Source organism: Nocardioides sp. SRI_004, assembly GCF_057586415.1.
Genome location: NZ_JBYCZV010000006.1, coordinates 1 through 54,149, shown reverse-complemented (window position 1 = coordinate 54,149; position 54,149 = coordinate 1). Strand labels below are relative to the sequence as shown.

Annotated in this window: 59 protein-coding genes, 1 other RNA gene and 3 riboswitches (1 of these 63 running past the window's edge); of the genes, 32 read left to right on the top strand and 28 right to left on the bottom strand. The window is 73.6% G+C overall.

Annotation, left to right across the window (positions count from 1 at the left end; all coding sequences use genetic code 11):
- Positions 1 to 879, bottom strand: partial view of a hypothetical protein gene (locus AC2YHB_RS09855; RefSeq protein ID WP_179647384.1) — the 5' portion only. Its footprint begins 576 nt before the window's first position; the window shows 879 of its 1,455 coding nt (coding positions 1–879); it begins with the start codon at positions 877 to 879; the stop codon falls past the left edge of the window.
- A gap of 100 nt (positions 880 to 979) precedes the next feature.
- Here AC2YHB_RS09855 and AC2YHB_RS09850 point away from each other — a divergent pair, with 100 nt between their 5' ends.
- Positions 980 to 1,531 (top strand): thermonuclease family protein, encoded by a 552-nt coding sequence (locus AC2YHB_RS09850; protein WP_179647385.1) that lies wholly within the window; start codon positions 980 to 982, stop codon positions 1,529 to 1,531.
- 12 nt (positions 1,532 to 1,543) lie between these two features.
- Here AC2YHB_RS09850 and AC2YHB_RS09845 read toward each other — a convergent pair whose 3' ends face one another.
- The 6 genes from AC2YHB_RS09845 to AC2YHB_RS09820 all read right to left on the bottom strand — a co-directional run bounded on the left by AC2YHB_RS09845 (position 1,544) and on the right by AC2YHB_RS09820 (position 5,304).
- A complete protein-coding gene (locus tag AC2YHB_RS09845) occupies positions 1,544 to 1,936 on the bottom strand; it encodes a hypothetical protein (protein WP_179647386.1) in 393 nt (130 codons plus the stop codon).
- 28 nt (positions 1,937 to 1,964) lie between these two features.
- The gene (locus AC2YHB_RS09840; RefSeq protein WP_036544589.1) at positions 1,965 to 3,476 is read right to left on the bottom strand and encodes an RNA polymerase sigma factor; all 1,512 of its coding nucleotides are present in this window, start codon (positions 3,474 to 3,476) and stop codon (positions 1,965 to 1,967) included.
- Between the two features lie 114 nt (positions 3,477 to 3,590).
- Positions 3,591 to 4,154: an HhH-GPD-type base excision DNA repair protein gene (locus AC2YHB_RS09835; RefSeq protein WP_179647387.1), complete on the bottom strand. Its 564-nt coding sequence runs from the start codon at positions 4,152 to 4,154 to the stop codon at positions 3,591 to 3,593.
- 23 nt (positions 4,155 to 4,177) lie between these two features.
- Positions 4,178 to 4,786, bottom strand: a complete 609-nt coding sequence (locus tag AC2YHB_RS09830) for a TetR/AcrR family transcriptional regulator (protein ID WP_179647388.1) — start codon at positions 4,784 to 4,786, stop codon at positions 4,178 to 4,180.
- Between the two features lies 1 nt (position 4,787).
- Complete coding sequence (locus AC2YHB_RS09825; protein ID WP_051932144.1) at positions 4,788 to 5,096, bottom strand: hypothetical protein; 309 nt, start codon at positions 5,094 to 5,096, stop codon at positions 4,788 to 4,790.
- Positions 5,097 to 5,100: 4 nt separating this feature from the next.
- Positions 5,101 to 5,304, bottom strand: a complete 204-nt coding sequence (locus AC2YHB_RS09820) for a hypothetical protein (protein WP_036544584.1) — start codon at positions 5,302 to 5,304, stop codon at positions 5,101 to 5,103.
- A 79-nt stretch (positions 5,305 to 5,383) separates the two neighbouring features.
- Here AC2YHB_RS09820 and AC2YHB_RS09815 point away from each other — a divergent pair, with 79 nt between their 5' ends.
- The 3 genes from AC2YHB_RS09815 to AC2YHB_RS09805 are packed head-to-tail and all read left to right on the top strand — an operon-like array spanning position 5,384 to position 8,687.
- Positions 5,384 to 6,889: a circularly permuted type 2 ATP-grasp protein gene (locus AC2YHB_RS09815; protein WP_036544582.1), complete on the top strand. Its 1,506-nt coding sequence runs from the start codon at positions 5,384 to 5,386 to the stop codon at positions 6,887 to 6,889.
- Positions 6,889 to 7,842, top strand: coding sequence for an alpha-E domain-containing protein (locus AC2YHB_RS09810; protein ID WP_036544580.1), 954 nt, complete (start codon positions 6,889 to 6,891; stop codon positions 7,840 to 7,842). The genes AC2YHB_RS09815 and AC2YHB_RS09810 overlap by 1 nt, the downstream gene beginning before the upstream one ends.
- A gap of 2 nt (positions 7,843 to 7,844) precedes the next feature.
- Positions 7,845 to 8,687 (top strand): transglutaminase family protein, encoded by an 843-nt coding sequence (locus tag AC2YHB_RS09805; RefSeq protein ID WP_179651865.1) that lies wholly within the window; start codon positions 7,845 to 7,847, stop codon positions 8,685 to 8,687.
- A gap of 90 nt (positions 8,688 to 8,777) precedes the next feature.
- On the opposite strand, the gene AC2YHB_RS09800 is transcribed toward AC2YHB_RS09805, so the two are convergent.
- Entirely contained in the window at positions 8,778 to 9,224 is a 447-nt protein-coding gene (locus AC2YHB_RS09800) for a tetratricopeptide repeat protein (protein WP_487353820.1), read from the bottom strand.
- A 52-nt stretch (positions 9,225 to 9,276) separates the two neighbouring features.
- Here AC2YHB_RS09800 and rnpB point away from each other — a divergent pair.
- From rnpB to AC2YHB_RS09785, 3 genes are all read left to right on the top strand, one after another.
- Positions 9,277 to 9,649: RNase P RNA component class A (rnpB, locus tag AC2YHB_RS09795), an RNA gene on the top strand.
- A 103-nt stretch (positions 9,650 to 9,752) separates the two neighbouring features.
- Positions 9,753 to 10,214, top strand: coding sequence for a PRC-barrel domain-containing protein (locus tag AC2YHB_RS09790; protein ID WP_179647390.1), 462 nt, complete (start codon positions 9,753 to 9,755; stop codon positions 10,212 to 10,214).
- Between the two features lie 31 nt (positions 10,215 to 10,245).
- Positions 10,246 to 10,854, top strand: coding sequence for a hypothetical protein (locus AC2YHB_RS09785; protein ID WP_179647391.1), 609 nt, complete (start codon positions 10,246 to 10,248; stop codon positions 10,852 to 10,854).
- A gap of 10 nt (positions 10,855 to 10,864) precedes the next feature.
- Here the strand turns inward: AC2YHB_RS09785 and arr are convergent, their stop codons facing one another.
- Entirely contained in the window at positions 10,865 to 11,275 is a 411-nt protein-coding gene (arr, locus tag AC2YHB_RS09780) for an NAD(+)--rifampin ADP-ribosyltransferase (protein WP_179647392.1), read from the bottom strand.
- Positions 11,276 to 11,479: 204 nt separating this feature from the next.
- Positions 11,480 to 12,013 carry a glycine cleavage system transcriptional repressor gene (locus tag AC2YHB_RS09775; protein ID WP_179647393.1) on the bottom strand — a complete coding sequence of 178 codons (534 nt, stop codon included), beginning with the start codon at positions 12,011 to 12,013 and terminating at the stop codon, positions 11,480 to 11,482.
- Between the two features lie 21 nt (positions 12,014 to 12,034).
- Here AC2YHB_RS09775 and AC2YHB_RS09770 point away from each other — a divergent pair, with 21 nt between their 5' ends.
- Both AC2YHB_RS09770 and AC2YHB_RS09765 read left to right on the top strand, forming a co-directional pair.
- A complete protein-coding gene (locus AC2YHB_RS09770) occupies positions 12,035 to 12,259 on the top strand; it encodes a hypothetical protein (protein WP_179647394.1) in 225 nt (74 codons plus the stop codon).
- Positions 12,256 to 13,326, top strand: a complete 1,071-nt coding sequence (locus tag AC2YHB_RS09765; protein WP_179647395.1) for a class I SAM-dependent methyltransferase — start codon at positions 12,256 to 12,258, stop codon at positions 13,324 to 13,326. Before AC2YHB_RS09770 ends, AC2YHB_RS09765 begins: the two co-directional genes overlap by 4 nt.
- Here the strand turns inward: AC2YHB_RS09765 and AC2YHB_RS09760 are convergent.
- Positions 13,302 to 13,745 (bottom strand): MmcQ/YjbR family DNA-binding protein, encoded by a 444-nt coding sequence (locus AC2YHB_RS09760; protein WP_179647396.1) that lies wholly within the window; start codon positions 13,743 to 13,745, stop codon positions 13,302 to 13,304. The two genes, AC2YHB_RS09765 and AC2YHB_RS09760, sit on opposite strands and share 25 nt — an antisense overlap.
- Before the next feature lie 116 nt (positions 13,746 to 13,861).
- On the opposite strand from AC2YHB_RS09760, the gene AC2YHB_RS09755 reads away from it, so the two are divergent.
- Positions 13,862 to 14,665: a DEAD/DEAH box helicase family protein gene (locus AC2YHB_RS09755; protein ID WP_051932139.1), complete on the top strand. Its 804-nt coding sequence runs from the start codon at positions 13,862 to 13,864 to the stop codon at positions 14,663 to 14,665.
- Positions 14,666 to 14,700: 35 nt separating this feature from the next.
- Positions 14,701 to 14,765, top strand: a riboswitch (guanidine-III (ykkC-III) riboswitch).
- Positions 14,766 to 14,778: 13 nt separating this feature from the next.
- On the top strand, positions 14,779 to 15,093 hold the full coding sequence (locus tag AC2YHB_RS09750; protein WP_179647397.1) for a DMT family transporter: 315 nt from the start codon (positions 14,779 to 14,781) through the stop codon (positions 15,091 to 15,093).
- Here AC2YHB_RS09750 and AC2YHB_RS09745 read toward each other — a convergent pair.
- The 3 genes from AC2YHB_RS09745 to AC2YHB_RS09735 are packed head-to-tail and all read right to left on the bottom strand — an operon-like array spanning position 15,087 to position 17,939.
- Complete coding sequence (locus AC2YHB_RS09745; RefSeq protein ID WP_179647398.1) at positions 15,087 to 15,605, bottom strand: 2'-5' RNA ligase family protein; 519 nt, start codon at positions 15,603 to 15,605, stop codon at positions 15,087 to 15,089. The genes AC2YHB_RS09750 and AC2YHB_RS09745 overlap by 7 nt on opposite strands.
- Before the next feature lie 16 nt (positions 15,606 to 15,621).
- A complete protein-coding gene (locus tag AC2YHB_RS09740) occupies positions 15,622 to 16,401 on the bottom strand; it encodes an amino acid ABC transporter ATP-binding protein (RefSeq protein ID WP_179647399.1) in 780 nt (259 codons plus the stop codon).
- Entirely contained in the window at positions 16,398 to 17,939 is a 1,542-nt protein-coding gene (locus AC2YHB_RS09735; protein ID WP_179647400.1) for an ABC transporter substrate-binding protein/permease, read from the bottom strand. The genes AC2YHB_RS09740 and AC2YHB_RS09735 overlap by 4 nt, the downstream gene beginning before the upstream one ends.
- Positions 17,940 to 18,027: 88 nt before the next feature.
- On the opposite strand from AC2YHB_RS09735, the gene cobT reads away from it, so the two are divergent.
- Entirely contained in the window at positions 18,028 to 19,062 is a 1,035-nt protein-coding gene (cobT, locus tag AC2YHB_RS09730; protein WP_036544521.1) for a nicotinate-nucleotide--dimethylbenzimidazole phosphoribosyltransferase, read from the top strand.
- A gap of 8 nt (positions 19,063 to 19,070) precedes the next feature.
- Positions 19,071 to 19,844, top strand: a complete 774-nt coding sequence (locus AC2YHB_RS09725; protein WP_308645437.1) for an adenosylcobinamide-GDP ribazoletransferase — start codon at positions 19,071 to 19,073, stop codon at positions 19,842 to 19,844.
- Positions 19,845 to 19,846: 2 nt separating this feature from the next.
- On the opposite strand, the gene cobU is transcribed toward AC2YHB_RS09725, so the two are convergent.
- Positions 19,847 to 20,368: a bifunctional adenosylcobinamide kinase/adenosylcobinamide-phosphate guanylyltransferase gene (gene cobU, locus AC2YHB_RS09720; RefSeq protein ID WP_179647401.1), complete on the bottom strand. Its 522-nt coding sequence runs from the start codon at positions 20,366 to 20,368 to the stop codon at positions 19,847 to 19,849.
- On the bottom strand, positions 20,365 to 21,798 hold the full coding sequence (locus AC2YHB_RS09715; protein WP_487353819.1) for an RNB domain-containing ribonuclease: 1,434 nt from the start codon (positions 21,796 to 21,798) through the stop codon (positions 20,365 to 20,367). The genes cobU and AC2YHB_RS09715 overlap by 4 nt, the downstream gene beginning before the upstream one ends.
- A gap of 24 nt (positions 21,799 to 21,822) precedes the next feature.
- Here AC2YHB_RS09715 and yaaA point away from each other — a divergent pair, with 24 nt between their 5' ends.
- Both yaaA and AC2YHB_RS09705 read left to right on the top strand, forming a co-directional pair.
- Complete coding sequence (gene yaaA, locus AC2YHB_RS09710) at positions 21,823 to 22,602, top strand: peroxide stress protein YaaA (protein WP_487353818.1); 780 nt, start codon at positions 21,823 to 21,825, stop codon at positions 22,600 to 22,602.
- A 118-nt stretch (positions 22,603 to 22,720) separates the two neighbouring features.
- A complete protein-coding gene (locus AC2YHB_RS09705; RefSeq protein ID WP_179647404.1) occupies positions 22,721 to 23,767 on the top strand; it encodes a PDDEXK family nuclease in 1,047 nt (348 codons plus the stop codon).
- A 50-nt stretch (positions 23,768 to 23,817) separates the two neighbouring features.
- On the opposite strand, the gene AC2YHB_RS09700 is transcribed toward AC2YHB_RS09705, so the two are convergent.
- The 3 genes from AC2YHB_RS09700 to AC2YHB_RS09690 are packed head-to-tail and all read right to left on the bottom strand — an operon-like array spanning position 23,818 to position 26,857.
- Entirely contained in the window at positions 23,818 to 24,996 is a 1,179-nt protein-coding gene (locus AC2YHB_RS09700; protein WP_179647405.1) for a bifunctional RNase H/acid phosphatase, read from the bottom strand.
- A complete protein-coding gene (locus tag AC2YHB_RS09695; protein ID WP_036544511.1) occupies positions 24,996 to 25,739 on the bottom strand; it encodes a zinc ribbon domain-containing protein in 744 nt (247 codons plus the stop codon). The genes AC2YHB_RS09700 and AC2YHB_RS09695 overlap by 1 nt, the downstream gene beginning before the upstream one ends.
- Entirely contained in the window at positions 25,736 to 26,857 is a 1,122-nt protein-coding gene (locus tag AC2YHB_RS09690) for a Nif3-like dinuclear metal center hexameric protein (RefSeq protein WP_179647406.1), read from the bottom strand. The genes AC2YHB_RS09695 and AC2YHB_RS09690 overlap by 4 nt, the downstream gene beginning before the upstream one ends.
- A gap of 40 nt (positions 26,858 to 26,897) precedes the next feature.
- Positions 26,898 to 27,081: riboswitch (cobalamin riboswitch) on the top strand.
- Positions 27,082 to 27,133: 52 nt separating this feature from the next.
- On the opposite strand from AC2YHB_RS09690, the gene AC2YHB_RS09685 reads away from it, so the two are divergent.
- From AC2YHB_RS09685 to cobC, 10 genes are read left to right on the top strand one after another with little or no spacing between them, the layout of a single operon-like run.
- The gene (locus AC2YHB_RS09685; protein WP_179647407.1) at positions 27,134 to 28,000 is read left to right on the top strand and encodes a nitrite reductase; all 867 of its coding nucleotides are present in this window, start codon (positions 27,134 to 27,136) and stop codon (positions 27,998 to 28,000) included.
- The gene (locus AC2YHB_RS09680) at positions 27,997 to 28,662 is read left to right on the top strand and encodes a precorrin-8X methylmutase (RefSeq protein ID WP_179647408.1); all 666 of its coding nucleotides are present in this window, start codon (positions 27,997 to 27,999) and stop codon (positions 28,660 to 28,662) included. The genes AC2YHB_RS09685 and AC2YHB_RS09680 overlap by 4 nt, the downstream gene beginning before the upstream one ends.
- Before the next feature lie 2 nt (positions 28,663 to 28,664).
- A complete protein-coding gene (gene cobJ / locus AC2YHB_RS09675) occupies positions 28,665 to 30,209 on the top strand; it encodes a precorrin-3B C(17)-methyltransferase (RefSeq protein ID WP_179647409.1) in 1,545 nt (514 codons plus the stop codon).
- Positions 30,209 to 31,426, top strand: coding sequence for a precorrin-6y C5,15-methyltransferase (decarboxylating) subunit CbiE (gene cbiE, locus AC2YHB_RS09670; protein WP_179647410.1), 1,218 nt, complete (start codon positions 30,209 to 30,211; stop codon positions 31,424 to 31,426). Before cobJ ends, cbiE begins: the two co-directional genes overlap by 1 nt.
- Positions 31,423 to 32,181 carry a cobalt-precorrin-4/precorrin-4 C(11)-methyltransferase gene (locus AC2YHB_RS09665; RefSeq protein WP_179647411.1) on the top strand — a complete coding sequence of 253 codons (759 nt, stop codon included), beginning with the start codon at positions 31,423 to 31,425 and terminating at the stop codon, positions 32,179 to 32,181. Before cbiE ends, AC2YHB_RS09665 begins: the two co-directional genes overlap by 4 nt.
- Complete coding sequence (locus AC2YHB_RS09660) at positions 32,178 to 34,241, top strand: magnesium chelatase subunit D family protein (protein ID WP_487353817.1); 2,064 nt, start codon at positions 32,178 to 32,180, stop codon at positions 34,239 to 34,241. Before AC2YHB_RS09665 ends, AC2YHB_RS09660 begins: the two co-directional genes overlap by 4 nt.
- Positions 34,238 to 34,888 carry a 5,6-dimethylbenzimidazole synthase gene (gene bluB, locus AC2YHB_RS09655; RefSeq protein ID WP_487353816.1) on the top strand — a complete coding sequence of 217 codons (651 nt, stop codon included), beginning with the start codon at positions 34,238 to 34,240 and terminating at the stop codon, positions 34,886 to 34,888. The genes AC2YHB_RS09660 and bluB overlap by 4 nt, the downstream gene beginning before the upstream one ends.
- Positions 34,881 to 35,480, top strand: coding sequence for a cob(I)yrinic acid a,c-diamide adenosyltransferase (gene cobO / locus AC2YHB_RS09650; protein ID WP_036544495.1), 600 nt, complete (start codon positions 34,881 to 34,883; stop codon positions 35,478 to 35,480). Before bluB ends, cobO begins: the two co-directional genes overlap by 8 nt.
- The gene (locus tag AC2YHB_RS09645) at positions 35,477 to 36,835 is read left to right on the top strand and encodes a cobyrinic acid a,c-diamide synthase CobB (RefSeq protein WP_487353815.1); all 1,359 of its coding nucleotides are present in this window, start codon (positions 35,477 to 35,479) and stop codon (positions 36,833 to 36,835) included. Before cobO ends, AC2YHB_RS09645 begins: the two co-directional genes overlap by 4 nt.
- Positions 36,828 to 37,865, top strand: a complete 1,038-nt coding sequence (gene cobC, locus AC2YHB_RS09640; RefSeq protein ID WP_257026780.1) for an Rv2231c family histidinol phosphate aminotransferase CobC — start codon at positions 36,828 to 36,830, stop codon at positions 37,863 to 37,865. Before AC2YHB_RS09645 ends, cobC begins: the two co-directional genes overlap by 8 nt.
- Here cobC and AC2YHB_RS09635 read toward each other — a convergent pair.
- Positions 37,813 to 38,493 (bottom strand): GOLPH3/VPS74 family protein, encoded by a 681-nt coding sequence (locus AC2YHB_RS09635; protein WP_051932137.1) that lies wholly within the window; start codon positions 38,491 to 38,493, stop codon positions 37,813 to 37,815. The two genes, cobC and AC2YHB_RS09635, sit on opposite strands and share 53 nt — an antisense overlap.
- A gap of 240 nt (positions 38,494 to 38,733) precedes the next feature.
- Between AC2YHB_RS09635 and AC2YHB_RS09630 the strand changes: the two genes are divergently transcribed.
- The 4 genes from AC2YHB_RS09630 to AC2YHB_RS09615 all read left to right on the top strand — a co-directional run bounded on the left by AC2YHB_RS09630 (position 38,734) and on the right by AC2YHB_RS09615 (position 42,405).
- On the top strand, positions 38,734 to 38,949 hold the full coding sequence (locus AC2YHB_RS09630; RefSeq protein WP_036544490.1) for a CbtB-domain containing protein: 216 nt from the start codon (positions 38,734 to 38,736) through the stop codon (positions 38,947 to 38,949).
- A gap of 14 nt (positions 38,950 to 38,963) precedes the next feature.
- A complete protein-coding gene (locus tag AC2YHB_RS09625; protein ID WP_179647414.1) occupies positions 38,964 to 39,785 on the top strand; it encodes a CbtA family protein in 822 nt (273 codons plus the stop codon).
- On the top strand, positions 39,782 to 40,714 hold the full coding sequence (locus AC2YHB_RS09620; RefSeq protein WP_179647415.1) for a cobalamin biosynthesis protein: 933 nt from the start codon (positions 39,782 to 39,784) through the stop codon (positions 40,712 to 40,714). The genes AC2YHB_RS09625 and AC2YHB_RS09620 overlap by 4 nt, the downstream gene beginning before the upstream one ends.
- 77 nt (positions 40,715 to 40,791) lie before the next feature.
- Positions 40,792 to 42,405 (top strand): HYR domain-containing protein, encoded by a 1,614-nt coding sequence (locus AC2YHB_RS09615; RefSeq protein WP_179647416.1) that lies wholly within the window; start codon positions 40,792 to 40,794, stop codon positions 42,403 to 42,405.
- Between the two features lie 78 nt (positions 42,406 to 42,483).
- On the opposite strand, the gene AC2YHB_RS09610 is transcribed toward AC2YHB_RS09615, so the two are convergent.
- Entirely contained in the window at positions 42,484 to 42,864 is a 381-nt protein-coding gene (locus AC2YHB_RS09610) for a winged helix-turn-helix transcriptional regulator (RefSeq protein ID WP_242530264.1), read from the bottom strand.
- A 111-nt stretch (positions 42,865 to 42,975) separates the two neighbouring features.
- On the opposite strand from AC2YHB_RS09610, the gene AC2YHB_RS09605 reads away from it, so the two are divergent.
- Positions 42,976 to 43,824, top strand: coding sequence for an NmrA family NAD(P)-binding protein (locus AC2YHB_RS09605; protein WP_036544483.1), 849 nt, complete (start codon positions 42,976 to 42,978; stop codon positions 43,822 to 43,824).
- Between the two features lie 49 nt (positions 43,825 to 43,873).
- The gene (locus AC2YHB_RS09600) at positions 43,874 to 44,296 is read left to right on the top strand and encodes a hypothetical protein (RefSeq protein ID WP_179647417.1); all 423 of its coding nucleotides are present in this window, start codon (positions 43,874 to 43,876) and stop codon (positions 44,294 to 44,296) included.
- A 57-nt stretch (positions 44,297 to 44,353) separates the two neighbouring features.
- Here AC2YHB_RS09600 and AC2YHB_RS09595 read toward each other — a convergent pair whose 3' ends face one another.
- The 5 genes from AC2YHB_RS09595 to cobN all read right to left on the bottom strand — a co-directional run bounded on the left by AC2YHB_RS09595 (position 44,354) and on the right by cobN (position 51,289).
- Positions 44,354 to 45,115 (bottom strand): cobalt-precorrin-6A reductase, encoded by a 762-nt coding sequence (locus AC2YHB_RS09595; RefSeq protein ID WP_179647418.1) that lies wholly within the window; start codon positions 45,113 to 45,115, stop codon positions 44,354 to 44,356.
- The gene (locus AC2YHB_RS09590) at positions 45,112 to 46,503 is read right to left on the bottom strand and encodes a cobyric acid synthase (RefSeq protein ID WP_179647419.1); all 1,392 of its coding nucleotides are present in this window, start codon (positions 46,501 to 46,503) and stop codon (positions 45,112 to 45,114) included. The genes AC2YHB_RS09595 and AC2YHB_RS09590 overlap by 4 nt, the downstream gene beginning before the upstream one ends.
- A gap of 127 nt (positions 46,504 to 46,630) precedes the next feature.
- Positions 46,631 to 46,993, bottom strand: coding sequence for a hypothetical protein (locus AC2YHB_RS09585; RefSeq protein WP_036544477.1), 363 nt, complete (start codon positions 46,991 to 46,993; stop codon positions 46,631 to 46,633).
- A complete protein-coding gene (locus AC2YHB_RS09580; protein ID WP_179647420.1) occupies positions 46,980 to 47,726 on the bottom strand; it encodes an SAM-dependent methyltransferase in 747 nt (248 codons plus the stop codon). The genes AC2YHB_RS09585 and AC2YHB_RS09580 overlap by 14 nt, the downstream gene beginning before the upstream one ends.
- Positions 47,723 to 51,289 carry a cobaltochelatase subunit CobN gene (cobN, locus tag AC2YHB_RS09575; protein ID WP_487353814.1) on the bottom strand — a complete coding sequence of 1,189 codons (3,567 nt, stop codon included), beginning with the start codon at positions 51,287 to 51,289 and terminating at the stop codon, positions 47,723 to 47,725. The genes AC2YHB_RS09580 and cobN overlap by 4 nt, the downstream gene beginning before the upstream one ends.
- Before the next feature lie 49 nt (positions 51,290 to 51,338).
- Positions 51,339 to 51,413, bottom strand: a riboswitch (cobalamin riboswitch).
- Positions 51,414 to 51,451: 38 nt separating this feature from the next.
- Between cobN and AC2YHB_RS09570 the strand changes: the two genes are divergently transcribed.
- The gene (locus AC2YHB_RS09570) at positions 51,452 to 51,997 is read left to right on the top strand and encodes a hypothetical protein (RefSeq protein WP_487353813.1); all 546 of its coding nucleotides are present in this window, start codon (positions 51,452 to 51,454) and stop codon (positions 51,995 to 51,997) included.
- Here the strand turns inward: AC2YHB_RS09570 and AC2YHB_RS09565 are convergent.
- Positions 51,964 to 53,523, bottom strand: a complete 1,560-nt coding sequence (locus tag AC2YHB_RS09565; protein ID WP_036544470.1) for an AMP-binding protein — start codon at positions 53,521 to 53,523, stop codon at positions 51,964 to 51,966. The two genes, AC2YHB_RS09570 and AC2YHB_RS09565, sit on opposite strands and share 34 nt — an antisense overlap.
- Before the next feature lie 132 nt (positions 53,524 to 53,655).
- The coding region (locus AC2YHB_RS09560; protein WP_487353812.1) for an LPXTG cell wall anchor domain-containing protein at positions 53,656 to 54,149 on the bottom strand (494 nt) is incomplete at its 5' end.

The window sequence follows — 54,149 nt, the reverse complement described above, 5'->3', positions numbered from 1 at the left end:
CCAGTAGAGCTGCGTGTCGAGGGTGGACTGCCAGTTCGGGGAGATCGTGCCGACCACGAGCACCTCGCCGCCGCCCGGCAGCACCACGATCCGGGCCGCCTCTGTCGCGGCGGGGTCGGTCTCGACCGGCTCGGGAGCGGTCCACTCCCCTCCGGGCGGGAGGTACTGCGTGCGCACGGCTCCCCCGCCACCGCGCTCGGTGCCGGTCAGGGCGGCGTGGACGCCGCCGTCCTCGTCGAGGGCGATGCTGACGGCGTCGTACCACTCGAGGTCTGAGTAGGACCACCTGCCGCCGGCCGGGTGCAGCGCGACCCGGCGCGGCCCGTCGTCGGGGTAGCCGTAGACCGCGACGTCACCACGGGCGTTCACCTGGACGTCCTCCACGTAGGCGAAGCCGTCCAGCACCTCGCGCCGCGACCAGGCGCCGTCGGCCCCGCGCACCCGTGCGACCACCGGCGGCGACGCCTCGAGCCCGTCGTCGCCCGCCTCCTGCTCGGTCCACACGGCGGCGCCCGCCCCGTCGTCGTTGAGCGCGGCGTGCGGCGGCGACGCCTGGGCCCCGAGCGTCGAGAGCGGCTCCGGCGCCGACCAGCGACCGTCGTCGTACGACGCCGTGACGACCGGCCCGGTGACCCCCTCGTCGCTCGTCTGCACCGCCAGCAGGGCCAGGCCGCCGCCGGCGCGGAACAGCTGGGGCTCCGCGGCGTGGGCCAGCCGGAGCTCGCCCTCCACCGCCCCGGTCGGCTCGTCCTCCTGCGCCCCGCCCACCGGCGACTCCCCGACCTCGGGACGGTCGTCGTCCTCCCTCGCGAGCGAGCAGCCCGCTGCGAGCGCGAGGACGGACAGCAGGGCGGTGGCGGCGGACCCGAGGCGGCGCATGCGGGGAGCCTACGGCCGTGGACTCCGAGTTCACGGGCTGTGCACGTGTCGGCCACACGGTGTCGGCCGTCCCGGGCACCGGGCGGGGTCCGATGGAGGGGTGATCCGGGTGTTGTCCTGCCTCGCTGTCGTGGTCGCCGTCCTCACCGTCGGGCTCGTCGCCGTCGAGGCGCACGAGCCCGCTCCGCCGCCGCCCGGCGTCCCCGTGGTCGCACCCGCGACGCCCCACCGCGCCGTCCGGTACGACGCCACCGTCACCCGGGTCGAGGACGGCGACACCGTCGTGGTCCGCCTCCGCACCGGCCGGGTGCGCCACGTGCGCGTGCTCGGCATCGACACGCACGAGGTCCTGTTCGGCGCGCACGAGTGCGGCGGCGCGGCCGGCTCGCGCTCGATGCACCGCCTGCTGCCGGTCGGCACCCGGGTCCGCCTGTACCGCGATCCCGCCCAGGTGGACGTCGACCGCTACCGCCGCCTGTTGCGCTACGTGCACCGCGCCGCCGACGGGCTCGACGTCGGCCGCACCCAGCTCGGGCGCGGGCTCGCCGAGGTCTACGTGTACGGCGACGGGCCGTTCGCGCGACGGGCGGCGTACCAGCGCGTCGAGGCCTCGGCGCAGCGTCGCGACGTGGGGATCTGGCGCTGGTGCTGACCGGCCGCGCCCTCAGTGGGCGGCCGAAGCCTCTATCGCGGCCCGCCACCGCTCGTGCTCGGCCACGTACCAGGCGAGGTCACCCGCTGCCGTGTGCACCACGAGGTGGGTCTGGCCCCCGACGAACGAGCCACCGAACGCCTTGGCCGTGCTCACTGCGGTCACGGTGGCGAGGTCGACGTCGACCGGGCCTCCCACGACCATGCGGAACAGCAGCCGGGTCGGGGTCAACGCGAGCGTGCCGTTGCCCTTGACCCGCGGGTGGGCGCCGATCGACCCGCGGTAGCTGGCCGATGCGGGTCCGAGCAGCACCTGCTCGTCACCGATCGCCTCGGCCAGGTCGCGCCGGGCCGCGTCGGCGCGCCCACCGAGGAGCGCGCCGAGCACGGAGCGGATGACCGACACCGTCGTACCCGTCCTGGAGCCGGAGCCGTCAGTCCAGGTAGTCGCGCAGGACCTGCGAGCGCGACGGGTGCCGCAGCTTCGACATGGTCTTCGACTCGATCTGGCGGATCCGCTCGCGGGTCACGCCGTAGACCTTGCCGATCTCGTCGAGGGTCTTGGGCTGGCCGTCGGTGAGGCCGAAGCGCATCGACACCACGCCGGCCTCGCGCTCGGAGAGCGTGTCGAGGACGGCGTGCAGCTGCTCCTGGAGGAGCGTGAAGCTGACCGCGTCGGCCGGCACGATCGCCTCGGAGTCCTCGATGAGGTCACCGAACTCCGAGTCGCCGTCCTCGCCGAGCGGGGTGTGCAGCGAGATCGGCTCCCGGCCGTACTTCTGGACCTCGACGACCTTCTCGGGCGTCATGTCGAGCTCCTTGGCGAGCTCCTCCGGGGTGGGCTCTCGCCCGAGGTCCTGCAGCATCTGCCGCTGGACGCGGGCCAGCTTGTTGATGACCTCGACCATGTGCACCGGGATGCGGATGGTGCGGGCCTGGTCGGCCATGGCGCGGGTGATGGCCTGACGGATCCACCACGTCGCGTAGGTCGAGAACTTGTAGCCCTTGGTGTAGTCGAACTTCTCGACCGCACGGATCAGGCCGAGGTTGCCCTCCTGGATGAGGTCCAGGAAGAGCATGCCGCGACCGGTGTAGCGCTTGGCGAGCGAGACGACGAGGCGCAGGTTGGCCTCGAGCAGGTGGTTCTTGGCGCGGCGGCCGTCCTCGGCGATCCACTCGAGCTCCTCCTGGAGCTTCGGGGTGATCTTGCCGCCCTTGCCGAGCTTCTCCTCCGAGAACAGGCCGGCCTCGATCCGCTTGGCGAGCTCGACCTCCATCTCGGCGTTGAGGAGCGGGACCTTGCCGATCTGCTTCAGGTAGTCCTTGACCGGGTCGGCGGTCGCACCGGCGACCATGACCTGCTGCGCCGGCTCGTCGGTGTCGTCGGCGGCCGAGACCACGAACGACGAGGTGGCGCTGGCCTCCTCCTCGTCCTCCTTGATGGAGGGGTCGGCGGCGACGTCCTTCTCGAACTGCTCGTCGGAGATGTCGGGGAGGACCTTCTTGCCGTCGGGACCGACGGCGGCCACCTCGACCTCACCGAGGTCGACGACCTCCGGCGCGTCGTCGGCGTCCTTCTTCGCAGCCGCAGCCTTCTTGGCGGGCGCGGGCGCCGCCTTCTTCGCAGCAGGCGCGGCAGCGGCCTTCTTGGCGGCCGGGGGTGCGGCCTTCTTGGCGGTGGTCGCGGTGGCAGCGGCCGTCTTCCGGGCGGCGGCAGCAACCGCGCGCTGGTCGACGGGCGCACCCAGCTCGACGGAGATCCCGAGTCCGGCGAGATGGGCCATCAACGACTTCAGGTGGGCGGGAGCGACATCGGCGGCGCCGAAGGCCTGGCGTACCTCCTCGGCGGTCACGCTTCCCGCGGGCGCGCCCCGCTCGATGAGCGCGACGATGGACGGGTGGCTGAGCACGGCGGGCGGGACCGAACGGTTCGAGGACACGAACACCTCTCGATACTGGCGGGTCTAGGGCGCGGCGAGGCCCGGAGGCGTCAAGACCGCTTTCGTCATTCTGCCACGGGGTCCGAAGCGGCCTGACATTCGGGGGCGTTCACCCACCGTTCACGCGTCCTTGGCGGCTGCCTTCTTCGCCTTCTTGTAGTCGCGCACCTTCTGCAGCGACACCGGGTCAACGACGTCGGCGACCGATCGATAGCCCTCGAGTGCATAGTCGCCCGCGGCCTTCTCCCAGCCCGCCGGCCGGACGCCGAGCTGCTTCGCCACGAGGGCCGTGAAGATCTGTGCCTTCTGCTTGCCGAAGCCGGGCAGGCCCTGGATCCGCTTGAGCAGGTCCTTGCCGTCGGACGCCTCGGTCCAGATGCGCGACGCGTCGCCGTCGTACTCGTCGACGACGACCCGGGCGAGCTCCTGCAGGCGAGCGGCCATCGAGCCGCCGTACCGGTGGATGGCGGGCGGGGTCCGGCACAGCTCGGAGAACCTCTCCGGGTCGGCCGCCGCGATCGCCGCCGGCTCCAGGCTCCCGAACCGCTCGAGCACCTTCGCCGGGCCGGCGAACGCACGCTCCATCGGGAACTGCTGGTCCAGCATCATCCCCGCGAGGAGAGCGAAGGGGCTCTCGGCGAGCACCTTGTCGGCGGCGGGGTCCTGGGCGATCTGGATGGCCATGGGGCCATCTTGCCGCAGCGTCGTCAGCCGTTCCGCTCCGCGATCCGCTCCAGCCCGGTCCACAGCGCGTCCATCATCCGCTCGACCATCGTCTCGGCGGTGACCTCGGGGTGGTGGCGCCACCACTTGGCGGCCTGCTCTCCGGCGCCGGAGATCGCGTGTGCGTACGCGGACGCGGACTCCTCGTCGAGGCCCGGGGCGGCCGCGCGGACGAGGCCGGCGATGACCTCGGCGGTCTCGTAGCGGTGGCGGCCGGCGGCCTCGGCGACGCGCCCGGCGATCGCGGCGCCGCCGCCGAAGAGCACGTCCCACGCCGAGCCGCGGTCGCGCACGAACAGGAAGTAGGCGCCGAACCCGGCGCGCAGCTGGTCCTCGGGGGTCTGCGCTCCCCCGGCCGCGGTGACGACGGCGGCATCGAGCTCGGCGCGAGCCGCGCGGAGGCACTCGAGGTAGATCTCGTCCTTGTCGGCGAAGTACTTGTAGATGAGGGTGCGGGTCACCCCGGCCGCCGCGGCGATGTCCTCGACCGCCGTGCCCTGGTAGCCGAGGCGGACGAAGACGTCCTCGGCGACGGAGATGAGCTGCGCACGTCGTACCTCGGGGGCGAGGCGGCGGCGGGGCTGACCGGCCACCTCAGGCCGTCCAGTCGAGGAGGACCCCGCCGGCGGTGATCGCGACGAACCACCACGCCCAGCTCACGACGCCCAGCAGCACGACGCGTCGCGGGTGGGGTGTCCACCAGACGAAGCAGAGCACGAACATGACGAACCAGGTGAGCAGCAGCACGACGACCGCCCACACCGGCGCCAGCAGTCCGGAGAACGCGTAGAGGAACAGCGACGAGAGGACCAGCACCAGCCCGATGAAGGGCAGCGGCGAGATGTGCTTCCCGGTGGCAGGGTCGATGGCCGCCGGGCGGATCCGGCGGCGACGGCGGAACAACGGGCTACTCGGCCTGCTGCTCGGGGGCGTCGTCGTTCCAGGCCGGGTCGTTGTCCCAGGCCGCGGTGTTCTCCGCCGCGTGCTCCAGGGCCCGGGCCGCCTCGGCCTCGGTCGCGTAGGGGCCGAGCCGGTCCTTGTTGGGGCAGCCCTCGACACCCTCGACGGCGTGGTGCTTGAGGCAGAACCAGTACTCACCTTCATTCGCCATGCCCCGAAACCTACTCTCCTGCGACGAGAGCGTCGCGTGGTGCAACACGCGTGTTACAGGACGCCGCTAATGTCCGGTCATGAGCACGATGTTCGAGGGCTACGGGACCACCGGACCTGCCTACGACGAGATGTTCGACGGCGGCGGCGAGCTCCGGCCGCCGTACCTGCGGATGCGCGACTCGCTCGACAAGATGAGCACCCCCGAGCTGATCAGTCGCGTCGAGGCGCTGCAGGCGAGCTATCTCGACCAGGGCATCACCTTCGACATCGGCGGCGAGGAGCGGGCGATGCCGCTCGACATCCTCCCGCGCGTCATCGAGATGGACACCTGGACGACCATCGAGAAGGGCCTGCAGCAGCGGGTCAAGGCGCTCGAGATGCTCCTCGCCGACGTGTACGACGCCGGGCACGTCTTCGAGGACGGGGTGCTCCCCCGCCAGGTGATCACCACCAGCTCCCACTTCCACCGGCAGGCCGCGACCATCCGTCCGGCCAACGGCGTGCGGGTGCACGTCTCGGGGATCGACCTGATCCGCGACAACAACGGCGAGTTCCGGGTGCTCGAGGACAACGTGCGGGTGCCGTCGGGGGTCTCCTACGTGATGACCAGCCGCCGGGCGATCTCCTCGGCGCTGCCGGAGACGATCGCCCAGCACCGGATCCGGCCGGTGGCCGGCTACCCGCAGAAGCTGCTGGCGGCGCTGCGGGCCGCGGCTCCTGCCGGCGTCGCGGACCCGACGGTCGTCGTCCTCACCCCGGGCGTCTACAACGGCGCCTACTTCGAGCACACGCTGCTGGCCCGGACAATGGGCGTCGAGCTCGTCGAGGGTCGCGACCTGGTCTGCCGGCGCGGCGAGGTGATGATGCGGACCACCAAGGGCCTCGCGCCGGTCCACGTGATCTACCGGCGCGTCGACGACGAGTTCCTCGACCCGGTGCACTTCCGGGCCGACTCGATGCTGGGCTGCCCGGGCCTGATCGACGCGGCGCGCGCCGGCAACGTGACGATCGCGAACGCGGTCGGCAACGGTGTCGCCGACGACAAGCTCGTCTACACCTACATGCCGGACGTGATCCGCTACTACCTCGACGAGGAGCCGGTCATCCGCAACGTCGACACCTGGCGGTGTGGCGAGTCGGAGGCGCGCGAGGAGGTCCTCGACCGGCTCGACGAGCTGGTGCTGAAGCCGGTCGACGGGTCGGGCGGCAAGGGCATCGTGATCGGGCCGCGCGCCGACCGCGCCGAGCTCGACGAGCTGCGCGCGAAGATCCTCGAGGACCCGCGGTCCTGGATCGCGCAGCCGGTCGTGCAGCTCTCGACGGTGCCGACCTTCGTCGACGGCGAGCTCGGGCCGCGCCACGTCGACCTGCGGCCGTTCGCGGTCAACGACGGCAACCGCGTGTGGGTGCTGCCCGGCGGGCTCACCCGCGTCGCGCTCGGCAAGGGCGAGCTGATCGTGAACTCCTCCCGCGGCGGTGGCACCAAGGACACGTGGGTGCTGGCCGGACCGACGGGACCGGAGCAGCAGCAACAGCAACAGCAGCAACAGCAGACCCACCTGCCGTCCGGGGCGGTGGAGTGATGCTCAGCCGGATCGCCGAGTCGCTGTTCTGGATCGGCCGCTACATCGAGCGGGCCGACGACACCGCCCGCATCCTCGACGTGCAGACCCAGTTGCTGCTCGAGGACGCCACCATCGACGAGGCGCAGACCTGCCGCGACCTCCTGTCGTGCATGGGCATCGAGCCCGCCGACGCCGCCGAGGCCGGGGTCGACATGTTCGGCGCGGTCACGATCGACCAGGTGCTGCGGCTGCTCGCCTACGACCCCCAGTCGCCCAGCTCGATCGCGGCGATCATCGGCTCCGCGCGCGAGTCCGCCCGAGGGGCCCGGGAGACGCTGACCGTCCCGCTGTGGGAGGCCATCAACACCACCTGGCGCCCGATCCCGTCCGGGCACTTCGAGGCCCTCCGGCCGCCGTACATCTTCAGCTGGGTGCGGGAGCGGGCGGCACTGATCAACGGCACCGCCGACGCGACGATGACCCGCGACGAGGGCTGGCAGTTCATCATGCTCGGCCGCAACATCGAGCGCGCCGACATGACCTCGCGACTGGTCGCGACGACCGCGTTGTCGAGCGGCGCCGGGCAGTGGACCTCGGCGCTGCGCGCGTCCGGCGCGTACGACGCCTTCCTCCGCACCTACCGCGGGATCGAGACGGATCGGGCGGCGGCGGAGTTCCTGCTGCTCGACCGGCTCTTCCCGCGCTCGGTGGTCTTCGCGCTCGACCGGGCCGAGCAGGCGCTGGTCAACCTGACCGGCGACCCGCGGCGGGCCGGCTTCCAGGACGAGGCGCAGCGGCTGATCGGGCGGACGCGGGCCGAGCTGGAGTACCGCTCGCTGACCGACCTCGTCGAGGACCTGCCCGACGAGATGGAACGACTGCAACGCACGTGCGCGGCCGCGACCGACGCGATCTCCCGGCGCTACTTCGCCGGGTCGGAGGCCCTCGCGTGGAAGGGAGTGGGCGCGTGAACATGCAGCTGCGGATCGTGCACACGTCGGAGTACGTCTACGACGGCGGCGCCATGGCGTCGTACAACCAGGCACGGATGACGCCGGTGACCACGCCCGAGCAGATCGTCGTGCACCACCGCCTCGACGTCAGCCCGAAGCCGTGGACCTACTCCTACACCGACTACTTCGGATGCGCGGTCACGGCGTTCGAGGTCGTCGACCCGCACGAGTCGATGACCGTCACCGCGACGTCGACGGTGCAGGTCAACCGGGTCGGCGCCGAGCCCGAGGCGCGCTCCACCTGGTCGTCGTACGGCGAGCGGGAGGTGCGCGACCGGTGGACGGAGTTCCTCGTGGTCTCCGACCTGGTCGCCCCGACGCCCGACTTCGAGGAGCTCGTCAAGGACATCGGGGCCGGGGCGGACCTGCCCGGTGACGCCGCCCGCGCCGTGTGCCGGCTGGTGACGGCGCAGATCGACTTCCTGCCCGGTGTGACCGACGTGGAGTCGACCGCGGCCGACGCGTGGGACCAGCGCGCCGGGGTCGGCCAGGACATGGTCCACCTGGCCATCGGCGGCCTGCGCACCCTCGGGATCCCGGCCCGTTACGTGTCGGGCTACGTGCACCCCGTCGAGTCCCCCGTCGTCGGGGAGACGGTCACCGGCAACCCGTTCGCGTGGCTGGAGTGGTGGGACGACGGCTGGCAGGCCTTCGACCCGACGACCGCCACGGCGCCCAGCGAGCGGTACGTCGCGATCGGGCACGGGCGCGACTACACCGACGTGCCGCCGCTGCGCGGGATCTACACCGGCGCGCAGACGGCGGCGCTCGACGTCAGCGTCGAGGTCACGCGCCTGGCGTGAACCCCGGTGGTCGAGGAGGTCGCGCGTCTGACGTGGGCCTCCGGTGGTCGAGGAGGTCGCGCAGCGACCGTCTCGAGACCCCTGGACCCGTCAGCCGACCTTGCCGGCGAGGCGCTCGACCCGCAGGACGTCGTACTCGTGCTCGGGGTCGCCGGTCATCGCGGCGGCCAGGCGCAGGTGCGGCAGCGCCTCGTCGTACTTCGACTGGCGCTCCAGCGAGCGACCGAGGGCGTGGCGCGACCACGCGTCGGACGGGTCCTCGTCGACCAGCTGGCACAGCTCGTCGTGCGCCTTCTGCAGCTGGGCGCGCATCAGGTAGGCCCAGGCGCGCAGCGAGCGGAGGCCACGGTTGGTGGGCTCCTCCTCGAGCGCGGGCTCGAGGACCTCGAGGGCCTCGCGGGGCGCGCGCCGGCCGAGCAGGTCGTGCGCCGTGCGGTAGGCGCTGGCGTGGTGGGTGGTGGCGCCCGGCCTGCCCAATGCAAACGGGGCGATCGCGGGCGCCTGGATGCGGATGTCCGGCTGCGTCGTCTCGTTCATGTCGCCTTCAACTGTCCGTCGGGCTCGGTTGTTCCCTAGAGTGAGCCGCGGACGGGCTGGTCGGGCGACCGCGGGACCCACCGCCGCGAGGCGTCGGGTCCCGAGGAAAGTCCGGGCTCCACAGAGCAGGGTGGTGGGTAACACCCACCCGGGGTGACCCGCGGGACAGTGCCACAGAGAACAGACCGCCTCCGGTCCGCCGGAGGTAAGGGTGAAACGGTGGGGCAAGAGCCCACCAGTGCACCGGGCGACCGGTGCAGCTCGGCAAACCCCACCCGGAGCAAGACCAGACAGCACACGTCCGAGGGCGGCTCGCCCGAGTGTGCGGGTAGGTCGCTCGAGGCTGTCGGCAACGGCAGCCCTAGATGGATGGTCGCCCCCTCGGCAACGAGGGACAGAACCCGGCTTACAGGCCAGCCCGTCCCCTCTCGGCCATTGCCGCCCAGCCCTCGCGCCGCATCCCGGGCGTCTGCCGTCCTCGGGCTCGGGTAACGCCTGTCACATCCCGGACGACAGACAGGAGCAGTGATGCTGACCGAGAGCCAGTGGCAGGACGTCATCGGGTCGACCGCCCACGGCAGTGACGGCGAGAAGCTGGGCAAGGTCGGCCAGCTCTTCCTCGACGACAGCACCCGGCAGCCCGAGTTCGTGACGGTCCGGACGGGGCTCTTCGCGCACCGCGAGTCGTTCGTCCCGGTCCGCGACGCGGTGCTGGAGGACGACCGTCTGCTCGTGCCGTACACGAAGGACCAGGTCAAGGACGCCCCGCACGTCGACGTGGACGCCGGGCACCTGGACCCCGAGGCGGAGCTGCACCTGTGGGCCCACTACGGCCTGCAGAGCGACGCCACGGTCATGGAGTCCCTCGGCGGCCAGCCGACGGCCGGCCGCCACGCCGCCCGGGACGAGGGCGACGGAACCGAGCCGACGAACGGCCCGACCCGCCTGCGACGGCACCAGCCCGACGCGGGCGGTCCCGCCCCGATGTGAGCCAGACCGGACACCTTCCAAGGAGACAGACATGGCCCAGCACCAGCTGATCCCGCGCGGCGCGTCAGCCCTCGGCTCGGACGCGGAGCGACGAGCGCGAGGCATCGACGAGGAGTCCGCACATCGCCGGTACGGGGGCGCCAACTGGGGGGCGGCCTTCTTCGGCTGGCTGGTCGCCGTCGCCAGCGCGGTGCTGCTGAGCAGCATCGTGGGCGCGATCGCCGGCGCCGTGGGCGCGGCGAACGACCTGTCCCAGGACCAGGTCCAGCGGGAGGCCGGCACGGTCAGCCTCGCCGCCGCGATCGCCGTCGTCGTCGTGATGGCGCTGGCCTACTTCGCCGGTGGGTACGTCGCCGGGCGGATGTCGCGGTTCGACGGCGGCCGCCAGGGCGTCGCCACGTGGGTCATCGGCCTCGTCGTCACCGTGCTCGCGGTGATCGCGGGTGCGGCCCTGGGCGCGCAGTACAACATCCTCGACCGTGTCGACCTCCCACGGATCCCGGTGCCGACGGATACCGCCACCGCGGGAGGCATCGTGACGGCCCTGCTGCTGCTCCTCGGCACCCTGCTCGCCGCCGTCGCGGGAGGGAAGACGGGCCAGCGCTACCACGCGAAGGTCGACCGGGCGACCTACCACTGAGGTCGTTCGCTCAGTTGATGATCTCGCCGCGCTCGTCGGCCGCGAGTTCGGCGAGCCGGTCCCGCCACCCCTGCAGCGCCTCCGGCGTCAGCCGGGTCCAGTCGGTGACCTCGCCGACGACCTTGATCGGCTCCCGGCTGCGGTAGGACCGGGTCGGGTTGCCGGGGAACTTCCTGTCCGTGACGTTGGGGTCGTTCTCGAACTCCCCCGTCGGCTCGACGACGTACACGCGCGGCTCGCCGTCGCCGGCGGCGAGCTCCGCGGCCAGACCGGCGCCGTCGACCAGCGCGGTGAAGTAGATGTGGTTCATCACCACCTCGGGCCGGTAGTTCGACCGGAAGCCTGCCGTGAGCAGGTCGCCCGTCCGGAGGTCCGCCTTGGTGCCGTGGAAGAACGGCCCGTCGTCCAGCACGTCAGTCACGCACCCACCCTAGGTGGGCGGCGGGCACCGGCGGGCGGCCGAGAGGCCGGCCCACCGGGCAACCCCTGCCGATGTGGTCGGACCACTGTTTACGGATCACGGTCGCCACACAGGATCGGAACCTGCCGTAGCCCGTCCGCCCCAGGGGTGGGGCGAGAGCGACAGGCTAGGCCGGGCACGAGGGCCCGGGCAATCGGGAAACGCCTAGGCCGCCGGCACGTCGGACAGGTTGATCTCCACCATCAGCTCGTCGGCGATCGCCTCCAGCACGGCCCGCACCGCCTCGACGCTCGCGGCCGGCGGCGCGACGAGGACGGCCCTCGCCTCGAACAGCAGGCCGCCCGCCATCGGGGCCTCGCGGACATCAGTGGCGAGCTCCTCGATGCTGACGTGCTCGCGGGCGAGCGCCGCGGAGAGCTCCGCCACGATGCCGGGCCGGTCGGCACCGAGCAGCTCCAAGTTCCAGCGCGCGGCCGACTCAGCCGACTCGGCGGCCGGCTCGTCGGTCCGCTCGACGGTCACGACCAGTCCCGCGTCCTTGAGCGCGGCGAGGTCGGCAGCCAGCGCGTCGGCCTTCGCGTCCGGGACGTCGATGAGCAGGATGCCGGCGAACTTCCCACCCAGTCGCGCCATCTGGCTCCGGTTCCAGCTCGCGCCGTGGGCGTGGATCGGTGCCGAGAGGTCCGAGACGAGTCCTGCCCGGTCGTCGCCGATGCAGGTGAGGGTGAAGGTCGCCATGGGTGCAGGTTAAATGACCGCATGCCTCCCGTGGACGACTCCCGCTACGGCCGCCCCTCGCGGTGGCCGGCCTTCGCGATCGGCCTGCCGATCGCACTCTTCCTCGTGGTGGCGGGCGGTTACCTGACGCTGGTCTCGTGGGGCGTCATCGGCGACGAGGAGTCCAAGGGTTTGAGCGTGCTGGGGCCGATCCTCGCCGGCTTCGGGGTGGCGCTCGGCTGGGTCTGCGTGCGGCCCCGGCCATGACGGACTTCGACCGCGACGCGGCCAAGGCCTTCCAGCGACGCATGGTCGGCGTCATGAACGACGCCTCGCTCGGGCTGCTCCTCGGCATCGGCGACGAGCTCGGCCTGCTCGAGGTCCTCGCCCGCACCGGGCCCGCCGACACGGCCACGCTGGCGGAGGCGGCCGGGGTCGACGAGCGGTACCTGCGCGAGTGGCTGGACGGGATCGTCGCCGGTGACGTCGCCGTGTACGACGCCGAGGCCGGCCTCTACTCGCTGCCGGCCGAGCGCGCGGCCTGCCTGACCCCCGCCGACGGTCCGGTCAACCTCGCCCGCAGCCTGAAGATGCTCACCATGCTGGCCGGCGTCGAGCCAGACCTGCGGGAGCGGTTCCGCCACGGCGGCGGGCTCGGCTACGAGCACTACCCGCGCTTCCACGCGCTGATGGCCGAGGAGGCAGCGGCGACCCACGACGCCGGCCTGCTCGACATCGTCGTACCGGTCGTGCCGGGCCTGCACGAGCGGCTGACCGAGGGCGCGGCGCTGGCCGACATCGGCTGCGGGTCCGGGCACGCGGTCAACCTCCTGGCCCGCGCCTACCCGGCCAGCCGGTTCGTCGGCTTCGACCTCGGCGAGGAGGCGATCGCGGCCGCCCGTGCCGAGGCCGCCGACTGGGGACTCACCAACGCGAGCTTCGACGTGCGTGACGTCGCGACGCTGGGCGAGGAGGCGGCGTACGACGTCGTGACGGCCTTCGACGCGATCCACGACCAGGCCTTCCCGGACCGCGTGCTCGCGGGCATCTCGACGTCGCTGCGGCCCGGCGGGACGTTCCTGATGGTCGACATCAAGGCGGAGTCCGGGGTGGAGAACAACCTAGGCCTGCCGTGGGCGACCTACCTCTACACGCTCAGCCTCATGCACTGCATGACCGTCTCCCTCGCCGGTGGCGGCGCCGGCCTCGGCACGGTGTGGGGCCGGCAGACGGCGGTCCGGATGCTCGAGGAGGCGGGACTCACCGACGTCGAGGTCAACGAGGTCCGCACCGACCCGTTCAACTACTTCTACGTCGCCCGCAAGCCGGCCTGACCCGTCTGCTCCGCGAGCCACTTCGCCCGCCGGGTCGGCGAGGCCTGCGCGAGCCACGCGTCCTGGACGACCTCGGCGAGCTCGTCGTACCCGAGCTCGCCGACCCGGCTCGCCCGCAGCAGCACCGACGGGTGGCCGTCGAAGTGGGGCGTGGTGAAGAACGGGGTCGTGTCGTCCTGGACGAGCGCGAGCTTGTCGCCCTCGTCGGCGACCCAGAGGACGATCACGTCGTCGTACCGCTCCCCCGTCTGCGGGTCGACGGCGTCGGGGCGGGGGTTGCGGAAGAACACGAACGACTTGCCGCCCACCTGGTAGACGGGCCGTCCCTTCGTGCCCTCGACGATGCGCACGTGCGGCATCGCGAGCGCCAGGTCGTGCACGTCGTCGACCGTCGCCCGGCGGCTGCGCCTCCTCGCCATCACCTCAGGCTAGATGAGCAAGTCCAAGGGCTCAGCGTGCGAGAGCTTGGACTTCCTCATCTAGTGCCGGAACGTAGGCTCGGGGCGACCCGTCACCGACGGCCCCAGGAGGCGTCGTGTCCCGAACCGCCCGCTACCGCACGATCCTGCCCCGCTCGAGCCGCGCCGCCGTCGGGGCGACCGTCGCCACCGGCGTGCTCGGTGGCCTGGCTGCCGCGCCGGAGCGCGTGCGGGGCCTGTTCCGGCGCCGCTTCCCCACCGTCGCCGTCACCGGCATGACGGGCGTGGGCAAGACCCAGCTCGCCGACCGGCTCTCCCGGCGCAGCACCAACGGGGGCGCGGCCGAGGTCGGCTCGGCGGTGATGGAGCGGCGTACCCGCCGCTCGCGCCGGCTGCACGGCTTCCGCTTCCTCGTCGTCCCGGGCGACAACGCCGCGACCCGGCTCGGCGCACTGGACGAGGTGTTCCACGACGAGCCCGTCGACGGCGTGATCCACGTGGTCGCCAACGGCCACGCGACGCCCCGTCGTACGGCCGGCACGACCGGTGCGGCGAGCGCCACCCGTGAGGAGCAGCTCGCCGCCGAGCTGGAGGACTGGACGATCACGGCGCACCGGATCGCGTCGATGGCCGTGCGCCGCGACAAGCCGGTCTGGCTGGTGATCGCGGTGACCAAGGCCGACCTGTTCGCCGACGACATCGACGAGGTCGTCCGCTACTACTCCCCCGGCAGCGGCACGCCCTTCGGCGACAAGGTCGACGAGCTGCGGGCCCTGGCCGGCGGCGCGCGGCTGTCGATCGACGTGCTCCCGGTGTCCAGCCAGGGTGGCGAGCGTGGCTCGACGCTGCCGCCGAAGCAGGCGGCCGCCATGGTGGACGCCCTCGCGACCCGCCTGGCGCAGCTCAGCGGCCACGTCTGAGTTCGGGGCCCGAGCCCGGCGCGACCTAGACTGGAGGCACGGCCGGGACCGGCCGCCGGACGAGGGAGCCGTACCCGGAGCGCGACAAGACGGCCACGAAGGACGTGGCAGTCATGGCGTGGTTGGTGCTGGTGGTCTCCGGAGGGCTCGAGGCGGTCTGGGCGACGGCGCTCTCCCGCAGCGAGGGGTTCTCACGGCTGGCGCCGTCGATCGTGTTCCTGGTGGCACTCGTGGCGAGCATGGGCGGGCTCGGCTACGCCATGCGCACCCTGCCGGTCGGTACGGCGTACGCCGTGTGGGTCGGGATCGGCGCGGCGCTCACCGTGGTGATCGCGATGGCCTCGGGCGAGGAGTCGGTCAGCCTCGTGCGGGTCCTGCTGATCCTCGGCCTGGTGGGCTGCGTGGTCGGCCTCAAGCTCGCTCACTGACCAAGCCGCCACGAGGCGAGCACCCGGCAGTCCCCCTCGGCGTACCGGTGCAGCTCGAGCCGGTCCGCGACCGTCCGCACGGGCAGCCGGTGGGCGAGGGTCGTCCGGACCGACTCGAGGGACACGTCGGCCGACGACTGGTCCAGCGTGAGATGAGGTACGACGTCCGCGAACTCCCCCGCGTAGGGCGGGCACTGCGGGAACCGCTCCCACAGCGCAGCCGTCAGCGCGGCGAACGGGCCGGGCGGCGACGGCACCAGGTGGATGATGCCGTCGGGGAACGCGGCGACGTCGGCGAGCGTGTAGGAGAATGCCGGCGTCGTACGGGCGATCCGGGCGACCGCCGCCAGGTCGTCGGACGACGGCTCCGGCAGGAAGGGCGCCAGCGCGGTGATGTGCGCGTGGGTGAACGCGGGGTCCTGCGAGACCCACTCCGGCTCGTAGTGCGCCCAGCGTCCGCGCACGTGGTCCTCCAGCGCGGGGACGGGGACGACGAGGACGGTGTGGGCCACCGCAGGACCGTACCGGTCAGCCCGGGTCGAGGATCCGCCGCAGGAACTGCCGGGCCCGCTCGGTGCGCGGCGCCTCCAGCACCTGCTCGGGCGGGCCGGCCTCCACGATCCGGCCGCCGTCAAGGAAGAGCACCTGGTCGGCGACCTTGCGGGCGAAGTGGATCTCGTGGGTGACGACCACCATCGTCCAGCCCTGCTCGGCCAGGTCGCGGATGACCGCGAGCACCTCCCCCACCAGCTCGGGATCGAGCGCGGAGGTCGGCTCGTCGAAGAGCACGACCTCCGGACGCAGGGCGAGCGCGCGGGCGATGCCGACCCGTTGCTGCTGGCCGCCCGAGAGCTGGAACGGGTAGGCGTCCGCGCGGTCCGCGAGCCCGACCTGCTCCAGCAGCACGCGCGCGTCGGCGACCGCCTCGTCCTTCGGCCGCTTCTGCGCGACGACCGGCCCCTCGATCACGTTGTCCAGCACGCTCTTGTGCGGGAAGAGGTTGTGGGACTGGAAGACGAAGCCGGACTGCGCGCGGAGCCGGGCGATCTCGCGCTGCCCCGCCTTGCCCTCCGGCAGGCTCGCGAAGTCGACCTCCACGTCGCCGATGCCGACCACACCCGCGTCGGGCCGCTCGAGGACGTTGAGCGAGCGCAGCAGGGTGGTCTTGCCGGACCCGGACGGGCCGAGCAGGACCGTCGAGGTGCCGCGGGCTGCGGTCAGGTCGATGCCCCGCAGCACCGGGTGGTCGCCGAAGGACTTCGTCAGTCCGCGGACGCGGATCTCGTCAGCAGCAGTGGTCTCGGTCATTTCGCCACGTACCTGTCGAGTCGGGTCTCGAGGCGCCCCTGCGCCGACGAGAGGAGGGTGCAGATGATCCAGTAGTAGAGCCCGGCGAACGCGTAGAGCAGCAGGAACTCGTTGGTCCGGCCGGCCGCGACCTGCGCCACCCGGGTGACATCGGTGAGCAGCAGCACCGACACCAGCGAGGTGTCCTTGAGCAACGACAGCAGCGTGTTCGACAGTGGCGGTACGGCGGTGCGGAGGGCCTGGGGGAACACGATCCGGCGCAGCGTCTGGGAGTAGTCGAGGCCGATGGTCTGGGCGGCCTCGAACTGGCCCTTGGGCACGGCGAGGATGGCGGAGCGGACGATCTCGGCGGCGTACCCGGCGACGTTGAGGCCGAACGCGAGCACCGCCGCGACGAACGAGTCCAGCTTGATGCCGAGCTCCGGCAGCCCGAAGAAGACGATGAACAGCTGCAGCAGCAGCGGCGTCCCTCGGATCACCGACACGAAGCCGCGGGCGAGGCCGGACAGGATCCTGCTCCGCGAGATCCGGGCCAGCGCGACGGCGACGGCGAGGACCAGTCCGACGGCGAAGCTGATCGCCGTCAACGGCAAGGTGATCCGGACGACCCCCTTCAGCATCGGCCAGGCCTCGTCCTTCAGCACCTGCCAGTTCGACGAACGCTTGCGCGCGTCCGTGACGTCGACGTCGGCGGCGCCGCCCTCGACGGAGACGTCGGCCTTGAAGTACTTCTCCGAGATCTCGGTGAGGGTGCCGTCGGCGGCCAGTGCTTCGAGCGCGGCGTTCGCCTCGGCGAGCAGGTCGGCGTCGTCCTGGCGGAAGGCGAGGACCTGCTCGGTCTCCTGGCCCTCGGCGACGCCGGCGATCTTGACGTCGTCGGAGCCGGTGTTGGCGAGGTAGTCCAGCGCCGCGATGTTGTCGTTGAGGATGGCGTCGACGCGGCCCTGCCGGAGCAGCGCGGCCGCCTGGGCGAAGCCCTCGACCGCCTCGACCTTCGCACCCGCGTCCCGGGCGACCTGGGCCCAGTTGCTGGTCGACGACTGCGCCGTCGTACGGCCCTTGAGGTCGGCGAGCGTGGTGATGTCGTCCTCGTCGGCGCGGGTGACGATCACGCCCTCGGAGTAGGTGTAGGGCTCGGAGAGGCCGTACCTCGCGGCGCGCTCCTCGTTCCACGACACCTGGTTGGCGATCACGTCGATGCGCCCGGCGTCGAGCGCCGGGAAGATCGCGTCCCACTGGGTCTCGACGAACCGGAGCTCCCAGCCGGCCTTCTCCGCGACCGCCTTGATGACCTCGATGTCGTAGCCGGTGACGTCGGGCGACCCGGACTCGTGGAAGGAGAACGGCGGGTAGGTGCCCTCGGTGCCGACCCGGACCACCCGCGGGGCGTCCCCCTCGGCATCCTGTCGTACGACGCCCGGTGCCGCGGCGCCCGCGGGCAGCGCGGTCGCCGCGACCCCCAGCAGCACCGCCACGGCGGCCGCCCACCGCAGCCATCCCGGCCCGCTCGACCACCTCGGCCATCGACGTCGTCGCATGTGCAGTCTCCTCAGCTCGCCCGGACGAAGACCAGCCACCTTATATGAGTGATCCGGTGCACTTTCGTTCGCGGTAGCGTGCGGCTCCATGAACGCCATCGTCGCGCCCGATCCCGCCGTACGGAATGCCGCCGCGGAGCGGCTCGCCGGGCTGGCGACCCCCGCCGGGGCGCTCGGCCGCCTCGGTGAGCTCGGCGTCTGGGTCGCGGCGACCCAGGGCCAGTGCCCGCCGGCGCCCCTCGACAACGTCCGGCTGGTGATCTTCGCCGGCGACCACGGGGTCGCCCAGCACGGCGTCTCGGCCTATCCCCCGGCGATCACCCCGGCGATGGTGCGCACCTTCGTGCTCGGCAAGGCAGGCGTCTCCGCGCTGGCCGGCGCCCACGGCGTCAACGTCCGGGTGCTCGACATCGGCGTCGACGACGACCTCGAGGGCGTCCCCGCCGACGTCCAGGCGCACAAGGTCCGCCGCGGCAGCGGCGCGATCCACGTCGAGGACGCGCTCAGCGCCGAGGAGACCGCGGCCGCGATCGAGGCCGGCCGGGCGGTCGCCCGCGAGGAGATCGCGGCAGGTGCCCAGCTCCTGCTGTCCGGTGACATGGGCATCGGCAACACGACCCCGGCGTCGGCGATGGTGGCCGCCGCCCTCGGCCTGCCCGCCGCCGAGGTGACCGGCCGCGGCACCGGCGTCGACGACGCCGCCCTCGAGCACAAGCAGGTCGTCGTCCAGCAGGCGCTCGACCGCGCCGGCGACCGGCTCGCCGACCCCGTCCAGACCCTGCAGGCCGTCGGCAGCGCCGACCTCGCCGCGACCGTGGGCTACCTGCTGCAGGCGGCCGAGAGCGGCGTACCCGTGCTCCTCGACGGGCTGATGTCCGTCGCCTGTGCGCTGACCGCCGACCGGATCGCGCCCGGCGCTGCCGCGTGGTTCGCCGCCGGGCACCGCTCCACCGAGCCGGCCCAGTCGCTGGCGCTGGAGAAGCTCGGCCTCGAGCCGGTCCTCGACCTCGGCCTGCGCCTCGGCGAGGGCTCCGGCGCCGTCGCCGCCGTCCCGGTCGTGCGCTCCGCGGTCGCCCTGCTGCGCGACGTCGCGCTGCTGGCCGACCTGATGCCGCCCGCCTGAGAGCCCGGGTGAGCGTGGACGCCGCCGTCGCGGGACGCAGCCTGCGGCTCGCGATCGGGATGCTGACCGCGCTGCGCGTCCCGGCCGTGCTGCGGGTGACCCCCGGCATCGCCACCGGTGCGCTGCTGGTCGCGCCGCTCGCCGTTCTGCCGCTGGGCGTCGGTGTCGGCGTGGTGCTGTGGGGCGGCGGGCGCCTCGGGCTGCACGCCGCCGCGGTCGCCTTCGTGGCGCTCGCCGTCCTCGCGGTCGGCAGCCGGGCGCTCCACCTCGACGGCCTCTCCGACGTCGCCGACGGGCTGACCTCGTCCTACGACCGGGAGCGGTCGCTGGCCGTCATGAAGTCGGGTACGGCGGGCCCGGCCGGTGTCGCCGCGCTCGTGCTCGTGCTCGGCGTGCAGGCCGCCGCGCTTGCGTGGTTCGTGCCCCGGGGCGGGGAGCTGCGCCCGGTCGTCTTCGCCGGCGCAGCGGTGTGCGCGTCGCGGGCAGCGCTCTGGATCACCTGCAGCACGCTGGCGCCGCCCGCCCGCGAGGACGGGCTCGGCGTCACCTTCACCCGGCGGATCCCGGTCGCGGTGACGCTGGTGGGCTGGGGCGTGATCGCCGCGCTCGCTGCCCTGGTCGACCCGGTGCGCGGACCCGTGACCGTCGTGGTCGCCGGCCTCGTGGTCGCGCTGCTCACGCGGCACTGTGTCCGGCGCTTCGGCGGCGTCACCGGCGACGTGTTCGGCGCCTCGATCGAGGTGGCGCTGGCGGTGCTGCTGGTCGGGCTCGCCGGCGCCTGACCTCAGAGCCTCAGCACCCGCCCGGCGACGACGAGGTGGACCTCGTCGCACACCTCGGCCACCTGCTGGTTGACCGTGCCGAGCAGGTCGCGGAAGAGCCGCCCCGACCGCTCCGCCGGTACGACGCCGAGACCGACCTCGTTCGTCACGAGCACCACCGGCACGGTCGATGCGGCGACCGCGGCGACCACGCGAGCCAGCTCACCGAGCACGTGCTCCTGGACCTCGCCGACCGGCGCGTCCCACAGTCCCGCCTCGTCGACGACCGCCGTCAGCCAGGTGCCGAGGCAGTCGACGAGCACCGGTCCGCCGGCGCTGCCGATCACACCGGCCACGTCGCGGGTCTCCTCGGTGCGCCAGGTCGCCGGCCGGCGCTCCCGGTGCGCGGTGATGCGCGCGGCCCAGTCGGCGTCGTCGTACACGGGTCCGGCGGCGACGTAGGTGACGGCGTCGTCGGCGGTGAACAGCGACTCGGCGTGGCGCGACTTGCCGGAGCGGACGCCGCCGGTGACCAGGACCTTCATGCGAGCGTGAACGCGACCTTGCGGGCCGCCACGTCGGCGGTCTCCAGGCGGGCCTTGACGTCCTCGCCGAGCGGGAGCGGGCGCTCGGAGGAGACCGGCGCCTCGACACCGACCTCGGCCAGCACCACCACGCCCTGTCGCGGCTCGTCCTCGCGGACGCTCGTCACGACACCGTCGAACTCCTCGCCGACGCGGTCGGCCAGCACCGCCGCCTCGATCAGGTCGAGGACGGCCCGCTCGTAGGCGCCCGCCCTGCGGGCGGAGTCCTGCAGCTCCTTCGGCAGGCCCGGGAGCGCCTGCCGCACCCAGTCGGGGACGGGCGTCCCGGCGCAGATCGCGAGGCACACCTCGCCGGCGTAGCGGTCGCCGAGACGGCGCAGCGGCGCGGTGACGTGGGCGTACTCGGCGGCGATCGCCGAGTGCCGGGTCTGCTCGGGCAGCTCGCCGTCGAAGGCGGCGTACCCGCTGCCGCGGAGCAGGCGGGTGCAGGCGACGACCATCGCCTGGTGCTGGGACCTCGACGGGTCGAGCGAGCGGATGAACTCGGGATAGTCCATGTCGGAGGGCCAGTCGACGCGGAGGCCCTTGGCCACGCGGCGCAGCCGTGAGACGTCGCGCGGGTCGGCGGGTGGCAGCGTGCGCAGGATGCCGACCTTCGCGCCGACCATCAGCGAGGCGGCGCCGATGCCCGTCAGGAGCGAGATCTGGGCGTTCCACTGCTCGACCGGCAGCTGCTGGCGGAAGACCAGCTCGAACCCGCCGTCGACCTCGTCGACCTCCTGCTCCGGCAGCGGGAGCGAGATGCCGCCGCGGTCGATCTCCTGCTTCTCGCGCAGCCGCCCCACCTCCCGGAGCAGCTGCAGCACCTCGCCGGCCGTGCCGTCGTCGAGCGCCTTCTGCGCGTCGACGTAGGACCAGCGGGCGGTCGAGCGGACCCGCGCCCGCTCGACGTGGACCTTCGTGGTCGTGCCGGCCTCGTCGAGCTCGATCGTCCACAGCAGCGCCGGGTGGACCTGGTCGGGCAGCAGCGAGGCGGCGCCCTCGGACAGCGCCGGCGGGTGCAGCGGGATCCGGCTGCCGGCGCCGTACAGCGTCTCGCCGCGGCGGTGCGCCTCGAGGTCGACGGGGTCGCCGGGCTCCACGAACGCGGCGACGTCGGCGATGGCGTAGTGGACGACGAAGCCGCTGCCTGCGCTCTCGATGTGCACGGCCTGGTCGAGGTCCATCGATCCCTCGGGGTCGATGGTGATGAACGGCAGGTCGGTCCGGTCCAGCTCGGGGAGTACGACGCCCGCGGCCGCCTGCTCCGCCGCGGCGGTCACCTCCGCGGGGAACTCGCCGGGGAGCTCGAGCTCCGTCGCGATCGCCCGCAGGCCCTCCTGCAGCGCCGGTGAGCTCGCGTTGACCCGGACCACGAGGTTGTTCGGCATGTGCTCGACCCTATCCTTGCGGCCGTGCTGATCCTGCTGCCACCGAGTGAGGGCAAGTCCACCCCGTCCCGGGGCAAGCCCCTCGACCTCGCGGCGCTCTCGTCACCGGAGCTGACCCCCGCCCGGGAGCAGGTGCTCGAGGCCCTGGTCGCCCTGTGCGCCGATGACCCGGTCAGGGCCGCCGAGGTGCTGGGCCTCTCCCCCGGCCAGGCCGACCTCGTGCTGCGCAACGCAGGGCTCCGGGAGGCACCCACCGCACGGGCCGACCGGATCTACACCGGCGTCCTCTACGACGCCCTCGACGTCGAGTCGCTCTCCGCGGCGGCGAAGCGCCGTGCGACCTCCCGGCTCGGGGTGGCCTCGAGCCTGTTCGGGCTGGTCCGGATGGGCGACCGCCTGCCGTCGTACCGGCTCTCGGGCGATGCCACCCTCCCCGACCTCGGCCCCGTCGCCGGCGTCTGGCGCGAGGCGCTGCCCGACGTGATGGCGGCCGCGATCGGGCGCGGCCTGTTCGTGGACCTGCGCTCGGGGATGTACGCCAACTTCTGGCGCCCGGGCCCGGAGCTCGCGAAGCGCACCGCGACCGTGCGCGTCCTCCACGAGCACAACGGCACCCGCAAGGTGGTCAGCCACTTCAACAAGGCGACCAAGGGACGCATCGTCCGCGCACTGCTCGAGGACGGCGCCGACCCGCGCACGCCCGCCGCGCTGGCGGCGACGCTGGAGCGGCTGGGGTGGACCGTGGAGATCGGGGCGCCGGGGAAGGCCGGGACCCAGCTCGACGTGGTGGTCAGCGAGCTGTAGCGGGCGTCGTACCGGACTGAATGGTCGTGAGATCGCCTGATCCACAGCCACTGGGTCCGGTACGACGGCCTGTGGATGAGCGGAAGCACGACCCGCCCCGTTCGCGCAGGGTGTGCGGGTGGAGTTGCACATCAGCCGACCGGGGATCGCGAGTCCACGACGGATCGATCCCCACGGCGTCACCGGTCCGACCCGCGGGCAGGCACGCGGTCCCCACTGGACCAACGTCGGACTCGGGGTCTACCGCCCGCGCTCGGCACCCGACAGCACCGAGCAGCGGATCGTCGACGCCGCTGCCAACGTGCCGTATGGCTGTGCCGTCACGGGCTGGGCGGCCCTGCGCTGGCTCGGCGCTCGGTGGTTCGACGGCCGGGCAGCCGACGGCTCACCGCTTCCGGTGCCGATCGCGGTCGGCGACCGGCACGCGAAGCGCGGGCATGACGAGATCATCGTCTCGGAGGACTGGCTGTTCCCCGGAGACGTGACAGTGGTCGACGGCCTGCCGATCACGACGCCGGTGCGATCGGTGACCTACGAGGCGCGGGTCGCGGACGGAGAGATCGCGGCCCTCCGGGCGATCGAGATGGCGGCGTACGACGACCTGGTCAGCATCGCCGAGCTGACGTCCTACACGGCCAGGCTGACCAGCCGCCCCGGCAAGGTGCGGCTCGAGGCCGCCCTCGCGGTCGCGGACGAGAACGCATGGTCGCCGATGGAGATCGTGATGCGACGCTTCTGGCAACGAGACCGGGACCGGCCGCTGCTGTGCAACCAACCCGTCTTCGACTTCGCTGGCAACCACCTGTTCACACCCGACCTGCTCGACGTCGAGGCCGGTGTCGCCGGGGAGTACGACGGCAGCGTCCACGACACCGGCCCGCGCCGCGGCAAGGACCTGGACCGTGCGGAGCTCACCCGCCGGCTCGGGATCGAGGTGGCGACCATGATGGCGGGCCAGGGCGAGCGGCAGCGGTTCCTGCACCGCCTCGACGGCGCGTACGAACGGGCCGCGCGCTTCGCCGGCCCACGCCTGTGGACCATCGAGCCGCCGGCGTGGTGGACGGACACCACGACGGTCGCCCGGCGCCGTGCCCTCGGCCCGGCCGAGCGCGAACGCTGGCTCGGCCACCGTCGTACCGGACTGAATGGTCGTGAAATCGCCTGATCCACAGCCACTGGGTCCGGTACGACGGGCGCCGGATCACCAGCGCCGGATCACCAGCGCCCGGTGTCCCGCAGCGTCCGCCGGCCCGGCGCGAGCGCGTTGAAGAAGCGCAGCGACCCGCGCTTCTCCCCCGTCCGCGGGTCGGGCCAGAACGCGATCACGGAGACGGCGGCGGGTGCGAGCTCCATCCGGAACAGCGCGTCCAGCGGCGCCTCCATCGCGTGCGCGACGAGGGTCTTGATCGGCGTCACGTGGCTGACCACGACCACCGTCCGGCCCTCGTGCGCCTCCAGGACCCGCTCGAGCCCGGCGAGCACCCGCTCGCGGACCTGGACGAAGGACTCGCCTCCCGGCGGAGGGGTCGCCATGTCGGCGAACCATGCCTCCATCCGCTCCTTGTCGCGCTCGGCGACCTCGGTGAAGGTGAGGCCGTCCCACTCGCCGAACTCCATCTCGGCGAAGCCGGGCTCCTCCTCGACCGGCAGGCCCAGCGCGGCGGCGACGATGTCCGCCGTCTCGCGGGTACGACGGACGGGCGAGGCCACGACGACGTCGATGCTCTCCTTCAGCTCGGTCAGCCACGCGGCCACCTCGGCGGCCTGGGCGCGGCCCTCCTCGGACAGCGCCGGGTTGTCGCCGCCGAGACCGCCGGAGAACCGGCGGCCGGTCGTGTGCGGGGTGACGCCGTGGCGGACGAGCACGATCGTGGTCGGCTCGCCGGGCCTGGAGGACGGCGAGGAGGCCTCCTCGGCCGCGGACTCGGGCTCGTCGGGGACACCGTCGCCGGGCACCGGGCCGGAGGCGAGAGTCACCCCGTCGCGCACGCCGTCCAGGGCCTCGTTGGCCAGCCGGTCGGCGTGGCTGTTCTCGGCCCGCGGCACCCACGTGTACGTCGTACCGGCCGGCGCGATCTCCGCCGCCTGGGCCGCGAGCACCTTCATGTCGGCGTGCTTGATCCGCCAGCGCCCCGACATCTGCTCGACGACGAGCTTGGAGTCCATCCGCACCTCGACCGACGCGCCGGGCGCGTGCTCGACCGCGAGGGCGAGCCCGGCGACGAGGCCGGAGTACTCGGCGACGTTGTTGGTAGCGACGCCGATCGTGCGGGCGTCCTCGGCGATCACCTCGCCGGTGGCGGCGTCGCGCAGCACGGCGCCGTACGCCGCCGGCCCGGGGTTGCCGCGAGAGCCGCCGTCGGCCTCGACGACGACCCGGGCGGGCGTCACCATCAGAGGCCGCTCTCGGCCGTCCGCACCAGGATCCGCTGGCACTCCTCGTGCCGGATCACGGTCTCGGCCGGGGTCGCCCGGATCTCGGCGAGCTCGCCGGCGTCGAGGGCCAGCTGGCAGCCACCGCACTGGCGGGCCCGCAACGCACCGACGCCGGTGCCGCCCTTGGCGGCACGGATCTTCTCGTAGAGCGCCAGCAGGTCGGCGGGCAGCTCGGCCGTGATCGCGTCGCGGCCCGAGGCCACCTGCGCGATCTCGGCGTCCAGCTCGGCCGCCTTCTCGTCGCGGGCGGTGGTCAGCTCGCCGAGCCGGGCGTCGAGCTCCTCGATCGCGGCGGTCAGCTCACCGAGCGCGGACTGCGCCTCCTCGAGCTGCTCCATGACCTCGAGCTCCTCGTCCTCGAGCGTCGAGATCCGGCGCTCCAGCGACTCCAGCTCGTGCTGCATCCGCTCCAGCGCCTTCGGATCCCCGATGGCGCCCGAGTCCATCCGCTCGCGGTCACGGGTACGACGCGCCTTGACCTGCTCCACGTCGGCGTCGGCCTTGGCCTGCGCGAGCGAGAGGTCGTCGACGACGATGCGCTGGTCGCGCAGCCGGCCGTCGACATCGGCCCGCTTCCCGAGCAGCTCCTTGATCTCGGCGGCCTGCGGCGGGTTGGCCCGCAGGTGCCGGAGCTGGTCGACCTGGGAGTCAAGCGCCTGGAGGTCGAGCAGGCGGAGCTGGGCGGCGGGGTCGGCGTTCACAGGTGCATTGTCCAAGGATCGGTGACGATGTCGCTCACCCGGGTCTCGAGAGCGTCGCCGAGCGCGTCGTGGAGGCGCTCGGCGAGGACCGGGAGCCAGGTCGACTCGGCCGCCCAGTGGGCCACGTCGACCAGCGCCGGGCCGCCCTTCTCGACGAACTCCGCCGCCGGGTGGTGGCGCAGGTCGCTGGTCACGTAGGCGTCGACGCCGAGCCCCGCGACCCGGTCGAGCAGGAAGTCGCCCGCGCCGCCGCAGACCGCCACGCGGCGGACCGGGCGGTCGCCGTCGCCGGCCACGCGTACGCCGTGGGCGGTCGCCGGGAGCACCGCCGCGACGTGCTCGGCGAACTCCCGCAGCGTCGCCTGCGCGACGGTGCCGATCCGGCCGGTCCCCGTCCCGGCCAGGCCCGGGTCGGCGAGCTCACTGACGTCGTACGCGGGCTCCTCGTAGGGGTGGGCGGCCAGCATCGCGCGGACCACCGCCGTGCGGACCGAGCGCTCGAGGACGGCCTCGACGCGCACCTCCTCGACGGTCTCCAGCTGGCCGATCGTCCCCACCATCGGGTTCGCGCCGTCGAGCGGCCGGAAGCGACCCTCGCCGGGGGCGCTGGTGAAGGACGCGAAGTCGTAGTCGCCGATCCGGCCGGCGCCGGCCTCGGCGATCGCGGCGCGCACGGGGGCGGCGGCGTCGGCGGGCACGAACACCGTCAGCTTGTCCCGCGGGCCGCCCGGCGCGGGGATGATCGGCTCGAGGTCGGTGAGCCCGAGCGCCAGCGCCAGCGACTCCGAGACGCCGCCCACGGCCTGGTCGGCGTTGGTGTGCGCGGTCAGCAGCGCGCAGTCGGCCTTCGCGAGGGTGTGCAGCGTGCGGCCCTTCGGGCTGGTCGCGGCGAACCCGTTGACCGGCTTGAGGAACAGCGGGTGGTGGACGACGAGCAGGTCGGCCTTCCAGTCCGCGGCCTGCTCCGCGACCGCGGGCGAGGGGTCGACGGCGAGCAGCACCTTCCGCACCTGCTGGGCCGGGTCGCCGTACACGAGCCCGACGGCGTCCCAGGAGTCGGCGGTCGCGGGCGGGTACCAGCCGTGGAGCAGGTCAACGACGTCCTTGAGCGCAGGCATGTCCGTCAGGCTACTGGTGGGTCGACGAGCGGCCAGAGGTTGATAGTGTGCGAGGGCCAGTCGACCTCCCCGGAGGTCAGGGAACCCGGTGTGAGTCCGGGACTGACGCGCAGCGGTGTGGGTGACGGGCGGAGCACGACGTCACTGGGTCCTCCGGGTCCTGGGAAGACGCTCCAGCCCGGATGATCCCGAGTCCGAAGACCTGCTGGCCCTTGCGGAGACCACCGCGAGGTCGAAGGGGCGATCGCGAGGAGCCCCGACCTCGAAGGACCACCCTTGGCCCCAGCAGCCACCACCCGCAGCCGGCCGGACCGCTGCCCCGGCATCGTGCACCCCTGGCCCGCCGACGACGGCGGGCTGGTCCGCATCCGCGTGCCCGGCGGCCAGGTGTCGACCGCGGCCCTGCGCGCGCTGGCCGAGGTCGCCGAGGAGTACGGCGACGGGCGGGTCCGCGTGACCGGCCGGGCCAACCTGCAGCTGCGGGCGATGCCGCTCGACGCCGGCGACCGGCTCGCCGCCCCCGCCCTCGAGGCGCTCGAGGCGACGGGGCTGCTGCCCTCGCGGGCCCACGACCGGGTGCGCAACGTCCTCGCCTCCCCGCAGACCGGCCTCGCCGGCGGCCACGCCGACCTGCGGCCCGTCGTGACCGCGCTCGACGCGCTGCTCCTCGACGACCCGGAGCTCGCCGGCCTGCCCGGCCGCTTCCTGTTCACCCTCGACGACGGCCGCGGCGACCTCGCCGACCGGCACAAGGACCTCGGCCTGGTCGCGCTCGACGCCGGCAGCGCCCAGCTCCGCGTCGGCGAGGGGTACGGCGCCGTGGTCGACCTGCGCGACGCGGCAGGCTCGCTCGCCGGGCTGGCCCGCGACTTCCTCGCCGCGCGCGGCACGGGGCCGGCGGCCGCGTGGCACGTCGACGAGCTGCCCGCGCCGCTCGTGGCGCCGGTCCCGGCCGAGCCGGCGGGCGTCGTACACGCGCCGGCGCTGGGGTACGGCGAGGTCCCCGGCGGCGAGCACGTCCGGGTCGGCGACGACGGCCTCGACCTCCCGACCATCGCCGGCTGGAGCGCGACGACCGTGGTCGTCACGCCCTGGCACGGCGTGCTCATCCCGACGTCGGCTTCCCTGGAGGAGGGCCCATGACCGAGCTGACCGCTCCCCCGCGCCGCTACGACTACATCGCCGACGGGCCGGCGATCTATGTCGACTCGTTCGCGACGATCCGCCGCGAGTCGGACCTCTCGCTGGTGCCGGCCGACGCCGAGAAGGTCGCCGTCCGGATGATCCACGGCAGCGGGCAGACCGACCTGGTCAAGGACCTGGTCGTCCACCCCCGCCTCGTCGAGGCGGCGCGCGGTGCGCTCGACTCCGGAGCGCCGATCCTCTGCGACGCACGGATGGTCGCCATGGGCATCACCGCCGGCCGGCTCCCCGCCGACAACCCGGTGCACTGCTTCCTCACCGACGAGCGGGTGCCGGCGCTGGCCAAGGAGTGGTCGACCACCCGCACCGCCGCTGCGGTGTCACTGTGGGAGCCGCTGCTGGAGGGCTCGGTCGTCGCGATCGGCAACGCCCCGACCGCGCTCTTCCACCTGCTCGAGATGATCCTCGACGGCGGCCCGCGCCCGGCCGCGATCGTCGGCTGCCCGGTCGGCTTCATCGGCGCCGCCGAGTCCAAGGACGCGCTCGCCGCCTTCGCGGACGACCACGGCATCGACATCCCGTTCGTCACCGTCCGCGGGCGCCGCGGCGGCTCCGCGATGGCGTCGTCGGCGGTCAACGCCCTCGCCCAGGAGGAGGAGTAGCCGTGGCCGGCAGCTTCCACGTCGTCGGCATCGGGCCGGGCGACCCCGAGCTGATCACCCGCAAGGCCGAGCGCCTGATCGGTGCCGCCTCGGTGGTGGCCTTCCACGCGGGCGTCCGCAAGGAGTCGCACGCGCGCCGGATCGCTGCACACCTGGTCCCCGCGGACGCGGTCGAGGAGGAGCTGCGCTACCCCGTCACGACGGGCACGACCGACCACCCGGGCGGGTACGTCGGCGCGCTGGCCGACTTCTACGACGACTGCGAGGCCCGGCTCGCCGTCCACCTCGAGGCCGGCCGCGACGTCGTACTCCTGGCGGAGGGCGACCCGCTCTTCTACGGCTCGTCGATGTACCTCGTCGACCGCTTCCGCGACCGCTTCGCCGTCGACGTCGTCCCCGGGGTGCCGGCCTTCGCGGCCGCCACCGCCACCATCCCGGCGCCGCTGGTGCGACAGGACGACGTCCTGACCGTGCTCCCCGGCACCCTGCCCGAGCCCGAGCTCGCCCGCCGCCTCGCCGACACCGACGGCGCCGTGATCATGAAGCTGGGCCGCACCTTCCCCGCCGTCCGCTCCGCACTGGAGCAGGCCGGGCGGCTGGAGGGAGCGATGTACGTCGAGCGCGCCTCCCAGCCCGAGGAGCGGTGGCTGCCCGTCGCGGAGGTCGACGAGGCGTCGGTGCCGTACTTCTCGCTCATCGTCGTGCCGGGTGACTCGGCGCGGCCGGCGACGGCGGCCCGCCTCCGCGCGGCCGAGCCCGCCCCGGTGGTCGAGGAGGTCCCGCAGCGACCGTCACGAGACCCCCGGGCCGCCGAGCTCCTCGTCATCGGCCTCGGCCCCGGCCCCGACGGCTGGCTGACCCCCGAGGCCACCGCCGCACTGGCCGAGGTCCAGCACGTGGTCGGCTACGCGCCGTACGTCAACCGCGTCCCCCAGCGCCCCGGCCTCCAGCGCCACGCCTCCGGCAACACGGTCGAGGTCGACCGGGCCCGGTTCGCGCTCGACCTCGCCCTGCGCGGCGAGCGGGTCGCGGTGGTCTCCGGCGGCGACGCCGGGGTCTTCGGGATGGCTGCCGCGGTCTTCGAGGCGGCGGCCGACCCGGCCCACCCCGAGCACGCGAGCGTCCCGGTGCGGGTGCTGCCCGGCGTGAGCGCGATCCAGGCGGTCGCCGCTCGTGCCGGCGCGCCGATCGGCGCGGACTTCGCGGTGATGAGCCTGTCGGACCGGCTCAAGCCGTGGCCGGTGGTGGAGCGGCGGCTGCGGGCCGTCGCCGAGGCGGACCTGGTGCTCGGCATCTACAACCCGGCCTCGCGCTCGCGCCGCGAGCAGGTCGTGGAGACGCAGAAGATCCTGCTCGAGCACCGCTCCCCCGACACCGTGGTGGTCGTGGGCCGCGACGTCGGCCGCGCCGAGGAGTCGCTGACCGTGACCACGCTCGGTGGGCTCGACACGGACGCCATCGACATGAAGTGCCTGCTGATCGTCGGCGCCTCCTACACACGCGTGGAGCCCAACGGCACGGTCTGGACGCCCCGGTGGGTCGAGTGATGGGCGGAGTGAAGGTGACGGTCGTCGGCGTCGGCGCCGACGGCCACCTCCCGCCCGCGTCGCTGGCTCTCGTCACCGGCGCCGAGGTCCTCCTCGGCGGCGAGCGCCACCTCGGCCTGGTCCCTCCGGTCGAGGGCCAGGAACGCCGCCCGTGGCCGCGCCCGCTGTCGTCGCTCGCCTCCTTCCTCGGTGAGTACGACGGCCGGCGGGTCGTCGCGCTGGCCTCGGGTGACCCCCTGGTCTCCGGGATCGGTACGACGCTCATCCGGCTGCTCGGCGCCGACGCGGTCGACGTCGTACCAGCGGTGTCGTCGGTGGCGCTCGCGCGGGCCCGGATGGGCTGGTCCGCGGAGGAGTCGACGGTGGTGACGCTGGTCGGGCGCGATCCCGCGGCGCTGCGGCGCGAGCTGGTCGCGGGAGCGCGGATCCTGGTGCTGTCGTCCGACGAGACGACCCCGATGACCGTGGCCGAGCTGCTGGACACCGAGGGCTTCGACGACACCCGGATGACGGTCCTGGGCGACCTCGGCTCGGACGACGAGTTCCGCTACACGAGCCGGCCGACCGACTTCGGCGCGTGGTCCGGGCCGCTGCCCCGGCTCAACGTGATCGCGGTCGAGGTGCCCGCCACCGAGGACGACCTCAACTCGTGGGCGACCGGCGTCCCCGACCACCTCTTCGAGCACGACGGCCAGCTCACCAAGCGCGACGTCCGCGCCAGTGCACTGTCGCGGCTCGCGCCCCGCCCCGGCCAGCTGCTGTGGGACATCGGGGCCGGCGCCGGCTCGATCGGCATCGAGTGGCTGCGCGCCCACCCGCGCACCAACGCGGTCGCGGTCGAGGTCGACCCGGAGCGCGCCGCCCGGATCGCCCGCAACGCGGAGTCGTTGGGCGTCCCACGGCTGTGGGTCGTCGAGGGCAGGGCGCCCGACGCGCTCGCCGATTTGCCGCAGCCGCACGCGGTCTTCGTCGGCGGCGGTGCCACGGCGCCCGGGCTGCTCGACCTGTGCCGCGAGCGCCTCGCACCCCACGGTCGGCTCGTCGCGCACGGCGTGACCCTGGAGACCGAGCAGCTGCTGGTCGCCGCCTTCCACGCGCACGGCGGCGAGCTCACCCGCCTGTCGGTCGAGCACGTGACGCCGCTGGGCGGACGCTTCACCGGCTGGACGCCCGCGCGCGCGGTGACCCAGTGGGCCTGGACGAAGGAGACCGCATGACGGTGCACTTCGTGGGCGCCGGTCCCGGCGCCGCCGACCTGATCACCCTGCGGGCGGCCTCGCTGCTCGGCGTCGCCGACGTGGTCCTCTTCCCCGGCACCTACATCGACATGGCCGTCCTGTCGCACTGCCGCGACGACGCCGACCTCGTCGACACCCAGGAGCTCGACCTCGACCGGATCACGGCGGTGATGGTCGAGGCGCACGCGGCCGACCGGGACGTCGTACGACTGACGTCGGGCGACCCGTCGCTCTACTCGGCGCTGCACGAGCAGACCCGCCGCCTCGACGCGGCCGGGGTGCCGTGGGACGTCACCCCCGGCGTCCCCGCCTATGCCGCTGCGGCCGCGATCGTCGGGCGCGAGCTCACGGTGCCGCTCGTCGCGCAGTCCGTCGTGCTCACCCGGACCCAGGCCCGCTCGACGGCGATGCCGGAGCGCGAGTCGCTGGCGGCGTTCGCTGCCACCGGCGCCACGCTGGTGCTGCACCTGGCGATCACCCGGACCCGCGAGCTGATGGCCGAGGTCGCGCCCTTCTACGGCGAGGACTGCCCGGTCGCCGTCGTGTCCCGGGCCTCGCAGCCCGAGGAGCTCGTGCTGCGCGGCACGGTCGCCACCGTGCCGGCGCTGGTCGAGGAGGCGGGCCTGCGCCAGGCGGCCGTGATCCTCGTCGGTCCGGCGCTCGCCTCCGCGTCGGACGCCGAGTCCTACCTCTACTCCACCGAACGAGTCGCCCGGAAGGAGCGTCTGCGATGACGCAGCAGTTCCCGTTCAGCGCGGTGGTCGGGGCGGACGGTCCCGACGGCCCCGACCCGATGGCCCTCGCGCTGCTGCTCACCACGATCGCCCCCGACGTCGGCGGCGTCCTCGTCCGCGGCGAGAAGGGCACCGCGAAGTCGACCATCGTCCGTGCCCTCGCCGCCGTCCTGCCGCCGATCGACGTGGTCGCGGGCGACCGGTTCTCCTCCGACCCGCGCGACCCGGGCCTGTCCCCCGACGGACCGTTCGGACCGGACGCACCGGTCGAGACCCGGCCCGTTCGACTGGTCGAGCTGCCCGTCGGCGCCACCGAGGACCGCGTGCTCGGCTCGCTGCACCTCGAGCGCGCCCTGTCGGAGGGCAAGGCGGAGTACGAGCCCGGACTGCTGGCCCGTGCCCACCGCGGGATCCTGTACGTCGACGAGGTCAACCTGCTCCACGACCACCTCGTCGACCTGCTGCTCGACGCGGCGGCCATGGGTCGTTCGACGGTCGAGCGCGACGGCGTCTCGGTGGAGCACGCCGCCCGCTTCGTCCTCGTCGGCACGATGAACCCCGAGGAGGGCGAGCTGCGGCCGCAGCTGCTCGACCGGTTCGGCCTGACCGTCGAGGTCGCCGCGCCCCGCGACCCGGCGCTGCGAGCCGAGGTCGTCCGCCGCCGGATGGCGTACGACGCCGACCCGGCCGCCTTCGCCGAGCGCTACGCCGACGCGGAGGCCGCGCTGCGGGGGCGGATCGCCGACGCGCAGGCGCTCGTGGGCGTCGTACGACTGACCGACGCGGGCCTGCTCAAGATCGCCGAGGTGTGTGCGGCCTTCGACGTGGACGGCCTGCGCGCCGACATCGTCACCGCCCGGACCGCGGTCGCCCACGCCGCGTGGTCGGGACGGACCGAGGTCACCCTCGATGACATCCGCGTGGCCGCGACCCTGGCGCTCCCGCACCGTCGCCGGCGCAAGCCGTTCGACGCCCCGGGACTCGACGAGGACCTGCTCGACCAGGTGCTCGGCGACGAGGAGCTGCCGCCCGACGACGACCCGGAGCCGGACCCGCAGCCGGACGGCCCCGACGGCGCCGGCCCCGACGACGCTGGCGACGCTCCGGTGGACGACCCGGCCGACGAAACGGCCAACTCGACGGATCAAACCGACAACTCGACGGACGAAACCGCCAACTCGGCGGACCAAACCGCCAACTCGGCGGACCAAACGGCCAACTCGGCGGGCGGGACCGACAACTCGACGGTGGCGGGGACCGGGTCGACCTACCGGACGCGGCTGCTGACGGTGCGCGGCGTCGGGACCGGGACGGCCGGGCGCCGGAGCCGGGCACGTACGAGCAACGGTCGCCGGATCGGCGCCGCCGTGCCGACCGGTGACCACAGCGGCGCGATCCACCTGACCGAGACGATCCGCGCGGCTGCGCCCCACCAGGGTGCGCGCGGCCGGACCACCGGGCAGCTCGTCCTGCGAGCGCAGGACCTGCGCGTCGCCGTACGGGAGGGCCGGGAGTCCAACCTGGTGCTCTTCTGCGTCGACGCGTCCGGTTCGATGGCGGCCCGCAAGCGGATGGAGCAGGTCAAGACCGCCGTGCTGAGCCTGCTGCTCGACGCCTACCAGCGCCGCGACAAGGTCGGCCTGGTCACCTTCCGGGGTACGACGGCCGAGGTGGCGCTGCCGCCGACGCACTCGGTCGACGCCGCAGCCCAGCGGCTGGAGGAGCTGCCCGCCGGTGGGCGCACCCCGCTGGCCGAGGGCCTGCTGGAGGCCGCCCACCTGCTCGCCGTCGAGCACACCCGCGACCCGCAGCGCCGGCCGCTGCTCGTCGTGGTCACCGACGGTCGCGCCACCGCGGGGGCCGACGCGGTGGCCCGCTCCCGGATGGCCGCCGGCGTCCTCGCGGGGGCCGGGATCACCGCCGTCGTCGTCGACTGCGAGTCCGGCCCGATGCGGATGGGCCTGGCCGCGACGCTGGCCGAGCACCTCGGCGCCGAGCACGTCCCGATCGGCGAGGTGAGTGCCGAGGCGCTCCTCGACGTCACCCGGAGGGCAGCATGACCGCCACCACCGACCTGTACGACGTCATCGCCCGCCGCCGCGACGTCCGGGCGGAGTTCACCGGGGCCCCGGTGCCCGACGACGTGCTGCACCGGGTGCTGGAGGCCGCCCACCGGGCTCCCAGCGTCGGCATGAGCCAGCCGTGGGACTTCGTGGTGGTGCGCGACCCCGACACCCGCCGGGCCTTCCGCGACCACGTCGCCCACGAGCGCGACACCTTCGCCGCCAGCCTGCCGCCCGAGCGCCGCAGCACCTTCGACCGGATCAAGGTCGAGGGCATCTGCGAGTCGTCGATGGGCGTCGTCGTCACGCACAGCCAGGGCCGCGGCGGGCAGCACGTGCTCGGCCGGCACGCGATCGCCGACGCCGGCCTCTACTCGACCGTGCTGGCGATCCAGAACCTCTGGCTGGCCGCCACCGCCGAGGGCCTCGGCCTGGGGTGGGTGTCCTTCTACCGCGAGCCCTTCCTGCAGGAGCTGCTCGGCATCCCGCAGGACGTGCGCCCGGTGGCGTGGCTCTGCCTCGGCACCGTCAGCCACCTGGAGGCCGTGCCCGACCTGGAGCGCCACGGCTGGCGCTCGCGCCGGCCGCTCGCCGACGCCATCCACGCCGACACCTGGCAGCACAAGGAGACCGACCATGCCTGAGGGCCAGCCGCTCGTCGTACCCAACGACGGGCTGACCACCCGCCAGCGCCGCAACCGGCCGCTGGTGATGGTGCACACCGGCGACGGCAAGGGGAAGTCGACCGCCGCCTTCGGCCTCGCCCTGCGCGGGTGGAACCAGGGCTGGGACATCGGCGTCTTCCAGTTCGTGAAGTCCGCGAAGTGGCGCCTCGGCGAGCAGACCGCCTTCGAGCAGCTCCCCGACGACGGCTTCGGCACGGTCGAGTGGCACAAGATGGGCTCCGGCTGGTCGTGGTCGCGCAAGGCCGGGTCCGAGGAGGACCACGCCGCCGACGCCGCCGAGGGCTGGGCCGAGATCAAGCGCCGGATCGCCGCCGAGCAGCACGACCTGTACCTGCTCGACGAGTTCACCTACCCGATCAACTGGGGCTGGGTGGACATCGACGACGTCGTGGAGACCCTCGCCAACCGGCCCGGCCACCAGCACGTGGTGATCACCGGCCGCCGCGCGGACCCGAAGCTGGTCGAGCTCGCCGACCTGGTCACCGAGATGACCAAGGTCAAGCACCCCATGGACGCCGGCCAGAAGGGCCAGAAGGGCATCGAGTGGTGACGCCCCTGCCCCGCGTCGTCGTCACCGCCCCGGCCACCGGCCAGGGCAAGACGACCGTCGCCACCGGCCTGATGGCCGCGCTGGCGGCGGCGGGGCACGCGGTCAGCGGCCACAAGGTCGGCCCCGACTACATCGACCCCGGCTACCACGCCCTCGCCTGCGGACGCCCCGGCCGCAACCTCGACCCGCACCTCGTCGGCGAGGGACTCGTCGCGCCGCTGCTGCTGCACGGCGCGCGGGACGCCGACGTCGCCGTCGTCGAGGGCGTGATGGGCCTGTACGACGGCCGCATCGGCGGCAACGGCTTCTCCTCCACCGCCCACGTGGCGGCGCTGACCCGCACCCCGGTCGTGCTCGTCGTCGACATCTCCCGCTCCTCGCGCTCGATCGGCGCGGTCGTGCACGGCATGGCGACCTGGGACCCGACCGTCGAGGTCGCCGGGGTGATCCTCAACCAGGCCGGCTCCGCGCGGCACGCGGACGAGGTCCGCTCCTCGATCTCCCTGCCCGTGCTGGGCGCCATCCCCCGCGACGCCTCGATCGCCACGCCCTCGCGCCACCTCGGGCTGGTCACCGCCGCCGAGCGGGGCGGCGCCGCGGAGGTCGTGGCCCGGCTGGCCGAGGTGGTCACCGAGCACGTCGACCTCGACGCCGTGCTGGCGATCGCGCGCTCCGCACCGGACCTCGACGCCACCGCCTGGAGCCCGGTCCCGGTGGTCGAGGAGGTTGCGCAGCAACCGTCACGAGACCCCCGGGACCGCAAGCGCGTCGCCGTCGCCGCCGGCCGCGCCTTCACCTTCCAGTACGCCGAGACCGCCGAGCTCCTCGCCGCCCACGGCTGCGACGTCGTCCCCTTCGACCCGGCCTCCGACCCCGCGCTCCCCGCGGGCACCGCCGGTCTCTACCTCGGCGGCGGCTTCCCCGAGGTCCACGCCGCCGACCTCGCCGCCAACACCTCGCTGCTGGCCGAGATCCGAGGTGCCGTGCGCGACGGGCTCCCCACGGTCGCCGAGTGCGCCGGCCTGCTCTACCTGTGCCGCTCCCTCGACGGCGTCCCCATGGCCGGGGTGCTCGACGCCGACGCCGTGATGACCGGCCGCCTCACGCTGCGCTACCCCGTCGCCACCGGCGCGGCCGAGACGCTGCTGACCCGCGCCGGCGAGCAGGTCACCGGCCACGAGTTCCACCGCACCACGGTCACGCCGACGACCAAGGGCACGCCGGCGTGGACGGTCGAGGGAGAGGAGGTCGGCTTCGCATCGCCTACGCTGCATGCGTCGTACCTCCACACCCACTGGGCCGGCCACCCACAGCTGGCTGCACGATTCTCGGAAGCGGTGCACGCCCATGGATGACCCGCTGCGCCACCACGGCGACGTCGAGGCCCGCGGCGCCGTCCTCGACTTCGCCGTCAACGTGTACGACGGCCCGCGCCCCTCGTGGCTCGACCACGCGCTCCACGCCTCGATCGACGCGGCCGGCGCCTACCCCGACGCCGACCGCGCGCGGGCCGCGGCCGCCCGCCACCACCGGCGGCCGCAGGACGGCGTCCTCGTCACGGCCGGCGCCGCCGAGGCGTTCACCCTCGTCGCGCGACTGCGCCCCTGGCGCCGACCCGTCGTCGTGCACCCGCAGTTCACCGAGCCGCACGCCGCGCTCGAGCAGGCCGGGCACCGGGTGACGCCGGTGGTGCTCCCGCCGCCGTACACGCTCGACCCGACGCTGGTCCCCGACGACGCCGACCTCGTGGTCGTCGGCAACCCGACCAACCCCACCGGCGTCCTGCACCCGGCCGACGAGATCCGGGCGCTGCTGCGCCCCGGTCGCGTGGTCGTGGTCGACGAGGCCTTCATGGACTGCGTGCCCGGCGAGGCCGAGTCGCTCGCCGGCGTGCGGCTGCCGGGCCTCGTCGTCATCCGCTCGCTCACCAAGCACTGGGGCATCCCGGGCATCCGGGCGGGCTACCTCGTCGGCGACGCCATGGTGGTCACCGGCCTGGCGCTCAACCAGACGCCGTGGTCGGTCGGCACCACTGCGGCGGCCGCGGTCGAGGCCTGCACGACCCCGGTGGCCGCCACCGAGGCCCACCGCCGCGCCGAGCAGATCCGCGACGGGCGCGAGCACCTCGAGAAGGGCCTCGCCGACCTCGGCATCGACTTCCTGCCGTCCGCCGCGTCCTTCGTCCTCGCCCGGCCCGGTGCCGGCGTGCACGACGAGCTCCGCGCGCAGGGCATCGCGGTGCGCCGCGCCGACACCTTCCCCGGCCTGGACGAGTCGTGGATCCGGGTCGCCGTGCGCGCGCCCGAGGTCACCGACCGGCTGCTGGCCGCGCTCAGCCGGCTGCCCCACCGTCCCCCGACGCCGCCACCACCACAGCAGCGCTGACCGCCGCCGAGGCCGCCGAGCTCGCGGCGACGACCGCTGCCCTCGCGGCCGAGCCCGCCCAGTCGCCCTTCGCGATCTCCTTCGCCCGTCGTACGGCGGCGCGACGCTCCGGCGCGGGCACGAGGCGCTTGACCACCCCGCCCGCCTGGAGCAGGCCGACGAGCGGCCCCGTCACGTCGTCCGGCGGGACCTGGCCCGCCAGCACCGCACGCACCGAGGCGACGAGCCGCTCCCGGCGCGCGGGGTCGACGACGTCGTACCTCGTCGTCGGGAAGACACCCAGCACGCGCGCGCGGCGCGGCGCCAGCGCCTCCTCCGCGACGAGCTGCTCCAGCACCAGGGCCCGCGCGCCCTTCCCGAGCCTCGGGACCAGCGCGGAGGCCCTCGGGTCCCGGCCCGGCCGCAGCCGGGCGAGAGCCCGGTCGTGGGGCAGCGAGTCCAGCGGCCGTCCGGTGACCAGGCGCACCCGGGCCTTCCTCGGCGCTCCCCGGACGTCGGCCCGCTCGGCCAGCACCAGGTCCACCAACAGCGCTCCACCGAGGACCGGATCCGTCTCGCTCGACCCGAGCAGGCTGCGGCCGGTGACGGGATCGATCGTGACCAGGACCAGGTCGCTCGCGACGCTCATGTCCCGACGATAGGAGAAGCCGAGCAGAAAGGACGTCCACGCGGGCACTCCGCTCCCCCACGAAGGCCTTCGATGCCCTAGGCTCGCCCTGCAGGCACGAGGAAGCCGGTGGGACTCCGGCACAGTCGCGCTACTGTGACACCGCCTCCGCCCTCGTGGACGGGGTGGTGAAGTCAGGAACGAGTGCCTGCACCACCTCAACCCACTGACCAGGGACGCTGAATCCCTGAGGAGGCCTCCATGTCGCAGACCACCGCCACCCCGACCGCGGTCGTCACCGTTCCCGTCGTCCCGCTGCTCAAGCTGGGCACCTGGGTCGTCTTCTTCGGCCTGCTGGCGATGCTCGCCATCTTCTTCGTGAGCGCCGACCAGGGCGCCCTCTCGCTCCCGGCCGGCAACGCCGTCCACGAGTGGGTGCACGACGCGCGCCACCTGCTCGGCTACCCCTGCCACTGAGCGGGGATCCCGCCATGGGCACCACTCCCGGGGAGAGCTCTGCCCTCAGCCCGGCAGCCTTCCTCATCCGTGGCCTCGCGGTCGGGATCGTCGCGGGCCTGATCGCCTTCGTCGTCGCGTTCGCCCTCGGTGAGCCGCAGGTCGACGACGCGATCGCGCTCGAGGAGTCCGCGGCCGCGCAGATGACCCCCGAGGAGGTCGCCGCCGAGGAGGCCGCGGCCGCCGAGGAGGACCACTCCGGCATGGTCGAGATCTCCCGCGAGAACCAGAAGAGCTGGGGCCTGCTGACCGGCATGCTCGCGATCGGCGCCGCCCTCGGCGGCCTCACCTCGCTGGCCGCCGCAGCGGTCCTCGGTCGCCTCGGCGGCCTGTCGGCCCGCGGGTCGACGGCGCTGGTCGGCCTGCTCGGGTTCGTCGCGGTCGCGCTCGTGCCCTTCGCGAAGTACCCCGCCACGCCGCCCGCGGTCGGGAGCGGGGACACGATCGGGGGCCGCACGGCGTCGTACTTCGCGCTGCTGCTGGTCTCCGTGCTCGCCGCCATCGCGGTGGTCGTGCTGGCCAACAAGCTGCTCGGCCGCCTCGACGGCTGGACGACCGCGCTGGTCGGCGCCGGTGCCTACCTCGCCGTCGTGGTGCTCGCGGGCTACCTCCTGCCGAGCGTCAACGAGCTGGGCGACTTCCCGGCCGACACGCTGTGGTACTTCCGCCGGGCCTCGCTGGTCACCCTCGCCACGCTGTGGGCGGTCATCGGCATCGGCCTCACCGCGCTCGTGGGCCGGATGTACGACCGCGTCGCGGCGGACCACGCGCGCCGCCAGCTGGCCGCCAGCCTGTGACCTCGACGAGCACGGCCCGGGCCGCCGGGCTGCTGCTCGGGTACGCCGCGGACCGGCTCCTCGCCGATCCGCGGCGCCTCCACCCCGTCGCCGGCTTCGGGCAGCTCGCCGCCTCCCTCGAGCGCCGCACCTGGCGCGACGACCGGGCGGCCGGTGTCGTGCACGTGGCGGTCCTGGTCGGCGGCGCGGTGGCGCTGGGCGCCGCCACCGAGGCCGTCGTACGACGCCCGCTGCCGCGCACGCTGGCCACGGCCGCCGCCACGTGGGCGGTCCTGGGCGGCACGTCGCTCGACCGCGAGGCCGCCGCGGTCAGCCGCCTCCTGGCCGACGGGCGGCTGCCGGAGGCCCGGGTGCAGCTGACCCACCTGGTGGGCCGCGACACCTCGCGGCTCGAGGAGGGCGAGGTCGTCCGGGCCACCTTGGAGTCCCTGGCCGAGAACACCAGCGACGCGGTCGTGGCGCCCCTCGTGTGGGGTGCCGTCGCCGGCGTACCGGGCCTGCTCGGGTACCGCGCCGCGAACACGCTCGACGCGATGGTCGGCCACCGCAGCCCCCGCTACGAGCGGTTCGGCTGGGCCGCGGCTCGTTTCGACGACCTGCTCAACCTGCCGGGCTCCCGGCTCACCGCGGCGCTCGCCACGGGGATCGGACCGGACCGGGCGGGCGCGTGGCGGACCTGGCGACGCGACGCGGCCGGCCACCCCAGCCCCAACGCCGGTCCGGTCGAGGCGTCCTTCGCGGGCGCGCTCGGCATCCGGCTGGGAGGCACCAACGACTACGCCGGCCGGATCGAGCACCGGGCCGTGATGGGCGACGGGCCGCTCCCCGACCGGACCGACCTGGACCGCGCCCGCACGCTGGCCCGCCGGATCGGGGCCGGTGCCGTCCTCGCCGCCGCCACGCTGGCAGGGGCCCGCGCGAGGCGCTGAGCAGCAGGCCGACGTATCAACCGGACCGGTTCCGCACTCCGTGGGGTGTCAGCAACACCCCTCGGAAAGGAACTGACATGCCTGTCCAACCCCCCAACCGCACCCTCGCCCGAGCCCTCCCGGTCGGCGTGCTCTCCCTCGCCCTCGGCGCGGCCGCCACGGTCGCCGCCTCGGGCGACCCGGGCGTCAGCCCGCAGCACTACACCGATGCGCTCGCCCCGGGCGCATCGGTGACGATCACCAAGACGGTCGAGACGCCGCCCATCCCGCCCAACCCGGACATCGTGTTCCTCGCCGACACCACGACGAGCATGACGGCGAGCATCGGGAACGTGCAGTCCAACGCCAACAGCATCGTCAGCCAGATCCTCGCGGCCCAGCCGACGGCACGGTTCGCGGTGGCCGACTACAAGGACGCCGAGGACGCCACGGGCTACTTCCTGCTCCGCCAGCAGCTCACGGCCGACACCTCCGCCGTCACGGCCGGGATCAGCTCGTGGACCCCGCTGTCGGGCGGCGGGAGCGACGCGGAGGAGGACTGGATCGGCGCGCTCGCGCAGATCCCGACCGCGATCGACTTCCGTGACGACGGCACCCCGATCGTCGTGATGTTCGGCGACTCGAGCAGCGAGGACCCGTCGGGCGGCCACTCGCTCGCCCCGACCACGGCAGCCCTGCAGGCGGCCGGCATCCGGGTCATCGCGATCTCGGTGCCGGGGGCCGACGGCTACCTGTGGGACGGCCTCGACTCGGAGGGCCAGGCCAGCTACGTGACGTCGCAGACGGGCGGCACCCTCACCGCGGCCAACCCCGACCAGGTCTCGGACGTGATCCTCAGCCAGCTGCAGAACCTGCCGGCCGAGGTCACCCACGAGGTCACCTGCGACGCGGGCGTCACCGCCTCGCTGACGGCGACGTCGCCGACCACCGTCACCAGCGGCGGCACCGTCACCTTCGACGAGACCATCACGCTGGCCGGCGACGCGCCGCAGGGCGAGACGGTGTCGTGCCAGGTGTCGTTCAAGGTCAACGGCCAGGTCCCCGGGCCCGCGTTCGTGCAGACCGTCGAGATCGACGTGAAGGACGTGACGCCCCCGGTGGTCACCGTCGAGAGCAAGACCGTCGAGGCCACCGGTCCCGACGGCGCCGTGGTCGGGTACGACGCCAGCGCGGTCGACAACGTCGACGGCCCGCTGACGCCGACCTGCGTGCCCCCGTCGGGGTCGCAGTTCCCGCTCGGCACCACGACGGTCGCCTGCGAGGCCACCGACGCCGCCGGCAACACCGGCCACGGGTCGGGCGCGATCGAGGTGGTCGACACCACCCCGCCGACCGTCGCCTGCGCCGAGTCGACCAACCCGGGCGGCAACACGCCGAAGGCGGGCGGCACCCGGCCGAACCCGCAGGGCCAGAACCAGGACGGCTTCTACCGGCTCGACGCCACCGACGTCGTCGACGCCGACCCCGAGGTCTACCTGCGCGACACCGGCAGCGGCCACGTCTGGGGGCCGTTCGCCAGCGGCCAGCGGATCAAGTACACCGAGTCGGCCTCCGGTCCGACGCAGAAGCAGCTGGGCGGCAGCGGGATCCTGCACCTGACCGGCACCGGGGACGCCGAGCTGTACGCCGAGGACTTCTCCGGCAACGTCTCCGCCCCGGTGGCGTGCCTGGTCCCGGCCCCGCCGAAGTAGCACCCCGCCACCCGTCGTACCGGACGGAATGGTCGCGAGATCGCCGGATCCACGACCAGGACGTCCGGTACGACGGCGCTACGTCCCGATGATCGCGTCGGCGTTGCGGCCGACCCAGCGCAGCAGCGGCACCATCACCTCGGCGAGGTCCTCGCCGAGCGGGGTCAGGCTGTAGTCGACGCGCGGCGGCATCACCGGCTGCTGCTCCCGGTGGACCAGGCCGTCGGCCTCGAGGGTCTTCAGGGTCTGGGCGAGCATCTTCTCGCTGATGCCCTGCGCGCGTCGGCGCAGCTCGCTCCAGCGCTGCGGGCCCTCGGTCAGCGAGACCAGCACGAGCACGCCCCACTTGCTCATCACGTGGTCGAGCAGCACGCGGCTGGAGCACGCCGCCGGGAAGACCCCACCGGGGAACTGCTCGAAGATGCTCGGCGCCTCGACCGGGCTCATACTTTCTGCCACGGAAGTACCTTACTTCAAAGTGCGTACTCTCCATTGGGAAGCAACCCTCCGGACGACCCGTTGAGGACATCGACAAGCACGATCCCCAACCCCGTTCGGAAGGTTCCCACCATGTCGTTCGTCATCACCGGTGCCACCGGCCAGCTCGGTCGCCACGTCGTCGAGTCCCTCCTCGCCAAGGGCGTCCCCGCCGACCAGGTCGTCGCCCTCGGCCGCGACGAGGAGCGCCTCGCCGGCCTCGCCGCCCTCGGCGTCGCCACCCGCAAGGTCGACTACGCCGACACCGCCGCGCTCGCCGCCGCCTTCGACGGTGCCGACCGCGTGCTGCTCATCTCCGGCAGCGAGGTCGGCCAGCGCCTCCCCCAGCACCAGAACGTCATCGACGCCGCCGCGGCCGCGGGTGTGCAGCTGTTGGCCTACACGAGCATCGCCAACGCCGCCAGCAGCGGGATCATCCTCGCCGGGGAGCACAAGGCCACCGAGGAGGCGATCGTCGCCGCCGGGCTGCCGCACACCTTCCTCCGCAACAGCTGGTACATCGAGAACTACAGCGGCCAGCTGGCGACGTACACCGAGCACGGCACGGTCCTGGGCGCGGCCGGCGACGGCCAGGTCAGCGCGGCGACCCGCGCCGACTTCGCGGAGGCGGCCGCCGCCGCGCTGCTCCTCGAGCAGCCGCAGGAGGTCTACGAGCTCGGTGGCGCGGCGTTCAGCCTCAAGGAGCTCGCCGCCACCGTCTCCGAGGTCACGGGCGCGGAGGTGACGTACACCGACGTCCCCGCCGAGGAGCTGACCAAGGTCCTCGTCGGTGCCGGACTGCCCGAGGGCTACGCCGCCGTGCTCGCCGACGCCGACCTGGGCCTGGGCCGTGGCGACCTGTACGTCGACCGCGCCGACCTCGAGGGCCTGCTCGGCCGTCCGGCGACCTCCCTCGCCGAGGGCTTGCGCGCCGCGCTCTGAGGACAGGACGACCCGTGTGCTCCTCGTCGGTCGCGGGCATCATCGAGCCATGGCGATCGATGAGGAGCACACCCGTCCGGCGGGCGTCGACGACCTGACGGTCGAGGCGCTCGGCAACATCTCCGAGGCGCTGGAGGCCGTCGAGATCGCGCGCGGCCACCTGTACGCCTTCCACCGGCTCAGCGGCACCGCCGACCTGACCCTCGGCAAGGGCGTCGACCAGCTCCGCGAGGCCGGTCACGCCGCGCTCGCCGACCGGATCCAGGAGGAGCTGGTCGGACGCAACGTGCTGCAGGGCCGGTGGACCTTCCAGGTCGTCGAGGAGTACGACGACGGCTACTACGCCGACTTCAAGCGCCTCGAGCGGGCGGCCCGCGACGAGATCGTCGAGGGCAAGCGGCACCTCTACGAGGCGGAGATGAAGGAGGACCGGCGCACCCACGGCCGGCCGGGCCACGAGCGGACGCCCTGACTCCTCCGCACCTGTTGACGCGGTTCAACTACCGAATTCGTCCCGCTGGACGTCGGATCACGACAATTCCGGTAGTTGAACCGATGCCGAGAGCCCGCCCAGCCAGGCCAGCACGGCGTCCACGTCGGCCACGGTGTCGACCCCTGCGGGGGCCGCCGGGCGTCGTACGACGACGACGGGGATGCCCAGCTCGGCAGCGACGGCCATCTTCGGCCAGGTCAGCTCGCCCCCGGAGTCCTTGGTGACCAGCACGTCGCGGTCGGCCATCACGGCCCGCTCGCCGTCCAGCGTGTAGGGACCGCGGGAGGTGAGGATCTCCCAGTCCTGCGGGATGTCGAGGTCGGGGGCGTCGACCACCCGCGCCAGCACCTCGCGCTCCTCCAGCGCGGGCACGAAGCGCGCCAGCTCCTGTCTCCCGACGGTGACGAAGGGCCGGCTCCCGAGCTCGCCGGCGACGATCGCCGCCTGCTCGTGGGTGTCCACCCAGATCCACGACGGCGTCGCGCGGTCCGCCCAGCCGGGGCGCTGCAGGCGCAGCAGCGGCACCCCTTCAGCGGCACAGGCCTGCGCGGCGTTGCGGGAGATGCCCGCCGCGAACGGGTGCGTCGCGTCGACGACCGCGTCGAAGTCCGCGAGCGCCGCGCGGAGGCCGTCCACCCCGCCGAAGCCCCCGATCCGGACCTCGCCGACGGGCAGCCGCGGCCGGGCGACCCGGCCGGCCAGCGAGGACACCACCGCGACGCCCTCGGCGACCAGGCGCTCGGCCAGGGCGCGCGCCTCGCCCGTGCCGCCGAGCAGCAGGACCCGCGGGCCGGTCACCGGGCCAGCTCCAGCAGCGCATCGAGGTCCAGGTGCTCCTCGACGAGGTCGCCCAGCAGGTCGAGCCGCGCCGCCCGGGCGGCGGGGAAGGACGCGGCCGAGGCGACGCCCAGCGCGTCACGGAGGTACGCCGCCCGCGTCGCGTCGTCCTCCAGGCTGCCGTGCACCATCGTGCCGCTGACGTTGCCGTCGACCGTGGCGCCGGTGATCCGCCCGTGGTGGATCTCGTAGCCCGCAGGCTCGTGCAGGACCAGCCGCTTCTCCGGCGCGAAGCGGGTGACCAGGTCGAGCAGGCCGAGGCCCTCGACCGACGCACCGGGAGTGCCCTCGACGCCGTCCGGGTCCTCGATCCGCCGCCCGAGCATCTGGCAGCCACCGCAGATGCCCAGCACCGGCCGGCCCGCGGCCGCGTGGCGCAGGACCGCCGCGTCCAGGCCGCGCTCCCGGAGCCAGGCCAGGTCGGCCAGCGTCGCCCGGGAGCCGGGCAGCACCACGAGGTCGGCGTCCGCGAGCCGCGCGGGGTCGGACACGAACTCGACGTCGAGCCCCGGCTCGAGGCCCAGCGCGTCGACGTCGGTGAAGTTGCTGATCCGAGGCAGCCGCACGACCGCGACGCGGCGCACGCCCGCACCGACCTCGGCACGGCGCCCGGCGAGGTCGAGGGCGTCCTCGGAGTCCAGCCAGAGGTCCGGGTGCCACGGCAGGACGCCGTACGTCGGCCGGCCGGTGCGTTGCTCCAGGTCGGCCAGCCCGGGCCGCAGCAGGTCCACCTCGCCGCGGAACTTGTTGACGACGAACCCCTTGACCAGGGCCTGGTCCTCCGGCTCCAGCAGCATCAGGGTGCCGTAGGCGGCGGCGAACCAGCCGCCGCGGTCGATGTCGCCGACCACGACCGTCGGCACGTCGCCGTGCCGGGCCAGGCCCATGTTGACGTAGTCGCTCGCCCGCAGGTTGATCTCGGCGGGGCTGCCGGCGCCCTCGGCCACGACGAGGTCGAAGCGGGAGCGGAGGTCGTCGAAGGCGGCGAAGGCCGTCTCGGCGAGCCGGGCGCGGCCGTCGTGCCAGTTGCGCGCCGACACCTCGCCGTCGGGCTGGCCCATCCGCACCACGTGGCTGCGCCGGTCGCTGCCGGGCTTGAGCAGCACGGGGTTCATCGCCACCTCGGGCTCGACGCCCGCGGCGACCGCCTGCACCCACTGCGCGCGCCCGATCTCGCCGGGCCGGCCGTCCGGGCCGCGCACGACCATCGAGTTGTTCGACATGTTCTGCGCCTTGTACGGCGCCACCCGGATCCCGCGGCGTGCGAACGCCCGGCACAGGCCGGTGGTGACGACGCTCTTGCCGGCGTCGGAGGTCATCCCGGCGACGAGGAGGGCGCGGCCGGTCATCGCGGGGTCCCGGCGGGCTGCTGCATGAATCCCCGGTCGACCGGGGATTCATGCGCTTGTCGGGCGTTGCAACACCCGACAAGCGCATGAACTGCCTGTCCGGAGTGACGCATGGTGCCCATGTGGCTCACCCCCGCTTCCCGCGGAAGACATGCCGCTCCAGCGACCGCGGCACGGGACCACCCTCACGCACCCAGTCGACGACCTCCGCCGTCGACTCCTCGGAGAGCACTCCCCCGAGCCAGACGTCCTTCGGACGCCGCCCGCCCGGGTTCCACGTGAAGTCCCGCACGAGTACGACGTTGGAGCGGTCGCACTCGTCGAGGCAGTCGACCACGCGCACCCGGACCCGCGGCCCGCGGCGCCCGGCCGGGTCGTCGAGGGCCTCGATCTCGTCGCGCTGCGCCCGGTGGTCGACGTCCGGGTGCTTGCCAGCCGTGCCGCAGCAGCAGTCGCGGCACAGCAGCACGTCGCGCTCAGGCAGTGCCATCGTCGGCTCCCCCGGCGGGCGCCCGCAGCAGGAAGAGGTCCATCACCCAGCCGGCCTCGGCCCTCGCCTCCGCGCGTGCCGCCTCGATCTCCCCGACGACGTCGGCGACCCGGCCGGACACGAGGCGCTCCCCCACGCCGCCGAGGTTGGCCCCCCACCAGATCGCCCAGTCGCCGAAGCCGTCGAGGTCGACCCCGGCGGTGAGCATCACGACGACATTGCGCTGTCCGGCCGCCACGTCGGTGCGCAGCCGCCGCGCGGTCGTGACGTGCACCGGCTGGCCGACCTCGTGGAGCACCACCCGGTGCCGCGCGGCGAGCACCTGCGGCGCGCTGATCCCGGGGAGCACGTCGAAGTCGACGCCCAGCTCGCGCACGATGCGGATCGTGCCGTCGTACAGGGAGGGATCGCCCCAGACCAGGAAGGCGCAGGTCCCACCCCGCGCGTCGATGACGGAGCGGTAGGCGGCCAGCCGGGCGGCGTACCAGTCGGCGACCGCGCCCTCGTAGCCCGCGCGGTCCAGTCCCGGGGAGCGGTCCCGCTCGGGATCACGTACGACGACCAGCTCGACCCCGTGCGCATCGGCCACCGCCTGCCGCACGGCCAGCAGCGGGTCCTCGTCGCCCTTCTGCACTGCCAGGGCGTAGTCACAGCCGGCCAGTGCGGTGGCGACCTCCGGGGTGACGTGCTGCGGCCCCATCCCGAAGCCGAGCACCCGGACGGTGGCGCTCACTCGTCCTCCAGGTCGCCCTCGACCTCGAGATAGGCGGCCTGCAGCGCGGCCAGCACCTCGGGGTCGGGCGACTCCCACAGCCCGCGGTCCTTCGCCTCGTGCAGCCGCTCGACGATGCTGCGCAGCGCCCACGGGTTCGACTTCCGCAGGAACGCCTGGTTCTCCTCGTCCAGCACGTAGGACTTGGCGAGCGACTCGTACATCCAGTCGTGCACGACACCGGCGGTCGCGTCGAAGCCGAACAGGTAGTCGACGGTCGCGGCGAGCTCGAAGGCGCCCTTGTAGCCGTGGCGCTGCATCGCGCCGATCCAGCGCGGGTTGACCACACGGGCCCGGAAGACCCGGTTGGTCTCCTCCTGCAGCGTGCGCGTGCGGACGGCGTCGGGGGTGGTCGAGTCGCCGACGTACGCCTTCGGGTCGGCGCCGGTCAGCGCGCGCACCGTCGCGACCATGCCGCCGTGGTACTGGAAGTAGTCGTCGCTGTCGGCGATGTCGTGCTCGCGGGTGTCGATGTTCTTCGCCGCGACCTTGATCCGACGATAGTTGGCGCGCATGTCGTCGGCGGCGGGGACGCCGTCGAGGTCGCGCCCGTAGGCGAAGCCGCCCCACGCGGTGTAGACCTCGGCGAGGTCGGCGTCGTCGCGCCAGGTGCCCGACTCGACGGCCTGCAGGATGCCGGCGCCGTAGGAGCCCGGCTTGGAGCCGAAGATCCGGGTCCGCGCCCGCCGCTCGTCACCGTGCTCGGCGACATCGGCCTGCGCGTGGGCGCGCACGAAGTTCTGGTCCAGCGGCTCGTCGAGCTCCGCCACCATCCGCACGGCGTCGTCGAGCATCGCGACGACGTGCGGGAAGGCGTCGCGGAAGAAGCCGGAGATCCGCACCGTCACGTCGATGCGCGGACGGCCCAGCTCCTCCAGGGGTACGACGGTCAGCGCGTGCACCCGCTTCGACGCCTCGTCCCACTCGGGCCGCACGCCCAGCAGGGCCAGCACCTCGGCGATGTCGTCTCCGGAGGTGCGCATCGCGGACGTGCCCCACACGGAGAGTCCGACCGACTCGGGGTAGGCGCCCTCCTCCTCGAGGTAGCGGCCGACCAGCGACTCCGCCATCGCCTGCCCGGTCTGCCAGGCCAGCCGGGACGGCACGGCCCGCGGGTCCACGGTGTAGAAGTTGCGGCCGGTCGGGAGCACGTTGACCAGGCCGCGCAGCGGCGAGCCCGAGGGGCCGGCCGGGACGTAGCCGCCGGCCAGCGCGTGCAGCGTGTGGTCGAGCTCGTCGGTGGTGCGGGCCAGACGGGGCACCACCTCGGTGGCCGCGAAGGACAGCACCCTGCGGACCTCGGGTGAGGGGTGCAGGTCGTCGACGCGCGCGACGTCCCACGACGCCTTCTCCATCGCCTCGACCAGCTCACGCGCCTCGGCCTCGACCCGGTCGACCTCGGCGGTCGGCGCGTCGGGCGCGAGGCCGAGCGCGGCGCGCAGGCCGGGGACCGCGTTCGACGTACCTCCCCAGACCTGGGCGGCCCGCAGGATCGCGAGCACGAGGTTGACCCGCGCCTCGCCCTCGGGCGCCTGGCCGAGCACGTGCAGGCCGTCGCGGATCTGGACGTCCTTGATCTCGCAGAGCCAACCGTCGACGTGGAGCAGGAAGTCGTCGAAGTCGTCGTCCTCGGGCTGCTCGTCCATGCCGAGGTCGCGGTGCAGCTCGGCGGCGTGCATCAGCTGCCAGATCTCGCCGCGGATCGCGGCCAGCTTGGCCGGGTCCATCGCGGAGATCTTGTCGTACTCCTCGAGCAGGCCCTCGAGGCGCGCGATGTCGCCGTAGCTCTCGGCGCGCGCCATCGGCGGGACGAGGTGGTCGATGATCGTCGCGTGGGCGCGGCGCTTGGCCTGCGCACCCTCACCGGGGTCGTTGACGAGGAAGGGGTAGATCAGCGGCATGCTGCCGATCGCGGCGTCGGTGGCGCAGGACGCCGACAGCGCGGCGTTCTTGCCCGGCAACCACTCCATCGAGCCGTGCTTGCCCAGGTGCACCACCGCGTGGGCGCCGAAGCCGTTGGCCACCCAGCGGTACGCCGCCAGGTAGTGGTGCGACGGCGCCAGGTCGGGGTCGTGGTAGATCGCGACCGGGTTCTCGCCGAAGCCCCGCGGCGGCTGGATCATCAGCACGATGTTGCCGGCCTGCAGGGTGGCCAGCACGATCTCGCCGTCGTCGTTGACGAACAGCGAGCCGGGCGACTCGCCCCACGCCTCGACCATCTCCTCGCGCAGGTCGTCCGGCAGGTCGGCGGTCCACGCGTCGTAGTCCGCCTTGCTGACCCGCACGTGCGCGTCGGTCAGCTGCGCCGACGTCAGCCACTCCTCGTCCTGGCCACCGGCCGCGATGAGGGCGTGGATGAGCGTGTCCCCGGCGACGGTGTCGTCGTCGAGGTCGAGCACCCCGAAGCCGTCGCCGACGTCGTAGCCGGCGTCGCGCAGCTTGCGCAGCATCCGGACGGCCGACACCGGCGTGTCGAGACCGACGGCGTTGCCGATCCGCGAGTGCTTGGTCGGGTAGGCGCTGAGCATCAGCGCCAGCCTCTTCTCGCCGTTGGGCACGTGGCGCAGCCGGGCGTAGCCGACCGCGAGACCGGCGACGCGGGCGGCGCGCTCCGGGTCGGCGACGTACGACGGCAGGCCGGCCGGGTCGAGCTCCTTGAACGAGAACGGCGCCGTGCTGATCCGGCCGTCGAACTCCGGGATCGCCACCTGGTTGGCGTAGTCGAGCGGGCTGACGCCGTCGTCGGACGCCTCCCACTCCTCACGGCTGCTGGTCAGGCACAGGCCCTGCAGGACCGGGATGTCGAGGGCGGCGATCCGCTCCACGTCCCACGTCTCGTCGGCGCCACCCGCACTGGCAGCGGCCGGCGTCGACCCACCGGCGGCGAGGACGGTGACCACGAGGGCGTCGAGCTCGCCGAGCGCCGTGAACAGCTCGTCCGGCGCCGCTCGCAGCGACCCGGCGAAGACCGGTACGCCGACGGCCTCCCCGGTCGCGTCGATCGCGTCGCACAGCGCGTGCACGAAGTCGGTGTTCCCGCTGGCGTGGTGGGCGCGGTAGAAGAGCACCCCGACCCTCGCCTTCTCGACACCACCGGGCCGCTCGAGGATCCCCCACGCCGGGATCTCCTCCGGCGCCTCGAAGCCCTCACCGGTCAGCAGCACGGTGTCGGACAGGAAGGCGTGCAGCTGGCCGAGGTTCCGCGGCCCGCCCTCGGCGAGATAGCGGTGCGCCTCCGCCGCGACCCCGACCGGGACGGTCGAGGCCTCCATGAGCTCGGCGCTGGGCGTCAGCTCGCCACCGAGCACCACGAGCGGCCGGCCCGTGCCGCGCAGCGCGGCCAGCTCGGCGTCGTACTGCTGCGGGGAGCCGAGGAGGCGGATGACGACGAGGTCCGCCGCCTCCGCGAGCGCCACCAGGCCCGGCAGGTCGCTGCGCGACGGGTTGGCCCACGCGTAGTCGGCACCGCTCGCGCGGGCCGACAGCAGGTCGGTGTCGGACGTGGAAAGGAGTGCGATCTGCACGGGTCCTCCTCGGGGTTCGCGCCCCTCTTCGGCAGGTGTCGTCCGAGCGCAGTGTCTGGCTCTCCCGGCCGCGGGGGCCGGGATCACAGTGGCGGAACCGCCCCGGTCTCACACCGGGTTCCTGCCTCACGGACCTGTGGGGGCTCAGCCTACGGTGGTCCCATGCAGGCTCAGGCGAGTGGTCTCCAGGTCTCGGTGCACGGACATCCGAATGCGGACACCCTGCTCCTGTGGCACCCGGCCGCGGCCACCGACCCCGACGGCGTCGCGGCGCTCGCCAGCCGGATCGCGACCCGCAGCAGCGTCCGCGTCGTCGTACCGGTCTGGACGCTCGACTCCGCCGGTCGCGACCTGCTCCGATCGGTCCGCTACGCCCGCGAGTCGTCGGTGCACCCGCCCGACAACCTCTCCGTCGTCGGGTACGACGCCGCCGGCATCGCCGCGCTCAGCCTCGCCCTCAACCAGCGACGCCTCGGGATCGGCCTGACCCGGGTGACCTGCGTCGACGGTGGTCCGGACACGCTCGACCCGATCAGCGGCCAGCCGCTGCCCGCGCCGTCGCCCGCTCCGGTGGAGACCGCGGTCGACGTCGTCGAGACCGACGGCGACTGGGCGCGCGCGACGGTCGCCGCGTGGCAGGGGGCCGGCTGGGCCGCCACGCTGGTGCCGCGGTCTCAGTTCACCTGGCGGGTGAACCCCTCCCAGTAGGGCGCGCGCAGCTTGAACTTCTGCAGCTTGCCGGTCGCCGTGCGGGCCAGCTCGTCGCGGAACTCCACCGAGGTCGGCGCCTTGTAGCCCGCCAGCCGGTCCTTGCACCAGCGGATCAGCTCGGCCTCCATCTCGGGCCCGGCCCGGCCGGCCTCCTCGGCGGTGAGCACGACGAGGGCCTTGATCGTCTCGCCCCACTTCTCGCTCGGGACGCCGATCACCGCGACCTCGGCGACGGCCGGGTGCGAGAACAGCGTGTCCTCGACCTCGATCGAGGTGACGTTCTCACCGCCGGTGATGATGACGTCCTTCTTGCGGTCGGCGATGGTGAGGTAGCCGTCGTCGCCGAGGTAGCCGCCGTCGCCGGTGTGGAACCAGTCGCCGGCGAGCGCCTTCGCGCTCTCCTCCGGCTGCTCCCAGTAGCCCTCGAGCACGACGTTGGAGCGGGCCAGCACCTCGCCGGCGCCCTCCTCGGACTCGTCGATCCTCAGCCGCACGCCGATGGCGGGCGCGCCCGCACGGGTCAGCCGCGCAGCACGCTCCTCCGGCGGCAGGTCGTCCCACTCGGCCCGGGTCCGGTTGAAGGTCAGCAGCGGCGAGGTCTCGGTGAGGCCGTAGATCTGGATGAACTCCCAGCCCAGCTCCTCCTGGACCCGGATCACCGTCTTCGTCGGCGGCGGCGCGCCGGCCATGATGATGCGGACCCGGTCGCGCCCGGGGATCTCGCCCTCCCACGACTGCGCGGCCTCGAGGACGGCCGCCGCGACGGCAGGGGCGGCGCACATGACGGTGACCCCGTGGTCGCGCACCCGGCGCAGGATCTCGGCGCCGTCGACCTTGCGCAGCACGATGTGCTGGGCGCCGACGCCGGTCATCGCGAACGGCATGCCCCAGCCGTTGGCGTGGAACATCGGCAGCGTGTGGAGGTAGACGTCGCGGTCGCCGATCTGGGCGTGCAGCCCGAAGGTCATCGCATTCGTCCAGATGTTGCGGTGGGTGATCTGCACGCCCTTGGGGCGCGCGGTCGTGCCGGAGGTGTAGTTGATCGTGGCAGTCGCCGCCTCGTCGTACTCCCAGGGCTTGGGCTCGGCGCCCTCCGGCGCGTAGAGCTGCTCGTCGTCACCGAGCACGAACTTCCGCTCGCAGGTGACACCCGCGAGGTGCTCCTCGATCTCCGGGTCGACGTAGAGGACCCGCGCCCCGGAGTGGTCGACGATGTACTGGACCTCGTCGGCGCTGAGCCGGAAGTTCACCGGCACCAGCACGCGTCCCCACCCGCTGACGCCGTAGAAGGAGGTGAGCAGGCGGGCACTGTTGTGGCTGACGACCGCGACCCGCTCACCCACGCCGATGCCGAGCTCGTCGAGCTTCGCGGCCTGCCGCCGCGCGAGCTCGCCGACCTGCGCGTAGGTGAGCCCACCCAGGCTGGGCGCCGGCTGGTCCGGCTCGTCCACGACGCCGACGCGCTCGCCATACACCTGCACGGCGCGGTCGAGGAAGTCATTGACGCTGAACGGGACGAACACGGTGGTCCTCCTGGGGGTCGCGGGCGCGGGACGTGACGCTCACCACCCTAGTGTCGGAGCGGGTGCGCGTGACCCCCTCGATCGGAGGGGGTCACGCGCTGGGCGGGCACCGCCGCCCGGACGGTGGACGGGTCAGTGGACGACGACCCGGCGGCCCCTCTGCACCAGCCAGGCGCCGGCCAGCGTGCCGAGCCCGCCGAGCAGGGCGAGCGCGGGCAGGTGGTCGGCTGCACCCGTCTCCGGGAGGGCGCTGCCCGAGGAGCCGAGCCCGGGGACACCGGGTCCGGCGTCGTCGCCGATCCCGCCGGTCTCGCCGGTCTCACCCGACCCCTCCTCCGCCGGCGGCTCCTCACCCGGCGGCTCCTCGCCGGGCACCTCGGCAGGGCACACGGCCTCGCTGATCTCGCTGGCCCGCTCGCCGGGCGCCGCATAGCGCACGGCGACGGACTTGAAGTGCGCGTCGGAGAACGGGAACGGGAACACCCCGGCGAAGCCCTTGCCGAGGAGGGCGTTCTCGTTGACGACGATGATGTGGGAGAAGACCTCCGCGGCCCCGGGCTTGCGGACGTACTTGCACACCACGACCTTCTGCCCCGGCGCGGCCTCGGCCGCCGGAGCCCCCGGCG

Bases quoted from the DNA above. Each gene is read 5' to 3' on its own strand.
- cobU (WP_179647401.1), bottom strand. From the start codon at position 20,368: ATGAAGGTCCTGGTCACCGGCGGCGTCCGCTCCGGCAAGTCGCGCCAC.
- AC2YHB_RS09570 (WP_487353813.1), top strand. From the start codon at position 51,452: ATGCAGGCTCAGGCGAGTGGTCTCCAGGTCTCGGTGCACGGACATCCG.
- AC2YHB_RS09805 (WP_179651865.1), top strand. From the start codon at position 7,845: ATGCAGCTGCGGATCGTGCACACGTCGGAGTACGTCTACGACGGCGGC.
- AC2YHB_RS09735 (WP_179647400.1), bottom strand. From the start codon at position 17,939: ATGCGACGACGTCGATGGCCGAGGTGGTCGAGCGGGCCGGGATGGCTG.
- AC2YHB_RS09820 (WP_036544584.1), bottom strand. From the start codon at position 5,304: ATGGCGAATGAAGGTGAGTACTGGTTCTGCCTCAAGCACCACGCCGTC.
- AC2YHB_RS09660 (WP_487353817.1), top strand. From the start codon at position 32,178: ATGACGCAGCAGTTCCCGTTCAGCGCGGTGGTCGGGGCGGACGGTCCC.
- AC2YHB_RS09835 (WP_179647387.1), bottom strand. From the start codon at position 4,154: ATGGCCATCCAGATCGCCCAGGACCCCGCCGCCGACAAGGTGCTCGCC.
- AC2YHB_RS09605 (WP_036544483.1), top strand. From the start codon at position 42,976: ATGTCGTTCGTCATCACCGGTGCCACCGGCCAGCTCGGTCGCCACGTC.
- AC2YHB_RS09700 (WP_179647405.1), bottom strand. From the start codon at position 24,996: ATGGTGACGCCCGCCCGGGTCGTCGTCGAGGCCGACGGCGGCTCTCGC.
- AC2YHB_RS09750 (WP_179647397.1), top strand. From the start codon at position 14,779: ATGGCGTGGTTGGTGCTGGTGGTCTCCGGAGGGCTCGAGGCGGTCTGG.
- AC2YHB_RS09790 (WP_179647390.1), top strand. From the start codon at position 9,753: ATGCTGACCGAGAGCCAGTGGCAGGACGTCATCGGGTCGACCGCCCAC.
- AC2YHB_RS09815 (WP_036544582.1), top strand. From the start codon at position 5,384: ATGAGCACGATGTTCGAGGGCTACGGGACCACCGGACCTGCCTACGAC.
- AC2YHB_RS09690 (WP_179647406.1), bottom strand. From the start codon at position 26,857: ATGCCTGCGCTCAAGGACGTCGTTGACCTGCTCCACGGCTGGTACCCG.
- AC2YHB_RS09665 (WP_179647411.1), top strand. From the start codon at position 31,423: ATGACGGTGCACTTCGTGGGCGCCGGTCCCGGCGCCGCCGACCTGATC.
- AC2YHB_RS09810 (WP_036544580.1), top strand. From the start codon at position 6,889: ATGCTCAGCCGGATCGCCGAGTCGCTGTTCTGGATCGGCCGCTACATC.
- AC2YHB_RS09740 (WP_179647399.1), bottom strand. From the start codon at position 16,401: ATGACCGAGACCACTGCTGCTGACGAGATCCGCGTCCGCGGACTGACG.
- bluB (WP_487353816.1), top strand. From the start codon at position 34,238: ATGACCGCCACCACCGACCTGTACGACGTCATCGCCCGCCGCCGCGAC.
- AC2YHB_RS09635 (WP_051932137.1), bottom strand. From the start codon at position 38,493: ATGAGCGTCGCGAGCGACCTGGTCCTGGTCACGATCGATCCCGTCACC.
- AC2YHB_RS09590 (WP_179647419.1), bottom strand. From the start codon at position 46,503: ATGACCGGCCGCGCCCTCCTCGTCGCCGGGATGACCTCCGACGCCGGC.
- AC2YHB_RS09775 (WP_179647393.1), bottom strand. From the start codon at position 12,013: ATGGCGACCTTCACCCTCACCTGCATCGGCGACGACCGGGCAGGACTC.
- AC2YHB_RS09760 (WP_179647396.1), bottom strand. From the start codon at position 13,745: ATGGCGAGGAGGCGCAGCCGCCGGGCGACGGTCGACGACGTGCACGAC.
- cobT (WP_036544521.1), top strand. From the start codon at position 18,028: ATGAACGCCATCGTCGCGCCCGATCCCGCCGTACGGAATGCCGCCGCG.
- AC2YHB_RS09785 (WP_179647391.1), top strand. From the start codon at position 10,246: ATGGCCCAGCACCAGCTGATCCCGCGCGGCGCGTCAGCCCTCGGCTCG.
- cobO (WP_036544495.1), top strand. From the start codon at position 34,881: ATGCCTGAGGGCCAGCCGCTCGTCGTACCCAACGACGGGCTGACCACC.
- AC2YHB_RS09800 (WP_487353820.1), bottom strand. From the start codon at position 9,224: ATGAACGAGACGACGCAGCCGGACATCCGCATCCAGGCGCCCGCGATC.
- cbiE (WP_179647410.1), top strand. From the start codon at position 30,209: ATGGGCGGAGTGAAGGTGACGGTCGTCGGCGTCGGCGCCGACGGCCAC.
- AC2YHB_RS09615 (WP_179647416.1), top strand. From the start codon at position 40,792: ATGCCTGTCCAACCCCCCAACCGCACCCTCGCCCGAGCCCTCCCGGTC.
- AC2YHB_RS09630 (WP_036544490.1), top strand. From the start codon at position 38,734: ATGTCGCAGACCACCGCCACCCCGACCGCGGTCGTCACCGTTCCCGTC.
- cobC (WP_257026780.1), top strand. From the start codon at position 36,828: ATGGATGACCCGCTGCGCCACCACGGCGACGTCGAGGCCCGCGGCGCC.
- AC2YHB_RS09625 (WP_179647414.1), top strand. From the start codon at position 38,964: ATGGGCACCACTCCCGGGGAGAGCTCTGCCCTCAGCCCGGCAGCCTTC.
- AC2YHB_RS09770 (WP_179647394.1), top strand. From the start codon at position 12,035: ATGCCTCCCGTGGACGACTCCCGCTACGGCCGCCCCTCGCGGTGGCCG.
- AC2YHB_RS09715 (WP_487353819.1), bottom strand. From the start codon at position 21,798: ATGCCGAACAACCTCGTGGTCCGGGTCAACGCGAGCTCACCGGCGCTG.
- AC2YHB_RS09765 (WP_179647395.1), top strand. From the start codon at position 12,256: ATGACGGACTTCGACCGCGACGCGGCCAAGGCCTTCCAGCGACGCATG.
- AC2YHB_RS09585 (WP_036544477.1), bottom strand. From the start codon at position 46,993: ATGGCACTGCCTGAGCGCGACGTGCTGCTGTGCCGCGACTGCTGCTGC.
- AC2YHB_RS09600 (WP_179647417.1), top strand. From the start codon at position 43,874: ATGGCGATCGATGAGGAGCACACCCGTCCGGCGGGCGTCGACGACCTG.
- AC2YHB_RS09680 (WP_179647408.1), top strand. From the start codon at position 27,997: ATGACCGAGCTGACCGCTCCCCCGCGCCGCTACGACTACATCGCCGAC.